This window comes from Actinomycetospora sp. C-140 (assembly GCF_054796175.1).
In genome coordinates, this window is sequence record NZ_JBTWNF010000011.1 from 166,127 (window position 1) to 222,515 (window position 56,389).

General features: G+C 74.9%; 52 protein-coding genes and 1 pseudogene (2 of these 53 cut by a window edge). 23 read left to right on the plus strand and 30 right to left on the minus strand.

Annotated features, from left to right (window positions below; genetic code table 11):
• Together ACR9E3_RS19395 and ACR9E3_RS19400 are read left to right on the plus strand one after the other, a co-directional pair.
• Positions 1 to 31 carry the end of an ABC transporter permease gene (locus ACR9E3_RS19395; RefSeq protein WP_460382152.1) on the plus strand. It extends 1,163 nt beyond the left edge of the window, so 31 of the gene's 1,194 nt are visible here — the last part of the coding sequence; its start codon lies beyond the left edge, outside the window; the stop codon is at positions 29 to 31.
• 64 nt (positions 32 to 95) lie between these two features.
• Positions 96 to 1,088, plus strand: coding sequence for a glycine betaine ABC transporter substrate-binding protein (locus ACR9E3_RS19400; RefSeq protein WP_460382153.1), 993 nt, complete (start codon positions 96 to 98; stop codon positions 1,086 to 1,088).
• Positions 1,089 to 1,161: 73 nt separating this feature from the next.
• On the opposite strand, the gene ACR9E3_RS19405 is transcribed toward ACR9E3_RS19400, so the two are convergent.
• The 5 genes from ACR9E3_RS19405 to ACR9E3_RS19425 all read right to left on the minus strand — a co-directional run bounded on the left by ACR9E3_RS19405 (position 1,162) and on the right by ACR9E3_RS19425 (position 6,742).
• Positions 1,162 to 2,541 carry a cryptochrome/photolyase family protein gene (locus ACR9E3_RS19405; protein WP_460382154.1) on the minus strand — a complete coding sequence of 460 codons (1,380 nt, stop codon included), beginning with the start codon at positions 2,539 to 2,541 and terminating at the stop codon, positions 1,162 to 1,164.
• A gap of 44 nt (positions 2,542 to 2,585) precedes the next feature.
• Complete coding sequence (locus ACR9E3_RS19410) at positions 2,586 to 3,338, minus strand: phosphotransferase (protein WP_460382155.1); 753 nt, start codon at positions 3,336 to 3,338, stop codon at positions 2,586 to 2,588.
• 58 nt (positions 3,339 to 3,396) lie between these two features.
• Positions 3,397 to 4,701: a citrate synthase gene (locus ACR9E3_RS19415; RefSeq protein ID WP_460382156.1), complete on the minus strand. Its 1,305-nt coding sequence runs from the start codon at positions 4,699 to 4,701 to the stop codon at positions 3,397 to 3,399.
• A gap of 185 nt (positions 4,702 to 4,886) precedes the next feature.
• A complete protein-coding gene (locus ACR9E3_RS19420) occupies positions 4,887 to 5,840 on the minus strand; it encodes a carbohydrate kinase family protein (RefSeq protein ID WP_460382157.1) in 954 nt (317 codons plus the stop codon).
• Positions 5,837 to 6,742: an aldose 1-epimerase family protein gene (locus tag ACR9E3_RS19425; RefSeq protein WP_460382158.1), complete on the minus strand. Its 906-nt coding sequence runs from the start codon at positions 6,740 to 6,742 to the stop codon at positions 5,837 to 5,839. The genes ACR9E3_RS19420 and ACR9E3_RS19425 overlap by 4 nt, the downstream gene beginning before the upstream one ends.
• Positions 6,743 to 6,830: 88 nt before the next feature.
• Here ACR9E3_RS19425 and ACR9E3_RS19430 point away from each other — a divergent pair, with 88 nt between their 5' ends.
• Positions 6,831 to 8,297: an NAD(P)/FAD-dependent oxidoreductase gene (locus tag ACR9E3_RS19430; RefSeq protein WP_460382159.1), complete on the plus strand. Its 1,467-nt coding sequence runs from the start codon at positions 6,831 to 6,833 to the stop codon at positions 8,295 to 8,297.
• Here the strand turns inward: ACR9E3_RS19430 and ACR9E3_RS19435 are convergent.
• Together ACR9E3_RS19435 and pdxH are read right to left on the minus strand one after the other, a co-directional pair.
• Positions 8,282 to 9,553 (minus strand): annotated as a pseudogene (locus tag ACR9E3_RS19435) (MFS transporter); the annotation flags it as partial. The gene ACR9E3_RS19430 and the pseudogene ACR9E3_RS19435 sit on opposite strands and share 16 nt — an antisense overlap.
• Before the next feature lie 19 nt (positions 9,554 to 9,572).
• Entirely contained in the window at positions 9,573 to 10,259 is a 687-nt protein-coding gene (pdxH, locus tag ACR9E3_RS19440) for a pyridoxamine 5'-phosphate oxidase (RefSeq protein WP_460382160.1), read from the minus strand.
• Between the two features lie 190 nt (positions 10,260 to 10,449).
• Between pdxH and ACR9E3_RS19445 the strand changes: the two genes are divergently transcribed.
• The 4 genes from ACR9E3_RS19445 (at position 10,450) to sepH (ending at position 14,849) form a co-directional block, all read left to right on the plus strand.
• Positions 10,450 to 11,565 carry a citrate synthase 2 gene (locus ACR9E3_RS19445; RefSeq protein WP_460382161.1) on the plus strand — a complete coding sequence of 372 codons (1,116 nt, stop codon included), beginning with the start codon at positions 10,450 to 10,452 and terminating at the stop codon, positions 11,563 to 11,565.
• A 60-nt stretch (positions 11,566 to 11,625) separates the two neighbouring features.
• Positions 11,626 to 12,330: a class I SAM-dependent methyltransferase gene (locus tag ACR9E3_RS19450; RefSeq protein WP_460382162.1), complete on the plus strand. Its 705-nt coding sequence runs from the start codon at positions 11,626 to 11,628 to the stop codon at positions 12,328 to 12,330.
• Between the two features lie 109 nt (positions 12,331 to 12,439).
• Positions 12,440 to 13,576, plus strand: a complete 1,137-nt coding sequence (gene serC / locus ACR9E3_RS19455; protein WP_460382163.1) for a phosphoserine transaminase — start codon at positions 12,440 to 12,442, stop codon at positions 13,574 to 13,576.
• A 190-nt stretch (positions 13,577 to 13,766) separates the two neighbouring features.
• On the plus strand, positions 13,767 to 14,849 hold the full coding sequence (gene sepH, locus ACR9E3_RS19460; protein ID WP_460382164.1) for a septation protein SepH: 1,083 nt from the start codon (positions 13,767 to 13,769) through the stop codon (positions 14,847 to 14,849).
• A gap of 47 nt (positions 14,850 to 14,896) precedes the next feature.
• Here the strand turns inward: sepH and ACR9E3_RS19465 are convergent, their stop codons facing one another.
• Together ACR9E3_RS19465 and ACR9E3_RS19470 are read right to left on the minus strand one after the other, a co-directional pair.
• Positions 14,897 to 15,619: a DUF2537 domain-containing protein gene (locus ACR9E3_RS19465; protein WP_460382165.1), complete on the minus strand. Its 723-nt coding sequence runs from the start codon at positions 15,617 to 15,619 to the stop codon at positions 14,897 to 14,899.
• A complete protein-coding gene (locus tag ACR9E3_RS19470; protein WP_460382166.1) occupies positions 15,616 to 16,419 on the minus strand; it encodes a TrmH family RNA methyltransferase in 804 nt (267 codons plus the stop codon). Before ACR9E3_RS19470 ends, ACR9E3_RS19465 begins: the two co-directional genes overlap by 4 nt.
• A 190-nt stretch (positions 16,420 to 16,609) precedes the next feature.
• Between ACR9E3_RS19470 and ACR9E3_RS19475 the strand changes: the two genes are divergently transcribed.
• Positions 16,610 to 17,161: a bifunctional nuclease family protein gene (locus tag ACR9E3_RS19475; RefSeq protein ID WP_460382167.1), complete on the plus strand. Its 552-nt coding sequence runs from the start codon at positions 16,610 to 16,612 to the stop codon at positions 17,159 to 17,161.
• 234 nt (positions 17,162 to 17,395) lie between these two features.
• Complete coding sequence (locus ACR9E3_RS19480; protein WP_460382168.1) at positions 17,396 to 18,910, plus strand: glutamate--cysteine ligase; 1,515 nt, start codon at positions 17,396 to 17,398, stop codon at positions 18,908 to 18,910.
• Here ACR9E3_RS19480 and ACR9E3_RS19485 read toward each other — a convergent pair.
• Complete coding sequence (locus ACR9E3_RS19485) at positions 18,907 to 19,614, minus strand: class I SAM-dependent methyltransferase (protein WP_460382169.1); 708 nt, start codon at positions 19,612 to 19,614, stop codon at positions 18,907 to 18,909. The genes ACR9E3_RS19480 and ACR9E3_RS19485 overlap by 4 nt on opposite strands.
• A gap of 84 nt (positions 19,615 to 19,698) precedes the next feature.
• Between ACR9E3_RS19485 and ACR9E3_RS19490 the strand changes: the two genes are divergently transcribed.
• Positions 19,699 to 20,607: an AraC family transcriptional regulator gene (locus ACR9E3_RS19490; RefSeq protein WP_460382170.1), complete on the plus strand. Its 909-nt coding sequence runs from the start codon at positions 19,699 to 19,701 to the stop codon at positions 20,605 to 20,607.
• A 13-nt stretch (positions 20,608 to 20,620) separates the two neighbouring features.
• Here ACR9E3_RS19490 and ACR9E3_RS19495 read toward each other — a convergent pair whose 3' ends face one another.
• From ACR9E3_RS19495 to ACR9E3_RS19505, 3 genes are all read right to left on the minus strand, one after another.
• Positions 20,621 to 21,889: an MFS transporter gene (locus tag ACR9E3_RS19495; protein WP_460382172.1), complete on the minus strand. Its 1,269-nt coding sequence runs from the start codon at positions 21,887 to 21,889 to the stop codon at positions 20,621 to 20,623.
• A 127-nt stretch (positions 21,890 to 22,016) separates the two neighbouring features.
• Positions 22,017 to 22,235: a dodecin gene (locus ACR9E3_RS19500; RefSeq protein WP_285650546.1), complete on the minus strand. Its 219-nt coding sequence runs from the start codon at positions 22,233 to 22,235 to the stop codon at positions 22,017 to 22,019.
• A gap of 98 nt (positions 22,236 to 22,333) precedes the next feature.
• Positions 22,334 to 22,933: a TetR/AcrR family transcriptional regulator gene (locus ACR9E3_RS19505; protein WP_460382174.1), complete on the minus strand. Its 600-nt coding sequence runs from the start codon at positions 22,931 to 22,933 to the stop codon at positions 22,334 to 22,336.
• Between the two features lie 65 nt (positions 22,934 to 22,998).
• Between ACR9E3_RS19505 and ACR9E3_RS19510 the strand changes: the two genes are divergently transcribed.
• Together ACR9E3_RS19510 and ACR9E3_RS19515 are read left to right on the plus strand one after the other, a co-directional pair.
• Positions 22,999 to 24,399 carry a molybdopterin-dependent oxidoreductase gene (locus ACR9E3_RS19510; protein ID WP_460382175.1) on the plus strand — a complete coding sequence of 467 codons (1,401 nt, stop codon included), beginning with the start codon at positions 22,999 to 23,001 and terminating at the stop codon, positions 24,397 to 24,399.
• The gene (locus tag ACR9E3_RS19515) at positions 24,399 to 24,890 is read left to right on the plus strand and encodes a hypothetical protein (protein ID WP_460382176.1); all 492 of its coding nucleotides are present in this window, start codon (positions 24,399 to 24,401) and stop codon (positions 24,888 to 24,890) included. Before ACR9E3_RS19510 ends, ACR9E3_RS19515 begins: the two co-directional genes overlap by 1 nt.
• Positions 24,891 to 24,913: 23 nt before the next feature.
• On the opposite strand, the gene ACR9E3_RS19520 is transcribed toward ACR9E3_RS19515, so the two are convergent.
• The 4 genes from ACR9E3_RS19520 to ACR9E3_RS19535 are packed head-to-tail and all read right to left on the minus strand — an operon-like array spanning position 24,914 to position 28,567.
• The gene (locus ACR9E3_RS19520; RefSeq protein WP_460382177.1) at positions 24,914 to 25,711 is read right to left on the minus strand and encodes a methyltransferase domain-containing protein; all 798 of its coding nucleotides are present in this window, start codon (positions 25,709 to 25,711) and stop codon (positions 24,914 to 24,916) included.
• On the minus strand, positions 25,708 to 26,094 hold the full coding sequence (locus ACR9E3_RS19525) for a nuclear transport factor 2 family protein (RefSeq protein WP_460382178.1): 387 nt from the start codon (positions 26,092 to 26,094) through the stop codon (positions 25,708 to 25,710). The genes ACR9E3_RS19520 and ACR9E3_RS19525 overlap by 4 nt, the downstream gene beginning before the upstream one ends.
• Positions 26,091 to 26,909: a methyltransferase domain-containing protein gene (locus ACR9E3_RS19530; protein ID WP_460382179.1), complete on the minus strand. Its 819-nt coding sequence runs from the start codon at positions 26,907 to 26,909 to the stop codon at positions 26,091 to 26,093. Before ACR9E3_RS19530 ends, ACR9E3_RS19525 begins: the two co-directional genes overlap by 4 nt.
• Positions 26,906 to 28,567, minus strand: coding sequence for an AMP-binding protein (locus tag ACR9E3_RS19535; RefSeq protein WP_460382180.1), 1,662 nt, complete (start codon positions 28,565 to 28,567; stop codon positions 26,906 to 26,908). The genes ACR9E3_RS19530 and ACR9E3_RS19535 overlap by 4 nt, the downstream gene beginning before the upstream one ends.
• 168 nt (positions 28,568 to 28,735) lie before the next feature.
• Here ACR9E3_RS19535 and ACR9E3_RS19540 point away from each other — a divergent pair, with 168 nt between their 5' ends.
• Positions 28,736 to 31,519 carry a helix-turn-helix transcriptional regulator gene (locus ACR9E3_RS19540; protein ID WP_460382181.1) on the plus strand — a complete coding sequence of 928 codons (2,784 nt, stop codon included), beginning with the start codon at positions 28,736 to 28,738 and terminating at the stop codon, positions 31,517 to 31,519.
• 56 nt (positions 31,520 to 31,575) lie between these two features.
• On the opposite strand, the gene sfnG is transcribed toward ACR9E3_RS19540, so the two are convergent.
• The 3 genes from sfnG to ACR9E3_RS19555 form a co-directional block, all read right to left on the minus strand.
• Complete coding sequence (gene sfnG, locus ACR9E3_RS19545; protein WP_460382182.1) at positions 31,576 to 32,706, minus strand: dimethylsulfone monooxygenase SfnG; 1,131 nt, start codon at positions 32,704 to 32,706, stop codon at positions 31,576 to 31,578.
• A 225-nt stretch (positions 32,707 to 32,931) separates the two neighbouring features.
• Positions 32,932 to 34,008 (minus strand): nitrilase-related carbon-nitrogen hydrolase, encoded by a 1,077-nt coding sequence (locus ACR9E3_RS19550; RefSeq protein ID WP_460382183.1) that lies wholly within the window; start codon positions 34,006 to 34,008, stop codon positions 32,932 to 32,934.
• Positions 34,009 to 34,021: 13 nt separating this feature from the next.
• Complete coding sequence (locus ACR9E3_RS19555; RefSeq protein WP_460382184.1) at positions 34,022 to 35,458, minus strand: NCS2 family permease; 1,437 nt, start codon at positions 35,456 to 35,458, stop codon at positions 34,022 to 34,024.
• 88 nt (positions 35,459 to 35,546) lie between these two features.
• On the opposite strand from ACR9E3_RS19555, the gene ACR9E3_RS19560 reads away from it, so the two are divergent.
• Complete coding sequence (locus ACR9E3_RS19560; protein ID WP_460382185.1) at positions 35,547 to 35,813, plus strand: DUF2530 domain-containing protein; 267 nt, start codon at positions 35,547 to 35,549, stop codon at positions 35,811 to 35,813.
• On the opposite strand, the gene ACR9E3_RS19565 is transcribed toward ACR9E3_RS19560, so the two are convergent.
• Entirely contained in the window at positions 35,814 to 38,867 is a 3,054-nt protein-coding gene (locus ACR9E3_RS19565; protein ID WP_460382186.1) for a sacsin N-terminal ATP-binding-like domain-containing protein, read from the minus strand. It lies immediately after the preceding gene.
• 1 nt (position 38,868) lies between these two features.
• Positions 38,869 to 39,699, minus strand: coding sequence for a DUF3027 domain-containing protein (locus tag ACR9E3_RS19570; RefSeq protein ID WP_460382187.1), 831 nt, complete (start codon positions 39,697 to 39,699; stop codon positions 38,869 to 38,871).
• 97 nt (positions 39,700 to 39,796) lie between these two features.
• Between ACR9E3_RS19570 and ACR9E3_RS19575 the strand changes: the two genes are divergently transcribed.
• From ACR9E3_RS19575 to ACR9E3_RS19585, 3 genes are all read left to right on the plus strand, one after another.
• Positions 39,797 to 41,335, plus strand: a complete 1,539-nt coding sequence (locus tag ACR9E3_RS19575) for an MFS transporter (RefSeq protein ID WP_460382188.1) — start codon at positions 39,797 to 39,799, stop codon at positions 41,333 to 41,335.
• Positions 41,332 to 41,841, plus strand: a complete 510-nt coding sequence (locus ACR9E3_RS19580) for a DUF2771 family protein (protein WP_460382189.1) — start codon at positions 41,332 to 41,334, stop codon at positions 41,839 to 41,841. Before ACR9E3_RS19575 ends, ACR9E3_RS19580 begins: the two co-directional genes overlap by 4 nt.
• Positions 41,842 to 41,960: 119 nt before the next feature.
• Positions 41,961 to 43,718 carry a ricin-type beta-trefoil lectin domain protein gene (locus ACR9E3_RS19585; protein WP_460382190.1) on the plus strand — a complete coding sequence of 586 codons (1,758 nt, stop codon included), beginning with the start codon at positions 41,961 to 41,963 and terminating at the stop codon, positions 43,716 to 43,718.
• 73 nt (positions 43,719 to 43,791) lie between these two features.
• On the opposite strand, the gene ACR9E3_RS19590 is transcribed toward ACR9E3_RS19585, so the two are convergent.
• On the minus strand, positions 43,792 to 44,178 hold the full coding sequence (locus tag ACR9E3_RS19590) for a cold-shock protein (RefSeq protein ID WP_460382191.1): 387 nt from the start codon (positions 44,176 to 44,178) through the stop codon (positions 43,792 to 43,794).
• A gap of 119 nt (positions 44,179 to 44,297) precedes the next feature.
• Complete coding sequence (locus ACR9E3_RS19595) at positions 44,298 to 45,347, minus strand: helix-turn-helix transcriptional regulator (RefSeq protein ID WP_460382192.1); 1,050 nt, start codon at positions 45,345 to 45,347, stop codon at positions 44,298 to 44,300.
• Positions 45,348 to 45,444: 97 nt separating this feature from the next.
• On the opposite strand from ACR9E3_RS19595, the gene ACR9E3_RS19600 reads away from it, so the two are divergent.
• A complete protein-coding gene (locus ACR9E3_RS19600; protein ID WP_460382193.1) occupies positions 45,445 to 45,867 on the plus strand; it encodes a cupin domain-containing protein in 423 nt (140 codons plus the stop codon).
• A 3-nt stretch (positions 45,868 to 45,870) separates the two neighbouring features.
• Here the strand turns inward: ACR9E3_RS19600 and ACR9E3_RS19605 are convergent, their stop codons facing one another.
• Positions 45,871 to 47,520 carry an AMP-binding protein gene (locus tag ACR9E3_RS19605; protein WP_460382214.1) on the minus strand — a complete coding sequence of 550 codons (1,650 nt, stop codon included), beginning with the start codon at positions 47,518 to 47,520 and terminating at the stop codon, positions 45,871 to 45,873.
• Between the two features lie 150 nt (positions 47,521 to 47,670).
• Between ACR9E3_RS19605 and ACR9E3_RS19610 the strand changes: the two genes are divergently transcribed.
• Together ACR9E3_RS19610 and ACR9E3_RS19615 are read left to right on the plus strand one after the other, a co-directional pair.
• Positions 47,671 to 48,336: a maleylpyruvate isomerase family mycothiol-dependent enzyme gene (locus ACR9E3_RS19610; RefSeq protein WP_460382194.1), complete on the plus strand. Its 666-nt coding sequence runs from the start codon at positions 47,671 to 47,673 to the stop codon at positions 48,334 to 48,336.
• A gap of 54 nt (positions 48,337 to 48,390) precedes the next feature.
• Positions 48,391 to 49,581 carry a phosphorylase family protein gene (locus tag ACR9E3_RS19615; protein WP_460382196.1) on the plus strand — a complete coding sequence of 397 codons (1,191 nt, stop codon included), beginning with the start codon at positions 48,391 to 48,393 and terminating at the stop codon, positions 49,579 to 49,581.
• 52 nt (positions 49,582 to 49,633) lie between these two features.
• On the opposite strand, the gene ACR9E3_RS19620 is transcribed toward ACR9E3_RS19615, so the two are convergent.
• From ACR9E3_RS19620 to ACR9E3_RS19635, 4 genes are all read right to left on the minus strand, one after another.
• Positions 49,634 to 50,782 carry a sulfate/molybdate ABC transporter ATP-binding protein gene (locus ACR9E3_RS19620; RefSeq protein WP_460382216.1) on the minus strand — a complete coding sequence of 383 codons (1,149 nt, stop codon included), beginning with the start codon at positions 50,780 to 50,782 and terminating at the stop codon, positions 49,634 to 49,636.
• Positions 50,783 to 50,787: 5 nt separating this feature from the next.
• Positions 50,788 to 51,561, minus strand: coding sequence for an ABC transporter permease (locus ACR9E3_RS19625; RefSeq protein WP_460382217.1), 774 nt, complete (start codon positions 51,559 to 51,561; stop codon positions 50,788 to 50,790).
• Positions 51,562 to 51,626: 65 nt separating this feature from the next.
• The gene (modA, locus tag ACR9E3_RS19630) at positions 51,627 to 52,412 is read right to left on the minus strand and encodes a molybdate ABC transporter substrate-binding protein (protein ID WP_460382197.1); all 786 of its coding nucleotides are present in this window, start codon (positions 52,410 to 52,412) and stop codon (positions 51,627 to 51,629) included.
• On the minus strand, positions 52,409 to 52,813 hold the full coding sequence (locus tag ACR9E3_RS19635) for a TOBE domain-containing protein (RefSeq protein WP_460382198.1): 405 nt from the start codon (positions 52,811 to 52,813) through the stop codon (positions 52,409 to 52,411). The genes modA and ACR9E3_RS19635 overlap by 4 nt, the downstream gene beginning before the upstream one ends.
• Before the next feature lie 119 nt (positions 52,814 to 52,932).
• Between ACR9E3_RS19635 and ACR9E3_RS19640 the strand changes: the two genes are divergently transcribed.
• Positions 52,933 to 54,138, plus strand: a complete 1,206-nt coding sequence (locus ACR9E3_RS19640; RefSeq protein ID WP_460382200.1) for an acyl-CoA dehydrogenase family protein — start codon at positions 52,933 to 52,935, stop codon at positions 54,136 to 54,138.
• Between the two features lie 56 nt (positions 54,139 to 54,194).
• Here the strand turns inward: ACR9E3_RS19640 and ACR9E3_RS19645 are convergent, their stop codons facing one another.
• Complete coding sequence (locus tag ACR9E3_RS19645; RefSeq protein ID WP_460382201.1) at positions 54,195 to 54,827, minus strand: helix-turn-helix transcriptional regulator; 633 nt, start codon at positions 54,825 to 54,827, stop codon at positions 54,195 to 54,197.
• Between the two features lie 369 nt (positions 54,828 to 55,196).
• On the opposite strand from ACR9E3_RS19645, the gene ACR9E3_RS19650 reads away from it, so the two are divergent.
• Entirely contained in the window at positions 55,197 to 56,369 is a 1,173-nt protein-coding gene (locus tag ACR9E3_RS19650) for a hypothetical protein (RefSeq protein WP_460382202.1), read from the plus strand.
• Positions 56,353 to 56,389, plus strand: partial view of a hypothetical protein gene (locus tag ACR9E3_RS19655; RefSeq protein ID WP_460382203.1) — the beginning only. The gene runs 1,073 nt beyond the window's last position; only the first 37 of its 1,110 coding nucleotides appear in the window; the start codon lies at positions 56,353 to 56,355; its stop codon lies off the right edge, out of view. Before ACR9E3_RS19650 ends, ACR9E3_RS19655 begins: the two co-directional genes overlap by 17 nt.

Consider the following 56,389-nt stretch of genomic DNA (forward strand, 5'->3'; position numbering starts at 1 on the left):
GCGCGAGGCGTTGGGACGCGCCCGGACCTGAGCTCCCCGCACCACCACGCCCGTCAGGGCTCGCCAGCGCCCCAACGTGGTGCAAAGATCACGCAATGCACACACGTACCACCGGCCGGGTGGCCGGCGCGATCATCGTCGTGCTCGCGTTCGTCCTCGCCGGCTGTGGTGGCCTCTCCGGCACCGGCCAGCCCCAGGCCTCGGGCGGCAGCCTCGCCGCGAGCGGCATCAACCTCCAGGGCCAGACCTACACCGTGGGCGGCCAGGAGTTCGACGAGCAGCTCCTCCTGTGCAAGATGAGCGTGGCGGCGCTGCAGTCGGTCGGCGCGACCGTCAACGACCGGTGCAACATCACCGGCTCGGCGGCCGCCCGCCAGGCACTGCTCTCCGGCGAGATCGACATGGGCTGGTCGTACACCGGCACCGGGTGGATCACGAACCTGCAGAACACCACCCCGATCCCCGACTCCCAGCAGCAGTACGTGGCCGTGCGCGACCAGGACCTGCAGCGCAACCAGATCGTGTGGACCAACCCCACGCCGTTCAACAACACCTACGCGATCGCGACGACGCGGGCCTTCGCCGACCAGAACAACCTGCGCACGACGACGGACTGGGCGAACTTCATCAACAGCGGCAACCCGCAGGCCACCACCTGCGTCGAGGCCGAGTTCGCGAGCCGCAACGACGGCCTGCCGAACCTGCTCAAGGCCTACGGCGTCACCCGGCCCTACAGCTCGCCGCCGGCCCTGACCGTCCTCGACACCGGCGCGATCTACCAGGCCACCGCCAACGGCGACCCCTGCAAGTTCGGCGAGGTGTTCACCACCGACGGCCGCATCCCGGCGCTGAACCTCGTGTCCCTGGCCGACGACAAGAACTTCTTCCCGAAGTACAACGCGTCGAACACGATCCGGAAGAACGTCGTCGACCGGAACCCCCGCGTCGTCGACGTGTTCAACCAGATCTCGCCGGCGCTGACCGACGACGTCATGCTCCAGCTGAACGGGCAGATCTCCTCGCAGGGCGCCGACCCGGGCCAGGTCGCCGCCCAGTTCCTGCAGCAGCGGGGCTTCATCGGGCAGTAGGTGCGCTCCGCGCATGTGAGCACTTTCGCGTGCTGGGGCACGCGAAAGTGCTCACGAGCGCCGGAGGCGCACCTCAGAGCGCGTTGAAGCGGTCGAGCGCCTCCTGGCGTTCCGCCTTGTGGTCGACGATCGGGTCGGGGTAGTCCGACGGCGGCTCGTCGAGCTTCCAGGGCTGGTGCACCTTCTTGCCCTGGACGTCCGCGAGCTCGGGCACCCAGCGGCGGACGTAGTCGCCCTGGGGGTCGAAGCGCTCCCCCTGGGTCACGGGGTTGAAGACGCGGAAGTAGGGCGCCGCGTCGGTCCCCGACCCGGCGGCCCACTGCCAGCCGTGCTGGTTGGACGGGAGGTCGCCGTCGACGAGCAGGTCCATGAAGTGGGTCGCGCCCCACCACCACGGCAGGTGCAGGTCCTTGACCAGGAACGACGCGACGGCCATGCGCATGCGGTTGTGCATCCACGCCTCGCCGCGCAGCTGGCGCATGGCCGCGTCGATGGCCGGGAAGCCGGTGCGCCCTTCCTGCCAGGCACGGAACTTCTCGTTCGCGGACTTCCCGGTGTCCATCGTGATCCGGTCGAACTTCGGGTCGAAGTTCTCCCGGGCCGAGCGCGGGAAGAACCACAGCACCGACGCGTAGAAGTCCCGGAAGCACAGCTCGTTGCGGTACGACGTCGGGCCCTTCCCCGAGCCGCCGAGGTCCGCGAGCAGCGTGCGCGGGTGGACGACGCCGTACTTGAGGTACACCGACATCCGCGACGTGGCGGGACGGTCCGGGCGGTTGCGCAGGTCGTCGTAGTCGGCGAGGTGCTCGTCGACGAACGCCGCCCACTGGTCCAGCGCGGCACGCTCGCCCGCGGCCGGCAGCTCGGCCTCGGGCGCCTCGTCGTCGGGGACCTTCACCGCCCGCGGCCCGCCGTCCTTCTCCGAGGGGTCCATCCAGGACACGGTCGACGCGTCGGTGTCGGCGGGGGCTCGCCAGCCGTGCTGGGCCCAGGCGCGGCTGAACGGCGTGTAGACCTTGTAGGGCTCGCCGTCGGACTTCGTGATCCGCCCCGGTGCCACGGCGTACGGCGAGCCGGTGCGGACGAGGTCGACACCGCGGTCGGACAGCGCCTTCTCGACGGCCTCGTCGCGCTCCCGGCCGTGGGGACCGTAGTCGGCGGCGACGTGCACGCTGCCGGCCTTCACCGCGCCCGCGAGCTTCGGGATCGCCTCGGCCGGGTCGCCGCGCACCACCAGCAGGCGCCCGCCGAGGGACTCGTCGAGGTCGCGCAGGCTGCGGAAGAGGAAGGTCCGCCGGGCCTTCCCGGACGGCCCGAGGAGCTTCTCGTCCAGCACGAACACCGCCAGCGACCTCGTCGCCCGGGCCGCCGCCTCGGTGAAGATCGGCTGGTCGTGCACCCGGAGGTCGCGGCGGAACCAGACGATGGCCGTGTCCTCGCGGTCGTCACCCATGGAGCACGGCTACCCCGGCCCGACACGCCTACGCCTGGCCGGGCTCACGACGCCGCGAGCTGCTCCAGGGATGCGGTGACCAGCGCGTCGTCGCCCGTGTCGAGCCCGTGGACGACGGCGTAGCAGGGCGCGACGGCATGCCAGTCCCTCGCGCGGTCGCCGAGGTCCGCGCCGTACGCCGCGGCCACCGCGGCCGCGACGTCCGGCGGTGTCCCGAGCAGCGGCCAGACGAGGTCCTTGGCGGGGTCGCCGGCGCGGGCGTCGGACCAGTCGAGGACACCGGTGATCCGGCCGCCGGCGACCAGGACGTGCTCGGCGCGCAGGTCGCCGTGCACGAGCACCGAGGCCGGGGCGTCGCGCAGCCGGTCCAGGCGCGCCGCGAGCGGCCCGGGGTCGGGCAGGCGGGGCAGGACCTCGGCCGCGAAGCGGTCGAAGGCCCGGTCGCGCCACCCCTGCGTCGTCGAGGGGTCCGGGAGCCCGTGGGCCACCGCCTCGGCGAGCGGCACGGCGTGCAGCGCCCGCAGGAACCCGCCGAGGGCGGCGCCCCGGGCGGGATCGGGCGCGTCGAGCGGCTCACCGACGAGCAGCTCGTGGCGCACCACGAGCGGGTCGCGCGCCACCACCCGGACGTCGGGCACCGGCACGGGCAGGCGACCCGCGAGCCACGGCAGCAGCCGCGCCTCGCGAGCCAGCCCCGCCTCGGCCGCGGGCCGGCGCGCGGTGCGCTCGACCCGGCGGCCGTCGACGAGCACGGCGTCGCTGTCCCACCCGGATCCGAGCGGGATCCGGGTGATCAACGGGGACTTCCGACGCCTAGAGGCAGCGAGATACCCGTTCGCTGCACCCGGGGTCTCGCTAGCGCTGGTCGAGCCCGACGTACGAGCGCTCGGTCGGGCCGGTGTAGACCTGGCGCGGGCGGCCGATGCGGGTGTCCGGGTCGTCGATCATCTCGCGCCAGTGGGCGATCCAGCCCGGCAGGCGCCCGATGGCGAACAGGACCGTGAACATCTCGGTCGGGAAGCCCATCGCCTGGTAGATCAGGCCGGTGTAGAAGTCGACGTTCGGGTAGAGCTTGCGCTCGACGAAGTACTCGTCGTGGAGCGCGTACTCCTCGAGCTTCATGGCGATGTCGAGCATCTCGTCGCCGCCGCCGAGCTTCTCGATGATCCCGCGCGCGGTGTCGCGGACGATCGCCGCGCGCGGGTCGTAGTTCTTGTACACGCGGTGGCCGAAGCCCATGAGCCGGACGCCCGGCTCCTTGTTCTTGACCTTGCGCACGAACTCGTCGGCGTTGCCCTCGTTGTCGCGGATGCCCTCGAGCATCGTGAGGACCGCGGCGTTGGCGCCGCCGTGCAGCGGGCCGAACAGGGCGTTGATGCCCGCCGAGATCGACGCGAACAGGTTGGCCTGCGACGAGCCGACCATGCGCACCGTCGACGTCGAGCAGTTCTGCTCGTGGTCGGCGTGCAGGATGAACAGCATGTCCAGCGCCCGGGCGACCTCGGGGTCGATCTGGTACTGCTCGGCAGGCAGGCCGAACGTCAGGCGCAGGAAGTTCTCGACGAGGCCGAGGTTGTTGTCCGGGTACAGGAACGGCTGCCCGATGGAGTTCTTGTACGCGTAGGCGGCGATCGTCGGGACCTTCGCCAGCAGGCGCACGCTCGAGAGGTCGACGTTCGGCTCGTCGAACGGGTCGAGGGCGCGCTGGTAGAAGGTCGACAGCGCGGACACCGCCGACGACAGCACCGGCATCGGGTGCGCGTCGACGGGGAAGCCGTCGAAGAACTTCTTCAGGTCCTCGTGCAGCATCGTGTGCCGCTGGATCTGGTCGGTGAAGGTGTCGAGCTGCTGCTTGTTCGGCAGCTCGCCGTAGATCAGCAGGTAGCTGGTCTCGACGAAGGTCGAGTTCTTCGCGAGATCCTCGATCGGGTAGCCGCGGTACCGCAGGATGCCGGCGTCGCCGTCGATGTAGGTGATGTCCGAGCGGCAGGCGCCGGTGTTCACGTAGCCGGGGTCGAGCGTGATCAGCCCGGTCTCGCCGAGCATCTTCCCGAGCGACACACCGGAGGCGCCCTCGGTCGCCTCGACGATCTCCATCGTGTGCTCGCCGCCCGGGTACGACAGCGTGGCGGTGCGCTTCTCGGTGTCCTCGCTGGCCATCGGCGTCAGTACCTCTCGCGCTCGTCGGCGGGAGGGGCGGCCCGGCCGCCGGGGGGTCTCCCCGCGGCGCGCTCCCGCAGCAGTCGGGGTCGTACGAGCGCGAACCGTAGTCCCCTCGCGGTCCGCGCCGCATCACGAGCGGCGGCGTCGAGCGGCGTGGTGCGTGTCACTGTGTGACAACCACGTTACGAACGGTGGATCGCCTGACCGTCGAGCTCCGCCCGCCAGGGGGGCTCCGCGCCGGCCCGTGACACCGTCCAGGCGGCCGCGCGGGCGGCGAAGCCCAGGGCGTCGGCCCAGGCCTCCGCGTCGAGGCGGGCGACCGCGTCGCGGGAGAGGGCGTCGTGGTCGGCGAGCCACCCCAGGAGCGCCGCGTGCACGCTGTCGCCGGCGCCGATGGTGTCCACGAGCGGGCCCACGGAGTCCGCCGGCGTCGACACCACGCCGCCGCCGCGGGTGTACGCGGTCAGCCCCTCGCCGCCGCGGGTGAGCACGACCGCGCCCGCCCCCGCGTCGAGCACGTCCGCGGCCGTGCGGCCCCAGCGCTCGGCGTCCTCGTCGGAGAGCTTGACGACGCCGGCCACGGCCGCGATGCGGTCGAGGCGCGCGACGACGGCGCCGGGGTCGTCGACCAGCCCCGGTCGCAGGTTCGGGTCGAGGCTCACGAGCCGCCCGCGGGCGGCCTCCCGCTCGGCGAGCGCGGCGTAGCGGGACGCGCCCGGCTCGAGCACCAGCGAGAGCGTCCCGACCGCCACCGCCGCGGTGTCGTCCGGCAGCTCGCCGGGGGCCTCGACGAGACGGTCCGCGGTGCCCTCGACGTGGAACGTGTAGCGGGCCGCGCCGTCGGCGCCGAGGGTGACGACCGCGAGCGTCGTGGGCTCCGGCCCGCGCTGGAGCAGTGCCGTGTCGACCCCGTTGCCCTCGAGGCGGGCCGCCAGCGCGTCGCCGAACGGGTCGGTGGAGAGCCGCGTCAGCATCGTCGTCGGCACCCCGAGGCGCCCCAGCCCGACCGCGGTGTTGAACGGGCCGCCGCCCAGGCGCGGAGCCAGCGGGCGCAGGGCGGGGTCACCCTCGTGATGGTCGGGCGTGGGCACGAGGTCGACGAGGGCCTCGCCGCCCACCACGACGCGGCCGGTCACGCCGCTTCCCCGTCGCGGGCCGTGATCCCCCACCGCACCGTCCACGTCTCCCCCGGCGCCAGGACCCGCAGGTCGGTGCCGGAGTTCGCGGCGTCGGCCGGGCACGTCATGGGTTCGACGGCGACCGCGCGACCCCGCCCGGCGAGGTCGTCGGGGGTGAAGACCATGACCCAGCGGATCGACGCGTCGCCCCGGAGCTCGGTGGCCCGGCCGTCGGGGGCGGTGAGCACGCCGAGGACGCCGTCGGGCCCCGGTGCGGCGCCGAAGCACGTGTCGAGGCCCAGGTCGCCGACGCGGCGGCCGCCGCGCAGGTCCTCGCCGGGCTCCACGGGGCGCACCGCGGTGGGGATCATGTTCTCGTCGGTGTCGACGATCCGGTCGGCGGCGAGGGCGAGCGTGCAGTCGGCGGGGGCGGCGTCGCCGGCGCGCAGGTAGGGGTGGGTGCCGATGCCCGCGGGCACGTCGTCGGCGCCGGTGTTGGTCAGCGCGTGGGCGACCGCGAGGCCGGCCGGCTCGACGACGTAGGTGGTCTCGACGTGCAGCGGCCCGGGCCAGCCCCACGCGGCCTCGACGTCGGCGGCGAGCGTCACCCGGTCCTCGGCGCGGTCGACGACGTCCCAGGGGCGGCGCCGCAGCAGGCCGTGGATGGCGTTGCCGCGCGCGGCCTCCGTGGCCTCGAGCTCGTAGGTCCGCCCGCGCCAGGTGTAGGCCGCGCCGGCGATCCGGTTCGGCCAGGGCACGAGGACCCCGCCGGCGCCCATGGGCGGCGTCGCGTCGGCCTCGAAGCCCTCGACGCGGGCCCGCCCGTCGACCGCGAGGGCCCGCAGGCCGGCGCCCACGCCCGTGACGACCGCGCGCGTCGGGCCGGCGACGAGGTCGATCTGCTCGCCGGTCGGGTGCACGGCGGAACACGCTAGCGGGTGTGACGATCGTTTGACGTCTGCGCGCGTCCGGTTTGGGACGTCCGGCGCAGCGGTCACAGTGACCGACATGACGAGCGAGAGCGCGCGCCCGCCGAAGGTCGTCATCGTGGGCGGGGGGTTCGCCGGCTTCCAGGCGGCCCGGTCGCTGGCGAGGCGCATGGGAGACGGCGTCGACATCGTCCTGGTCAGCCCGACCAACTACTTCCTCTACCTGCCCCTGCTGCCCGAGGTCGCCTCCGGGATCCTCGAGCCGCGCCGGATCTCCGTCGCGCTCGCCGCGGCCCTGCCGCCGTGCGTCCGGCACGCCCCCGGGGAGGTCGACGAGCTCGACCTCGACGACCGGCGGATCGGGTGGCTCGACCCCGAGGGCGTCCACCACGACACGACCTGGGACCGCCTGGTGATCGCGGCCGGCAGCGTGCACAAGGTGCTGCCGGTGCCCGGGGTCACCGAGTACGCGCAGGGCTTCCGCGGCGTCCCCGAGGCGCTCTACCTGCGCGACCACCTCATCCGCCAGGTCGAGCTCGCGGCCGTGTGCGACGACCCGGACGAGCGGGCGGCGCGGCTGACCACCGTGGTGGTGGGCGGCGGCTACACCGGCACCGAGGTCACCGCCCAGGGCTTCCTGTTCACGCAGGAGCTCGCGCGCAGCCGCGGGCTGTCCGAGGTGCCGCGCTGGGTGCTCGTCAGCCGCGGGGAGATCCTCGCCGGGCTCGCCGGTCACCTCAGCCGGACCGCGGACCGTGTCCTGCGCGACCGCGGCGTCGACGTGCGCACGCACGAGGAGGTCGAGGAGGCCACCGGCGACGGCGTGCGGCTGTCGTCGTCGGGCGAGCACATCCCGACCCGGACGCTCCTGTGGTGCGTCGGCGTGCGGCCGGACCCGTTGATCGACGACCTCGGGGTGGAGGTCGACCAGGGCCGGATGGTCACCGACACCGACCTGCGCGTGCCCGGCCACCCGCACGTCTTCGCCTGCGGAGACGCCGCCGCGGTGCCCGACCGGGCGCGTCCCGGCGGGTACACCGCGATGACCGCTCAGCACGCCGAGCGCCAGGGTCGCCTGGCCGGGCGCAACGTCGCCGCCTCGCTCGGGAGGGGACGCGTGCGGAAGTACAAGCACCGCGACCTCGGCTTCGTCGTCGACCTCGGGGGGTTCGACGCGGCGGCCAACCCGCTGGGCGTGCGCCTCACGGGCAAGCCCGCCCACGTCGTCGCCCGGGGCTACCACCTCATGGCGATGCCCGGGAACCGCGTCCGCACGGCCGTGGACTGGCTGCTCGACGCCCTGCTGCCGCGCCAGACCGCCCAGCTCGGGCTCGTACGATCGCCCTCGGTCCCGCTCGACTCCGCGTCGCCCGAGGTGCCGCAGCACGGGCTCGGCTTCCCGCACGCGGCGCCGCCGGGGGCGTCTCAGTCCTCCCGGGAGCGCCCGGGCGGGTCCGCGGAGGCAGCGTCCCCCGATGCGTCGTCGGGGGACGCGTCGGGGGGCGCCGGGTCCGGTGCGATGTCACCCGCCAGCGGGGCCCGGTAGCGCCAGAACACCGGGAAGATCGCCACCACGGCGACCGTCAGCACGACGACGCCGATGCCGCCCACGAACGTGGCGGCGCCGGTGCCCCAGGCGTCCGCGGCCGGGCCGTGCCACAGGTCGCCGAGACGCGGGCCGCCGGCGACGACGACGGTGAACACGCCCTGCATCCGCCCGCGCATCTGGTCGGTCGCGACCACCTGCAGCATCGTCTGCCGGAACACGGCGCTGACGAGGTCGGCGGCGCCGGCCACCGCGAGGCACGTGACCGCCAGCCAGAGGATCGAGGTCAGGCCCGACAGCGCGACGCCGACGCCCCAGAGGCAGACCGCGACCGTCACGGCCACGCCCTGGCGCCGGATGCCGTGCAGCCGCCCGGAGAACAGGCCGCCGAGCGTGGCGCCGATCGCGATCGAGGCGAACAGCCAGCCCAGCGCGGTGCCGCCGCCGGGCGGGTCGCCGAACACCGTCACGGCCGCCTCGGGGAAGACGGCCCGGGGCATGCCGACCGCCATCGCCACGGTGTCGACGAGGAAGGACACCAACAGGACCTGGCTCATCCCGATGTAGCGGAAGCCCGCGAGGACGTCGGCGAACCCGGCGCTGCGCCGGACCGCCGCCACCGCGCCGCGCAGCCCGCCCGGACCGTCCCCGACGGGCAGGCGCGGCAGCAGGAACGCCGCCCAGATCGACGCGATCAGGCAGACGGTGTCGACGATGTAGAGCGTCCCGACCGACGTGAACGTCAGCGCGACGCCGGCGATCAGCGGGCCCGCGATCGAGCCGAGCTGCGTGACGGTGAACAGCAGCGTGTTCGCCGCCGGCAGCTCGTCGTTCGGCAGGATCCGGGGCAGCACGGCCGCCCGCGTCGGCTGGTTGATCGCCAGGAAGGCCGTCTGGATCGCGAAGAGGATCAGGACCTCCCACGGGCCGCCGAGACCCGTGATCGCGGCCAGGCCGAGCAGCAGCGACGTCACCGCGATGCCCGCGCCGGTGACCACGAGCAGCCCGCGGCGGTCGACCGCGTCGGCGATCGCCCCGCCCCACAGCCCGAAGACGATCAGCGGGACGAGGCCGAACAGGCCGGTCAGGCCGACCCACGCCGACGACCCCGTCAGCTGGTAGAGCTGCGTCGGGACCGCGACGACCGTGAGCTGCGCGCCGACCACCGTGACGATCGCGGCGATCCAGAGCCGCCGGAACGCGGGTGTGCGCAGTGGTGTGGTGTCGGCGAAGAGCCCCGATAGTCCTCTGGCCACGAACCGCGATCCTGCGCCCTCACGGCGCCAGGCGCTCGACCACCCATCCCGGATCGGTCCGCCGGAAGCGCATCCGGTCGTGCATCCGGTCGGTGCGGCCCTGCCAGAACTCGACGTGGGTGGGCCGGATCAGCCAGCCGCCCCAGTGTGGCGGCGGAGGGATCTCGTCGTCCCCCGAGAAGCGCTCGGTGACGGCGGCGAGCAGGTCGTCGAGGGCGGCCCGGTCGCGCACGACCCGCGACTGCGGCGACGCCCAGGCCCCGAGCTGCGACCCGCGCGGACGGGTGCGCCAGTAGGCGGCGGTGTCCTCGCGGGGCAGCCGCTCGACGGTGCCGATCACGGTCGCCTGCCGTTGCAGGGCGATCCACGGGAAGGTCGCGGACACCTGGCGGGTCTGGTCGATCTGGTGGCTCTTCTCCGAGGTGTAGTTGGTGAAGAACGTGACCCCGCGCTCGTCGACGTCCTTGGCGAGCACCGTGCGGGTGGTCAGCCGGTGCTCCTCGTCGCCGGTGGCCAGCACCATCGCGTTGGCGTCGGGCAGCCCCGCCTCCCGGGCGGCGCCGATCCACCCGAGGAGCTGCTCGTGCCACGTGGGAGCGAGGTCGGCGGCGTCGAGGGTCGCCGACCGGTAGTCCTCGCGCATCGCCGGCAGTTCCGTCGTCACACGGCCTCCTCTCGTGTCCGTTTCCCGCCGCACCGTAGGCATCCCCGGCGTCCCCCGACAGGTCCCGACCTGGGGGTGAGCAGCGACACAGGCCCGCGCGTTGTCCGCGGACGGTCCGCGGAGCACGTTGTGGGTCGGGCCCCGCGGACCCCGCCCCACCCCGGCGGGGACGACGGGCCCGTCCGGGCAGCGGGGCCCGACCGGGACCCGCGTCGCGACGAGGAGGTCCCCCATGAGCATCGCCGCCGTTCCTCCGCCGCCCCCGGGGTTCTCGCCCGGCCTGGAGGGCGTCGTCGCGTTCCGCACGGAGATCGCCGAGCCCGACCGCGACGGGGGCGCCCTGCGCTATCGCGGCGTCGACATCACCGACCTCGTCGGTCACGTGGGGTTCGGCGAGGTGTTCGGGCTGCTCGTCGACGGCGACCTGGGCCGTCCGCTGCCCCGGGAGGAGCCGGACCTCGAGCCGCCGTTCAGCGGCGACGTCCGCGTCGACGCCCAGGCCGGGCTCGCGCTGCTCGGGGCCCGGTGGGCCCTGCCGCCGCTGCTCGACGCGACCCCCGAGCGCGCCCGCGACGACCTCTCCCGCAGCGCGGCCGCGGCGCTCGCGCTCGTGGCGCGGTCGGCGCGCGGCTCGGGGGTGGCGGCGGTGCCCATCTCCACGCTGGACGCGATCGATGACCCGGTCGAGCGGTTCCTGGTCCGCTGGCGCGGGGAGGCCGACCCGACCCACGTGCGGGCCCTCGACGCGTACTGGGTCAGCGCCGCCGAGCACGGGCTCAACGCCTCGACGTTCACCGCCCGCGTCGTCGCGTCGACGGGTGCCGACGCGGCGGCGTCCCTGTCCGCCGCCGTCGGCGCGATGTCGGGACCGCTGCACGGCGGCGCCCCGGCCCGGGTGCTGCCGATGATCGCCGAGGTCGAGCGCACCGGCGACGCCGACGCCGTCGTGCGCGGCATCCTCGACCGCTCCGAGCGCCTCATGGGCTTCGGCCACCGCGTCTACCGCGCCGAGGATCCCCGCGCCCGTGTGCTGCGTCGTGTGGCGCGCGACCTCGGTGCGCCCCGCTACGAGGCCGCCGCGGCGCTGGAGACGGCGGCGCTCACCGTGCTGCGGGAGCGCCGCCCCGACCGCGCGATCGAGACGAACGTCGAGTTCTGGGCGGCCGTCATGCTCGACCTCGCCGGCGTCCCGGCCGCGATGATGCCGGCGATGTTCACGTGCGCCCGCACGGCCGGCTGGGCCGCCCACGTGCTCGAGCAGCGCCGCACCGGGCGCCTCGTGCGACCCTCGGCGCAGTACATCGGCCCGGCACCTCGGGCCGTCGACACGGTGGCGCGCTCGGCCTGAGGCTCCCGGGCGCGTCGCGCACCGTGGCGTGCGGCCGACGTCGACGAGGTGCTCTCGATCATGGATGACCCGTACGAGGTCCTCGCGGAGGCCTACGAGGCGCACACCGCGGTTGCTCCGTACAACGCGCTCTACGAGCGGCCGGCGCTGCTCGCACTGCTCGGCGACGTCACCGGGCGCGACGTGCTCGACCTCGGGTCCGGGCCCGGTGTGCTGGCCGCGGCCATGGTCGATGCCGGCGCGCGCGTCACCGGGCTCGAGCGCAGCGCGGCGATGGTGCGGATCGCGACGGCACGGCTCGGCGACCGCGCGGTCGTGCACCGCCACGACCTGACCGAGCCCCTGCCGGTGGGGCACGCGTCGGCGGACGTCGTCGTGGCGGGTCTCGTGCTGCACTACCTGGGGGACTGGGCACCGCTGCTCGCCGAGGTCCGGCGGGTCCTGCGTCCCGGCGGGCGGTTCGTCGCGTCCGTGCACCACCCCTTCGCCGACCGCCGGGTGCGGACCCTCGAGGAGCGCGGTCCCTACCTCGAGAGCCACACGCTCGCCGAGCGCTGGTCGATGGACGGGCACGCGGCGATCGTGCGCTTCTGGCACCACCCGCTCGGGCGGATGGCCGGGTGGATCACCGGGGCCGGGTTGGAGCTCACCGATCTCGTCGAACCGCGGCCGGTCCCGGAGATGGCGACCACGCACCCCGAGGTCTTCGCGCGCCTGTCCGACGAGCCCGCGTTCCTGCTGGTGGAGGCGCGGGTGCCGGGGTGATCGTGGTGGCTTTCCTGGCGTTGAGTGCCAGCGTGGACGCCAGGCTGGCACACCCCGCGCAGTGGCCCAGGCGACAGCACGAGGGCGCGGTCCTTGGGAGGATGCCCCGGTGACCACGTCGACCGACACGCTGCAGATTCCCGCCGAGCTCCTGCCCAGTGACGGGCGGTTCGGATGCGGACCGTCGAAGGTGCGCCCCGAGCAGCTCGCCCGTCTCGCCGAGGCCGGCGACGTCATGGGCACGTCGCACCGCCAGAAGCCGGTCAAGTCGATCGTCGGGCGGATCCGCGCGGGACTGCGGGACCTGTTCTCGCTGCCCGAGGGCTACGAGGTCGTGCTCGGCGTCGGCGGCACCACCGCGTTCTGGGACGCCGCCGCGTCCGGACTGGTGCGCGAGCGCAGCCTCCACCTCACCTTCGGCGAGTTCTCCTCGAAGTTCGCCTCGGTGACCACGGGCGCGCCGTTCCTCGCCGACCCGATCGTCGTCTCCGCCGACCCGGGCAGCGCCCCGGAGCCGACCTCCGACCCGAGCGCGGACCTCATCGGCTGGGCGCACAACGAGACCTCGACCGGCGTCGCCGTCCCGGTGACCCGGCCCAGCGGCTCGGGCGACGCGCTCGTCGCGATCGACGCGACCTCCGGCGCGGGCGGGCTCCCGGTGCAGATCAGCGAGTCCGACGTGTACTACTTCGCGCCGCAGAAGTGCTTCGCCGCCGACGGCGGGCTCTGGATCGCGATCATGTCGCCGGCCGCCCTCGAGCGCGTCGAGCAGGTCGAGACCGACAAGCCGGGCGGGCGCTGGATCCCCGAGTTCCTCTCGCTGTCCACGGCGCTGGACAACTCCCGCAAGGACCAGACCTACAACACCCCGGCGGTGGCGACCCTGCTGCTGCTCGCCGACCAGATCGAGTGGATGAACGCCGGCGGCGGGCTGGACTGGGCGACCGGGCGCACGAAGGACTCCTCGAGCCGGCTCTACGACTGGGCGGAGTCCTCGGCGTTCGCCACCCCGTTCGTCGCCGACCCGAAGCACCGCTCGCAGGTCGTCGGCACGATCGACTTCACCGACGACGTCGACGCCGCCGCGATCGCCGCGACGCTGCGCGCCAACGGCGTCGTCGACACCGAGCCGTACCGCAAGCTCGGGCGCAACCAGCTGCGCGTCGGGATGTTCCCGGCCGTCGAGCCGGACGACGTCACCGCGCTGACCCGCTGCATCGACTGGGTCGTCGAGCGCCAGTCGTGAGCTTGCTGCTCCGAACGGGCTAGGTTCCAGGGCCGAGGTGCGCCCCGCCCGTGTCCACCGCCTACCGAGACGACGGACACGGGCGGCGCGCCTCCCTCGTCCGAGGAGATCCGTGACCTAGCGTCGGTCGGCGAGCACCGAGTCCCACCTGACATGCGGGACGAGGGCCGCGAGCCGACGGGGAGGCCTGATGCGTCAGCTGCGCGTCGTCGGCCTGGGTGACGACCACGAGACGGTGATCCTCGAGGACCCGATCCGCCACGAACGCTTCGCCGTGTCCGGTGACGAGCGGCTGCGGGCGGCCGCCCGCGGTGACGTCCGCAGGCTCGGGCAGATGGAGATCGAGGTCTCCAGCCCCCTGCGGCCCCGGGACATCCAGGCGCGGGTGCGGGCCGGCGAGTCGGTCGACGAGGTCGCCGCCGCCGCCGGCGTGAGCACCGCGCACGTCGAGCGGTTCGCCTACCCGGTGCTGCTCGAGCGGGCCCGGGTCGCCGAGATCGCCCGCCGGGCGCACCCGGTGCTGCCCACCGACCCGACGCGCACCGACGGCCGCACGCTCGGGGAGATCGTGTCCGCCACGTTCGTCGCCCGCGGGCAGGACCTCGAGGACGCCCGCTGGGACGCCCACAAGGGCGACGACTCCCGCTGGGTCGTGACGCTGGCCTGGCAGGCCGGCCGCTCGGACAACACCGCGCGCTGGTGGTTCAAGCCGGGCGCCTCCGGCGGCGTCGTCGACCCGCGCGACGATCCCGCCCGCGAGCTGCTCGGGCAGGACCCCGTCGGCGGGCCGCGTCGTGTCGACGCGCCGGCGCCCACGGTCACGCCCGAAGCCCCCGCCGAGGAACCGGCGGCGGAGGAGCACCCGGAGACCCTCGAGGAGACGCCCGCCCTGGCCGTCTCCGGCGACACCGCCCCGGCGCGCCGCGCCCCAGGGTCCGCACACACCTCCTCGCACACCTCCGGACATGCCTCGGGCCACGCGAGCTCGGGGCCGTCGGCGACGCGCCGGGCCGAGCGCGGTTCGGCCCGGCGCGGCGCACGACCGCCGCGCGGTACCGGGACGTCGCCCGCGGTGCCGGGTGCCCCGGACGACCCGGTCCCCGCGCCGCGCACCGAGCGTCCCGCGGGTCCCGAAGCGCCGTCCGAGCAGGCCGCCGACACCGGCGCGGCCGCGGCCGCGGCCGGCGAGGGCAGCCGGCGCAGCAAGCGCTCGCACCCGATCGTCCCGTCCTGGGAGGACGTCCTGCTGGGCACGCGGTCGCCCCGCAGCTGACGACGGCGTGCCGCGACGACACAGCGCGCGGTCGCCGCTCGGCTGAACTACCGGAACGCCGCGACCGCCAGGAACACCAGCGCGATGCCGGTGCCGGCGAAGGTGCCGTAGACCGCCCAGCGCCAGGTCGGGACGCGGCGGTTGAGCCACAGCGCCGGCACGAGCCCGGCGACCACCGCGGCGTCCACGAGGAGCCCGATCACGCCGAGCCCGGTGATCAGCGGGGCGGCGAGGGCGAGGTTCGCCAGCATGACGACGCCGGCCACGAGCGCGGTGAGCAGCAGCCCCACGCCCCACGGGGTCGGCTCGGCGGCCGCCGCGTCCGGGGTCAGGGGGGTGCCGTCGACGGCGACGGCGGGCGTGTCGCCGGTGCCCGCCTCGCCGTTGCGGACGGGCAGCACGGGCATCGGGGGCGGGTGCGGGGTCCGGGTCACGGCGCGCAGCGCCACGCGGAACCCCGTCACGGGGTCCCGGTAGTCGACGGGCGCGGCGAGCTCGACCGAGAGCCGCGCCGCGAGCCGGCGGCCGCGGCGGCTGATCGCGTCGATCGCGGGGTCCGGGCCGCCCGGTCTGCCCGGTCTGCCCGGTCCGCCCGGTCCGCCCGGACCGCCGGGGCCGACCGGGGTCGAGGCCGCGATCCGTGCCCACTCCTGCAGCGCCTCGACGAGATCGGGCGGCAGGCCCCAGGTCCGGCCGTCGGTCCCCCCGCCCAGCGGCACCCCGGCGACGATCGCCCGCCCCTGCTCGGCCCGCAGCTCCACGACCTTCACCGCGCACCACCGCCGGCCGCGTGGAAGGCCACCGCGGCCGCCGTGGCCACGTTGAGCGAGTCGACGTCGCCGGCCATCGGGATGCGCACCCGGACGTCCGCCGCGGCGAGGGCCTCGGCGGACAGGCCGGGGCCCTCGGCGCCGAGCAGGAGCGCCAGGCGCTCCGCGTCCGCCGAGGCCGCGAGGGCCCGGCCGTCGCCGGCCGGGGTGAGGGCGGCGAGGGTGAAGCCGGCGCCCCGCAGCGCGGCCACGGCGTCGTCGAGCCCGCAGGTCGCGAACGGCACCCGCAGCACGTGGCCCATGGAGACGCGCACGCTGCGACGGTAGAGCGGGTCGGCGCACCCCGGGCCGACCAGTACCGCGTCGACCCCCAGGGCGGCGGCGTTGCGGAACAGGGCGCCCAGGTTCTCGTGGTCGTTCACGCCCTCGAGCAGCGCGACCCGGCGGGCGCCGGCGAGCAGGGCGGGCAGGTCGGGCGCCGGCGCGCGGTCCGCGCTGGCGAGCACCCCCCGGTTGAGGTGGAATCCCACGACGTGCGCCATCGTGTCCGCGTCCGTGACGTAGGCGGGCACGTCCGCGTCGGTGAGGTCCGCGGCCAGGTCCTCGATGCGCCGGGCGACGCCGAGCAGGGCGCGGGGCGGGTAGGGCGAGGCCAGCAGCCGGCGCACCACCACCGTGCCCTCCGCCAGGACGAGCCCGCGCCCGCCGGGGCGGTCGGGGCGGCGGTCGGCGCGGGCGAGGTCGCGGAAGTCGGCGAGACGCGGGTCCGCCGCGTCCTCGACCTCCACCACACGCGCCACGTGCGTATCGTTCCAGCCCCCGTGGCGCGGCCCGTGAGCCGGGCGGGACCCCGGTGTGGTGTGAGCCTCCCCCGTCGGGGCACCCGGCAGCGGGCACCGCGCGGGGAGACTGGCGGACGCCCGTGACAGAGGGCGAGGGACCGCGGACGGAACTCCCCGGAAGGGCCCGGGGACGTGGGAGGCTGGGGCCGTGAGCGAGATGCGGGTGGTCGGCGTGCTGGCCGTGGACGACGCGACGCAGCAGGGCGGCGGATCGTCGGGCACGGGCGAGAGCCGGCACCCGGTCGTGCTGCTGCAGGAGACCGAGGGCAAGCGGTGCCTGCAGATCTGGATCGGGCTGGCCGAGGCCGAGGCGATCGCCCTGGAGCAGCAGGGCAGGCTGCCCGAGCGCCCGCTGACGCACGTGCTGATCTCCGACGTCGTGTCCGCGCTCGGCAGGCGCCTGGAGCGCATCGAGATCACCGAGGTCCGCGGCGGCACCTTCTACGCCGACCTGGTGTTCGACCGTGGCCTGCGCGTCTCCGCACGTCCCAGCGACTCGATCGCCATCGCGCTGCACGCCGACGTGCCCATCCACGCGACCGAGGGCGTGCTCACCGACGCCGGCGTGGTGGTGGAGGACGACGAGACCGAGGACGCCGCCGCCGGGGGCGGGGCCGCGAGCAGCGACGACGACGAGGTCGACCGCTTCCGCGCGTTCCTCGACAACATCTCGCCGGAGGACTTCGGACGAAGCGGCTGACGCCCTCGCGGATCTCGTGGGTGAGAGGTCACCGCCGGTCGCCCAGCGGTTCGCTCCCGTCGTGCCCTACGCTGAACGGACGCTTTCCGCGGGCGGACGGCGTTCGCGGCTGGCGTGTCCCCGCGGGCTGTGTCAGCGTGACCGCTCGTCGGGGTTCGCGTGAGGTGCCGTGACGTCGCCCGCGAGGCGCCGCGCGGTGGTCGGGTCGGATCGTGGACGGGAGCCGGTCGGGTAATGGGCCAGCACCTCACCGCGACCCTCTTCACCGCCTCGGACCAGGCCCGGTACCGCCATCGCATCCACCGCTGCCTCGAGGCGTTCGGCCGGATGGTCAGCGAGGGCCGGTTCGCCGGGGCGGAGCCGAGCACCGGGGTCGAGATCGAGCTCGCCCTGGTCGACGAGGACATGCGCCCGGCGATGCTCAACCACGCCGTGCTCGACCGGTCCGCCTCCGACGTCCTGACCTCCGAGCTCGGCCGGTGGAACCTCGAGATCAACCTGCCGCCGCGGCTGCTGCCCGGCGCCACCGCCCGCGACCTCGAGCGGGACGTCCTGGGCGCCGTCACGACGGCGGCCGACTGCGCCCGCCCGGTCGGGGCGCGCGCGGTGACGATCGGCATCCTGCCCACGCTCGCGGCCGAGCACCTCGCGTCCGACCAGCTCACCGAGGACCCGCGCTACGCCCTGCTGAACCGGCAGATGCTCACCGCGCGCGGCGAGCCGTTCCGCCTCGACATCACCGAGCCGCCGGCGTCGCGGCACGGCCCGGCCGACGGCGCGCCCGCCGAGCACCTCGTCCTCGACGTCGACTCGATCGCCCCCGAGGCCGCCTGCACCTCGCTGCAGCTGCACCTCCAGCTCACCCCCGAACACTTCCCGGCGTACTGGAACGCCGCCCAGGCCGTGGCGGGCCTGCAGGTCGCGGTCGCGGCGAACTCGCCGTTCCTGCTCGGGCGGCGGCTCTGGGCCGAGACGCGGGTGCCGCTGTTCACCCAGGCCGTCGACACCCGGCCCGTCGAGCTGCGCAACCAGGGGGTCCGCCCGCGGGTGTGGTTCGGCGACCGGTGGGCGCAGTCGGCCTACGACCTGTTCGAGGAGAACGTCCGCTACTTCGGCGCCCTGCTCCCCCTGGCCGAGGACGAGGACCCGCTCGCGGAGCTCGACGCCGGCCGCGCCCCGAGCCTGCAGGAGCTGCGGCTGCACAACGGCACGGTGTGGCGCTGGAACCGCCCGGTGTACGACGTCGCCGACGGCGTCGCGCACCTGCGCCTCGAGAACCGCGTGCTGCCCGCCGGGCCGACCGCGGTCGACGCCGTCGCCAACGCGATGTTCTTCTACGGCGTCATCCGGGCCCTCGCCGAGTCCGACCGGCCGCCGTGGCAGCTGATGTCGTTCGACGCCGCCGAGGCCAACTTCACCGCCGGCGCCCGCCACGGGATCGAGGCCGCCCTCTACTGGCCCGGCGTCGGCACCGTGCGCGCCGACGAGCTCGTGCTGCGCCGCATGCTCCCGCTGGCGCAGGAGGGGCTCGCGTCCTGGGGCGTCGACGGCGCCGCGATCGACCGCTACCTGGGGATCATCGAGCAGCGCTGCGTGCGCCGGCGCACGGGCGCCACCTGGCAGGTGCGGGCCGTCGCCGACGCCGAGGCCCGCGGGCTCGACCGGGGCAACGCGGTGATGACGATGATGCGCGGCTACCTCGAGGGCATGGAGGCCAACGAGCCCGTGCACGAGTGGCCTGGCATCTAGGCGGGCTTCACCGCGCGGTGGAACACCACCCGGCCGAGCCGCCGGGAGCGGTGGGTCACGGCGTCGACGCCCGTGAACCCGGCCTCGGCCAGCATCGTCGTGAGGTCCCGGGCGTCGACGAGGTGCGGTGACGCCGCGGCCCCGTGACCGTGGCCGTGATCAGCACCGTGCCCGTGTCCGTGGTCGTGGCCGGGCGCGTGGCGGGCGAACAGCCCGACCACGCCGGGCTCCGAGGCGTCGGGGTCGGAGAGGTGCAGGCTCCCGCCGGGCGCGAGGACGCGGTGGACCTCGGCGAGCATCGCGCGCTGCTGGTCCGGGGGCAGGTGGTGGAACATGAACGACGACAGCACCCGGTCCACCGAGCCGTCGGGCTGGGGCAGCCGGTCGGCGTAGCCGCGCTCGAGGTGCAGCGTGGCGCCCTGCCGGGCGGCCTTGCGGGCGGCGAGCTCGAGCACCGCCGGGTCGGGGTCGAGGCCCACGAACGTGGCGCCGGGCGCGACGCGCGCGGCGAGCAGGAGGACCTCCCCGGTGCCGACGCCGATCTCCAGCACGGTCTGCCCCGGCGCGAGCCCGGCCTGGGCGACGAGCTGCCAGTGCACCGGCCGGGCGCCGAGGAGGCGGGTGAACGTGTCGTAGAAGGCCACCGGCATGCCGTTGCCGACCGCCGGCAGGAACGGGCGCTCGGTGGACGGGGACTCGGTCACGGCGCGGACCTCCTGGGACGAACATCGGTGGACCACTCCACGGTGCTGGTGCGCCGACCAGGCGACAAGGGACGATCCACGGTCGTGACGGGACGGAACGTGGATGCCGCCGCGCGCGTCCCCCTGATCGGGTTCCCGCGCCTGCCCGGGACGCCGCCGGTGACGGTGGAACGGTGGACCGGGCCGCTGTCGCACCGCGGGCCGTCGGCGCGGGGGACGCACGCCCACGACTTCCTCGTGCTGCTCCACGTCGAGCGCGGCCACGGTCCGATGCGCGTGGACGACCGCGCGTTCGACCTCGGTCCGGGCGACGTGCTCCTCATCGCTCCCGGCGCCGTGGTGACGCCCCCGGACGCGCGGGCCCCGGACGACGGCGCGACGTGGGCGGTGTTCTTCCCGGTCGACGCCGTGGACCCCGCGGGCGGTGCGCCCCTCGTGTCGTGGCGGGCGCACCCCCTGCTCGCCCCCTTCGCCGGCGGGCACGGCGGCGCCCAGAAGCTCGCGGTGCCGGCGGCGGAGCGTTCCGCCTGGCGGGCGGAGCTCGAGGCCCTGGCCACGGAGCTGGCCGAGCGCCGCGACGGGGTCGGCGAGGCGGTGCGGGCGCACCTGACGCTGCTGCTCGTGCGGCTGGGGCGCCTCGAGGTGGACGTCCCGGGGGCGCTGGCGGACCGCCCGGTGCTCGCCGCGGTGTTCGACGCCGTCGAGCGGCGGTTCGCCGAACCGATCACCCCGCAGGACGTGGCGCGGGAGGTCGGGCTGACGCCGGGCCACCTCACGACGCTCGTCGGCCGCGCGACCGGCCGGACCGTCGGGCAGTGGCTCACCGAGCGACGGATGCGCGAGGCGCGCCGCCTGCTGGTGACCACGGACCTCACCGTCGCGGCCGTCGCGGGCCGCGTCGGGTACCGGGACCCGGGCTACTTCGTGCGCCGCTTCCGCCGCGAGCACGGCGTGCCGCCCCAGGGCTGGCGGCTCGGCGCCTCCGGCATGTGAGCAGTTCGGCCCGCTATGACGCGCCGAACTGCTCACGAGCGCGGGAGCGCACCGCCCAGAGCCCCGCCACCACCGCGGCCAGGGCCGAGAGCGCGCCCCCGAGCCACAGGGGCGCGCGGCCGCCGAACTCCTCGGCGAGCCAGCCGAGCGCGGGTCCGCCCAGGGGCGTGCCGCCGAGCATCACGAGCATCCACAGACCCATGACGCGCCCGCGGACCGACTCGTCGACCCCGAGCTGCACCGCGGCGTTGGCCGCGCTGGTGAACAGCAGCTGGGCCGCGCCGGTCGGCACGAGCAAGAGGGCGACGAGCGCGTAGGTGGGCATGAGCCCGGCCGCGACCTCGCAGAGGCCGAAGACGACGCCGGCGACCACGACCGTCCGGAGCCGGGGCCGTCCGACCCGCCGCGCCGCGGTGAAGGCCCCGAGCAGGCAGCCGACGGCGAGCGACGAGGTCAGCAGGCCGTAGGACTCCGCGCCGCGGCCGAAGACGTTGCGGGCCATGAGGGCCAGCGTCACGAAGAAGTTGATGCCGAGCGTCGAGACGAAGAAGGTCAGCACCAGCAGGAGCACCACGTCGGGGTGGCGGCGCACCTCACGCAGCCCGGCCCGGACCGCGCCGCGCTCCCGGGGCGCCCGCGCGTAGGCGAACATCTCGGCCGGCCGCATCATCGCGAGTCCGGTCAGCACCGCCGCGAACGTGATCGCGTTGAGCAGGAACACCCAGCCGGTGCCGACGCCGGCGATCATGAGTCCGGCGACCGCGGGCCCGAGGACGCGCGCGGTGTTGAAGGTCATCGAGTTCAGGGCGACGGCGTTCGCCAGCGCGCCCGAGCCCACCATCTCGCCCGCGAACGACTGCCGCACCGGCCCGTCGAGGGCGGAGAAGACGCCCAGCAGCACGCACAGCACGTAGACCTGCGTGAGCGTCACCGCGCCGGAGACGTCGAGCAGCCCGAGCACGAGGGCGCAGACGCCCATGGCGATCTGCAGCGCCATGAGCAGGCGGCGCTTGTCGTAGCGGTCGGCGATCGCGCCGCCCCACAGCGAGAGCAGCAGCGTCGGCCCGAACTGCAGCGCCGCCGCGACGCCGAGGGCGATCGGGCTGCCGCCGGAGAGCTCGAGGACCAGCCAGTCCTGGGCGACGCGCTGCATCCACGTCCCGACCAGGGAGACGACCTGGCCGGAGGCGAAGAGGCGGTAGTTGCGGACCCGCAGGGCGGCGAACATGCCGCCGGAGCGTTCTGGGGACCGCTGCGTGGGGGCGGTGTCGACCTCGCTCACCGGGGTCCACCGTCGCACGCCACTCTCGTGAGCTTACCTAACGACTTCGGGGCCGGCGGTGTCAGCGAAGTGCCGTTGCGGACACTCAGCGTCCGTGACGGCACTTCGCTGACCACGCCGCGCGCGGTCAGGGCTTGGTGTCCTCGAGGGCGAAGCCGATGTTCAGGGTCACCTGGAAGTGCCCGACCTCACCGTTCTCCACGTGGCCGCGGATCTCGGAGACCTCGAACCAGCTGACCTGACGCAGGCTCTCCGAGGCCCGGCGCACGGCGCCGCGGATGGCCTCGTCGACGCTCTCGCTGGAGGTCCCGACGACCTCGGTCTTCCGGTAGATGTTGTCCGCCACCCGGGGGCTCCTTCGCTTGGTCGGCGTGCTTCTCCCCGAACCGGTACCCGTTCTCCGGCGGACGCCCACGTGACGCCCGCCCGACGCCGGCCCGCACCTCAGCGCGGGCGGACGTGGTCGACGGCAGCGCCGAGAGCGAGGGACAGGACGTGGAGGTCACGGTGGAGGCGGGCGAGCATGAGCCCGCCCTGGACGGCGGCGAGCACCGCCACGGCCATGTCGCCGGCGTCCCGGTTCGCGTCGACGGTGCCGGCGCGCTGTCCGGCGGCGAGCAGCGCGGCGATGCGGTCCTGCCACCGCGCGAAGGCCGCCGCCTGGTGCTCGCGCCACCGCGGCTCGGCGTCGACCTGTCCGCTGAACACCCCGAGGGGGCAGGCGAAGGGACCACCCCCGTCGCGGTGCAGCTCGAACAAGGACCGCGCCCACGCCCGGACGTCCGCGCCGGCGAGCGCCGGCTGGGCGGCGAGCACCCGCTCGAGCTGGCGGTCGATCACGGCGAGCACCAGGTCGGACTTGCCGCCGAAGTAGTGGTAGAGCTGCGACTTCCCGGTGCCGCTGGCGGCGAGGACGTCGCCGACGCCGGTCGCGGCGATCCCGCGCTCGTGCATCAGGTCGGCGGCCGCGTCGACGATCGCGTCCCGCGTCCGGCGGCCGCGCGCCGTCGGCGGCGTGCCCGGACGTGCGTCCTGCGTCGTCACCCGTTCGCCCTCGTCGCCACGGCAGCGATTGTACCGATAGGTACAGTCTGCGCTAGGGTCGCGCCATGACCGCCGTGGAGCCCACCGACCGGCCCGGTCCCCGCTCGGGTGCCGAGCAGGACGCGGCCGACGGGACCGGAGACCGGCACTACGGCTTCCCGGCGCCTCTCTTCCGGGCCCTCGGCCGGATCCCGGTCCCGCCGCCCGCCGATCCCCGCACGTGGCGCAGCCCGCTGCGCGGTCGCTGGCTGACGTCGGTGCTCGGGCTGGTGCTGCCCGTCGGGCTGCCCGTCGTGATCCTCACGGGGCTGCTGTCCTACATCGCCTACGGCCCGCAGTTCGGGCAGGCCATCCCCGGCGACGTGGGGTACCTGCGCCTGCCGCTGTTCGACTGGCCGACCTCGCCGTCGTGGCTCTACCGCCTCACGCAGGGCCTGCACGTCGGGCTCGGCCTGGTGCTCGTCCCGGTGATCCTCACCAAGCTCTGGTCGGTGGTGCCCAAGCTGTTCGCCTGGCCGCCGGTGCGCAGCCTCGCGCAACTGCTCGAGCGGATCTCGCTGCTGGCGCTGGTCGGCGGGATCCTGTTCGAGCTGGTCACCGGCATCATGAACATCCAGTACGACTACTCGTTCGGCTTCGACTTCTACACCGCGCACTACTGGGGCGCGTGGGTGTTCATCGCCGGCTTCCTCGCCCACGTCGCGATCAAGCTGCCCACGATGGTGCGCGCGCTGCGCACGGGAGCCCCGGGCCGGTGGCTGCACGACACGACCGCGCAGACCGTGCCGGAGCCACCCGACGACGAGCCGGGCCACAGCCTGGTCGCGGTGTCGCCGAGCCCGCCGACGATGAGCCGCCGGACCCTCCTCGGCGCCGTCGCCGGCGGCAGCGCGCTCGTCGGGGTGCTGACCCTCGGGACCACCGTCGACGCGCTGCGCCCGCTGGCGTTCCTCTCGCCGCGCGGGCGCTCGTACGGCACCGGGCCCAGCGACTTCCAGGTCAACCGCACCGCGTTCGCCGCGGGCGTCGGACCCGGCGTCGGCGACGGCTACGCGCTGACGCTGCGCGGGGGCCCGGCCGGCGAGGTCCGGCTCGACCGGGCGGCGCTGAGCGCGCTGCCCCAGCACACCGCGACGCTGCCGATCGCGTGCGTCGAGGGCTGGTCGGTGACGCGGACGTGGACCGGGGTGCGCCTGCGCGACCTCGCCGCCCTGGCCGGCGTGCCGGCTCCCGCGACCGCGTTCGTCCAGTCGCTGGAGCGAGCCGGTCCGTTCGCCCGGGTGACGCTGCAGGGCAACCAGGTGCTCGACCCCGACGCGCTGCTCGCGCTGCGCGTGGGCGAGGACGCCGACGCGATGGCCGACCTCTCGCTCGACCACGGCTTCCCGGCGCGCGTGATCGTCCCGGCGCTCCCGGGCGTGCACAACACCAAGTGGGTCGGCGCGATCGACTTCCGGAGCGCGTGATGGACGGCTTCCGACGCTTCTACGGCGAGCACCCGCTGCACCTGCTCGCGCTGCTCGGCTGCTTCGCCCTGGCCGGGGCCGCGGTGCTCGCGCTCGTGCCGAACCCGAGCGCGGTCACGATCCTCATCTGGTTCGCCGCCGCCGTGATCGGCCACGACCTCGTGCTCTACCCGCTCTACGCCCTCGCCGACCGCTCGCTGGTGCTGACGCGGTGGGTGCGCCGGCGTGTCTCGTCCCGGGCGGTGCTGGTGCCGGCGACCAACCACGTCCGCCTGCCCGTGATCGGTGCGGCGCTCGTCGGGCTGATCTGGCTGCCGACGATCTCCGGCAACGGCGCCGGCGTCCTGTTCTTCGCCGCCGGCCTGCCCCCGACCGTCGACTACGTCTCCCGCTGGCTGCTGCTCACCGCCGTCCTCTTCCTCGCCAGCGCCGTCGTCTACGCCGTCCGCCTGGGCCGCGCGGCCGTCCGTGAGCGGTCGTCCCGGCCGTAGCCGGGACACCGCACCGTGGGAGGTCAGGGCTTGCGGCCCCAGGCCGAGACGAGCGGCGGGTTGGCCAGGTGGAGGCGCCCGGAGCCGAGCGCGTCGAGGTGGGCCGCGAGGTCGTCCTCGGTCGCCCACCCGGTGGCGACGAGCCCCGCACCGACCTGGTGGACGTTGGCGGCCTCGAGCCGGGCGACGGCGGGGTCGACGAGGGGGAAGGCCGCGTCCGCCCCGACCTCGACCAGACCCCCCTCGCGGAGCAGGCGCGGCAACGCCCGCCCGTAGCGCAGGTGGACGCCGCGTCGCGAGAGCAGGTCGATGAAGCCGGCCCGGAGGCGGTTGGCGCGCTGCCCGTCGACGTCACCGCGGTCGTCGGCCTCGAGGCAGGGCACCGGCTGACTCTCGACGTCGTAGTCCTCGACGAGGACCCACCCGCCAGGCCGCAGGGCTCCGACCATCCGACGCAACGCCTCGTCGCGCTCCGGCACGTGCGTGAGCACGAGCCGGGCGTGTACCAGGTCGAAGCCCTCGTCCGGGGCTGGGTCCACCGCGACGTCGTGCACGCGCACTTCCACGCCCGGCGGGACGTCGTCGATCCACCCGACGTCGAGGTCGGTCGCGAGGACCCGGCCCCGTGGTCCGACGAGCCGGGCGAGCATCGCCGGCACCGAGGGTCCTCCGGCGCCGACCTCCCAGCACGCACCGCCCGGGGGCAGTCCGAGGGCTTCCACGTGGCGGGCGGTGACCGGGTCGTAGAGCGCCGAGAGCGCCGCGAAGCGCGCCGCGGCCTCGCTCGCCGCGTTGTCCAGCAGGTAGGCCGATCCGGTCATGTGGCACTCCCGTCGCGATAGGGCGCCCGCCAGTCCGGCGCGTCCCAGGGCGCTCCGCCGTAGATCGTCTCGCGCACGACGAGGCCGTCGCGGAACTCGAGGATGCTCACGCCGTGCAGCGGGTTCCCGCCGTCGTAGCGGACCACGGCCTCGGCGACCCACACGTCCCCGGACCCGACGATCCGGCGCAGGTCGAACGTGACCTCCGCCGGATAGCGCCGCCGCCACGCGAGGAACGTCCGCCGGCCCGTGAACCGCTCCCCGGACTGCGGGAACTCCAGGACGGCGTCCTCGGCGAAGATCTCGTGGGCGAGGTCGGGGTCCTTGCCGCTCATGTGGAGGTAGCGCTCGATCGCCGCCCGGCGGGTCGCGTCGTCGCTCATGACGCGGGCCGGTGGGCGACCGCCGCGAACACGGCGATCATGATCTCGGGGCGCTCGGCCCAGCCGTCCATGGCCGCGGCCGCGGCGCCCCAGCGGGCGACGTCGCCCGCGTCCGCGATCCCCGACGCGACCATCGCGTCCCGCGCCGCCCAGGCCGGGCCGCGCACGCCGACGGGCAGCGGCTGGATGTCGAACCAGCCGCGGAAGGCGTCGACCTCGAGCCCCGCCGCCCGGGCGAGCGTCGCGAGGCGCCGGCCGACCCGCACGTCGTTGCCGCGCTCGGCGTGCCACCGCCCGTAGCGCTCCGTCATGTCCTCGATGTCGGGGCTCGAGGGCGTGATGCCCGCGGCGGACGCGTCGACGTCGAGCAGGTAGACGTGCCCGCCGGGCCGCACCAGCGACGCGACGTGCTCGACGATCCGCTGCTCGGCGCCGCCGTTGTGGGCGAGCACGTGGCGCAGGACGGCCACGTCGTACGAGCCCGCGGGCAGGCCGGTCGCGTCGGCCCGACCCTCCCGGACGCCCGCACGGTGGATGCCGGCGCCGGCGAGCACGGACCGCGCCGTCGCGACCGCCTCGGGGTCCGCGTCGACGCCGGCGACGGCGCCGTGCGGGCCGACGCACTCGGCCAGCGCCGGCAGCATCGCCCCGGGCCCGCAGCCCACGTCGACCACCCGCGCCCCGGTGCGCAGCCCGGCCAGCTCCCACAGGTCCGCCTCCTGCACCCGGGCCCGCTGGGCCATGAAGCGGTAGCGCTCGAGCTCGTCGGGCGAGAGCCGCAGCGCGTACTGCGCGTCGGGGTCGGTCGCGGTCATCGCGCGACGACCGTGCGGCCGGACGGGTCGGACGGGTCGGACGGGGACGCCGCCCGCTCCCCCGCCGGGAGCGCGCCCTCGCGGTGCGCGGCGACCAGCACCCGGCGCAGGATCTTCCCCGACGGCGAGACCGGGATGGCCTCGACGAACGCGACCTCGGTGATCCGCTTGTGCGGCGCGACCCGGGCCGCGACGTACGCGAGGATCTCCGCGGCCTCCACCCCGTCGGCGGCGACGACCACGGCCTTCGGGCGCTGGCCGGCGCGGTCGTCGTCCACGGGGATGACCGCGGCGTCGGCGACCCCGGGGTGCTCCCGCAGCACCGCCTCCAGCTCCGCCGGGGCCACCTGGAGGCCCTTGACCTTGATCAGTTCCTTGAGCCGGTCCTCGACGAACAGGTTCCCGTCGGCGTCGAAGCGCGCCAGGTCACCCGTGTGCAGCCAGCCGTCGTCGTCGATCGTGGCGGCGGTCGCCCCGGCGTTGCCGAGGTAGCCGGCCATGAGCTGCGGTCCGCGCACCCACAGCTCACCGGTCTCGGCCGGGTCGCGGTCGGCACCGGTCTCCGGGTCGACGATGCGCGCCTCCATCCCCGGCAGCAGCCGGCCGCACGACCCGGGCACGACGGGCACGGAGGCGTCGAAGAGCGCGATCGCCGCGACCGCCTCGGTCATGCCGTAGCCCTGGCCCAGCGGGCACCCGACCCGGCGCGCGCACTCCTGCTGCAGCTCGGCGCCGAGCGGGGCCGCGCCGCAGCCGAGCAGTCGCAGCGACGAGAGGTCGTGGCGGGCCACCGCGGGGTGCCGCGCCATCGCCAGCACGATCGGCGGCACCACGATCGAGACGGTGACCCGCTGGCCGGCGATCGTCGCGAGGTAGGCCTCGACGTCGAACCGCGGCAGCGTCACGACCGCGCCACCGGCCCGCAGCGTCACCGCCGCGACCACCGCGAGCCCGACGGCGTGGAAGAACGGGGCCACGGCCATCGACCGGTCGTCGGGCGTGAGGCCCATGAGCTCCTGGGCCTGCGCGGTGTGCGTGACGATCGCGCGGTGGGTGAGCATCACGCCCTTCGCCAGCCCGGTGGTGCCCGACGAGTAGGGCAGCAGCGCGAGGTCGGTGGCGGGGTCGACGAGCCCGGGCGGTACCGCCACGTCCGTGCCGGCGTCGAGGACGTCGTCGTAGGCGACCTCGCCGTCGGGTTCGCCGATCACGATGATCCCGACGTCGCGGGCCTGCTGGGACACCGCGGCCCGCACCAACGGCAGGAACATCGGGACCGTGACCACGGACCGCGCCCGGCCGTCGCGCAGCTGGGCGGCGATCTCGTCCGCCGTGTAGAGCGGGTTGATGCCCGACACCACCCCGCCCGCGGTCATGGTGCCGAAGCAGGAGACGAGCCACTCCGGACCGTTGGGGGCCACGACGGCGACGACGTCACCCGGCACCAGGCCGCCCGCCCGCATCCCGGCCGCGAACCCCGCCACGTCACGGCGCAGCTCCCGGTAGGTCACGACGCGGCCCGACGGCCCGTCGACGACGGCCGGGGCGTCCGGGCGGGCGGCGTCGTGGTCGAGCAGGTACTCGGGGACGGTCACGTCGGGCACGACCACGGCGGGTCGGCGGCTGCGGACGACACGGTCGTCCGGGAGAGCGGTCATCGGGTCCTCCGGGATCACGAGGTCCGCGCCAGGACAGCGCCGAACCGGACCCGCCGGCGTCGGGGCGCCACCCCGAGAACTACGTACTAGTCACATCTCGTGATGGCGTGGGGCATGTCGCCCCTCCTACGGTGGTCCGACGAGGACGAGGAGACACGGAGTGTCGTCATGGGGCTGGCGACGACGGGCTCGGCCGCGCAGGACGCGGCGCTGCTCGAGCGTGAGCACGAGCTCGGGGTGCTCGCGGACGTCGTCGCCTCGGCCGCCGGCGGCCGGGGTGGTCTCGTCTGGATCGAGGGCCCGCCCGGGATCGGCAAGACGCGCCTGCTCACCGCGGCCCGTGACCGGGACGGTGTGGCCACCGTGCTCACGGCCCGGGGCGGCCCGCTGGAGCGGGACTTCGCGTTCGGCGTCGTCCGCGGCCTGTTCGAGCCGCTCCTCGCGGCCGACCGGGACGAGCTGTTCGCCGGCGCGGCACGGCTGGCCGCGCCCGCGCTGACCCTCGAGGGGCCACCCGAGGGCGACCCGGCCGGCACCCTGCACGGCCTCTACTGGTTGGTGGCGGGCGTCGCCGAGCGCGGCCCGGTCCTGCTCCTGGTCGACGACGCGCACCTCGCGGACGCGGCGTCGCTGCGCGCCCTGGCCTACGTCGCGCGCCGGGTCGCCGAGCTGCCCGTCGCGATCGTGCTCGCCCTCCAGGACCCCACCGCCCTGCTCGAGCCCGCGGTGGTCGACGCGCTGCGCGAGGCCGAGGTCGCCACCGTGCTGCGCCCGGGCCCGTTGAGCGAGGCCGCCGTCGGCGCCCTCGTCGACGGCCGCCTCGGGACCGTCCCCGCCGCCTTCGTCCGGGCCTGTCACGAAGCCACCGGCGGCAACCCCCTGCTCGTGCGGGCCCTGCTCGGCGCCGTGGCCGAGGCCGGCGACGGGACGCGGGGGCCCGAGATCGTCGCCGAGCTCGCGCCCACGGTGGTCGCGCGGTTCGTCGCGCGGCGGCTCGGCGAGGCCGGCGGGGACGCCGCGGCGGTCGCCGGCGCGGTGGCCGTCCTCGGCGGCACGGCCGAGCTCCGCCACGTCGTGGCGGTCGCCGGGCTCGACCCCGACCGCGCGGCCGTCGGGGCGGAGACACTCGTGGCCGCGCGGCTGCTGGGCCCCGGGCGGCCCCTGACCTTCGAGCACTCGCTGATCGAGCAGGCGGTCGCCGACCGCCTCGGACCCGCGGAGCGCCACCGCGGGCACCGCCGCGCCGCCGACGCCCTGGCCGCGGACGGCGCCGGCGCGGAGCTGGTCGCCGCGCACCTGCTGCACACGGAGGCGTTCGGCGACCCGACCGTCGTGGCGTGGCTGCGTGCCGGCGGCCGGGCGGCCCTGCGCAAGGGCGCGCCGGAGACCGCCCGCGCGTACCTGCGGCGGGCCGCCGCGGAGCCGCCGCCCGCCGAGGAGCGGGCGGCCGTGCTCCACGAGCTGGGCACGGCGACCGCGCGGGTGTCGCACACCGAGGGCGTCGTCCTGCTCGAGGAGGCGTTCGCGACCGCCACCCACCCCCGGCGGCGCGGCCTCGTCGCCCTCGACCTGGCCCGCGAGCTGCAGACGACGCTCGCCTTCCCGCGCGCCCTCGAGGTGCTCGACGAGGCGCGGGCGGGCCTCGACGACGGCAGCGAGGCCGCGATCGAGCTCGCCGCCGCGTCCGCGGGCCTGGCGCGTCGCGACCCGACCCGGCGCGGCGAGGCGGTCGCGCTCACCCACGCCCTGCGCCGCGAGGGCCGGCTGCCCGCCCGCGGCGGGGCGATCCTGCTCGCGACGACCGCCCTCGAGGCGCTCCAGACCGACCACGACACGGGCACCGTGGACACCGCGGTGGCGATGGCGCACGAGGCCCTCGACGCCACGCTGCGCGAGCCCGCCCCGGACCCGGCCGTCGTCCTGCCCGCGACCATGGTGCTGGTGGCGATCGACCACCTCGAGCCCGTGCGCGCCGCCGCCGAGGCGATGCTCGCCGGGGCCCGGCGGCGGGGGTCGACCGTCGACTTCGCCGCCGCGAGCGTGCTGCGCACCCAGACCCGCTACCTGCAGGGCGACCTGGTGGAGGCCGAGGCGGACGCCCGGCTCGCCGACGCGCTCGCGGTCGAGCACGGGCTGCACGCCGCGCGGCGCTACACCCTGAGCTGGCTGGTCGGGGTCCTCGTGGAGCGCGGCGCGGTCGACGAGGCCGCGGCGACGCTGGACGCCGCACAGGGCCACACCGGCTTCGCGTACCTGCTCGCCGCGCGGGGGCGGCTGCGGCTCGCGCAGGGACGGGCCGCCGAGGCGCGCGACGACTTCACGGCGTGCGGCGAGCGGCTGCGCCTGCGCGGGATCCGCCATCCCGGGCTGCTGCCGTGGCGGACCGGGCTCGCGGCCGCCCAGCACCGCCTCGGGGACGCGGCCGAGGCGGTGCGGACCGCCGACGACGCCGTCGCGGTCGCCCGCCGGTACGCGACGCCCCGGGCGCTCGCCGACGCGCTGCGCACGCGCGGGCTGGTGGGCGGGACGATCCCGCCGCTGCGCGAGGCGGTGACGCTGCTCGGGCCCACCCCCGCGCGCCTGGACCTGGCGCGCGCCCACGTCGACCTCGGCGCGGCGCTGCGGCGCACCAACCAGCGGGCGGCGGCGCGCACCCTGCTCGCCACCGGGCAGGACCTGGCGCTGCGCTGCGGCGCGGACCGTCTCGTCCACCGGGCCCGCGAGGAGCTGCACGCCGCCGGCGCCCGCCCCCGACGCGTCGCCGTGACCGGCGCCGAGTCGCTGACCGCGGCCGAGCGCCGCGTCGCCGAGCTCGCCGCCGACGGCCTGTCGAACCGCGAGGTCGCCCAGGCGCTGTTCGTCACGACGAAGACGGTGGAGACCCACCTCGGGCACGTGTACCGCAAGCTCGACGTCGCCGGCCGCGACGAGCTGGCGGCGATGCTCGGGTGACCGGGATACGTGAGCGAACTTTGGTGCTATGGCACCAAAGTTCGCTCACATGGGGATCAGGCCTGGGCCAGCGCGGGGGCCGGCTCCGCGTCGGGGAGCTCCGCCTCCTTCTCGCGGATGATCGGCAGGACCTCCTTGCCGAACTGCTCGATCTCCTCCTTCACGTGCAGGAAGCACAGGAGGTTGAGGTCGACGCCGAGCTTCTTGTACTCGATGATCCGGTCGGCGACCTGCTCGGCGGTGCCGATGAGCTGGGTCTTGAAGCCGTCGTTGTACTGCACGAGGTCCTCGAACGACGACTCCGCCCACATGCCCTTGCCGTCGGACGCCGACGCGCCCGCCTGCTGGACGGCCTGGCGGAAGCCCTCGACCTGGTCCTTGTTGGCCTTGTCCACGATCTCGCGCAGGGTGTCGCGGGCCTCCTTCTCGGAGTCCCGGACGATCATGAAGCCGTTGAGCCCGAAGTTCACCGTGCGGTCGTTCTCCGCCGCCTCGGTGTTGACGTCGTGGAGCTGCTCGACGACGCCGTCGAAGTCCTTGCCGTTGGAGAAGTAGAAGTCCGAGACCCGGCCGGCCATCTTGCGGGCCGCGGTCGAGTTGCCGCCCTGGAAGATCTCCGGGTGCGGGCGCTCCGGGGTGTTCAGCGGCTTGGGCTTCAGCGAGTAGTCGTGGAAGCGGTAGAAGTCGCCGCGGAACGTGAAGTCGTCCTCCTCCCAGATCCCCTTGAGGCAGCGGATGAACTCCTCGGTGCGCCGGTAGCGCTCGTCGTGCTCGAGCCACGGCTCACCGAAGGCGGTGAACTCGCCCTTGAACCACCCGGAGACGACGTTGGTCGCGAAACGCCCGTTCGTCAGGTGGTCGGCGGTGGCGCCGAAGTTGGCGAACACGCCGGGGTGCCACATGCCGGGGTGCACCGCGGCCATGACCTTGAGCCGCTCGGTGGCCATCATGATCGCCAGCGAGAGCGACGTGGACTCGTGCTGGTACTCGGCCGAGTAGCTGGCCATGTACCGGACCTGGGAGAGCGCGAACTCGAACCCGGCGTTCTCGGCCGCGATCGCGGTCTCGCGGTTGTAGTCCCAGTTCCAGTCGGTGCGCTGCTCGATGGTGCTGGTGACCAGGCCCCCGGAGACGTTGGGGACCCAGTAGGCGAAGCGCAGTGGCTTGGTGGGAGTGCCGACGGACACGGCGGTGCCTCCTCGTCGAGGGGGTGACGCGCGGGAGCTCCCACGCGGGAACGGGCGAGAGGTGACGAACGGAGCTCAGCGACAGAGAGACGTCGCGAGCTTCCCGTGGTCGACGTGCCGACGGCGCGTCAGTCGTGCCCTACCCATTCCCCGCAACGCTTCCGGTACCGCCGGACCCTGTCAACCGGTGACCAGTCCGCGTCACACCGTGCTCGGGTCCGTTGCTCAGGGACGCCGCCACACGTCGCGGGAGTGCAGCAGCTCGATCTGCTTCTCGGTGACCTCGCGCCGGTACTCGGCGTGGTCGTAGGGCTTGCGGTCCAGGTAGAGGTTCTTCGGGTAGATCGGCTCGGCGTAGATCGCCCGGTACTGCTCGGTGGTGAGGTCCTTGAGCCAGTTGCCGAACTGGGCGCGGGCCCGGAAGTCGCGCAGGGCCGGGATGTCGACGGTCCCGGCCAGGTACGTCGAGTGCCCCGCGTAGCCGACCTCGCCGACCACCTGACCCCGGTAGTCGCAGATCATGCTCGGCGAGCCGAACGTGTCGATCGGGACGTCCGAGTCGGTGTGCAGGTAGTAGGTGCCGACCTGGTTGGCGACGACGTACATGTTGTTGTCCAGCGCCCGCGCCCGGTTCTGGATCTCGTAGAAGCCGTTGCCGGCGTGCGGGTGGGGGTAGGGCCCGCGGTAGGCGACCTCGCACCCGTTCATCGCCAGCCCGCGCGCGTTCTCGGGATAGGACGCCTCGTTCGCCATCATGATCCCGAGGCGCCCGATGTCGGTGTCGGCCACCGGGTAGAACGCGTCGAGGCCGTCGCCGTAGAGCTCGACCCACCGGTCCCACACGTTGTGCGGGGTCACCGAATGCTCGACCGGCTGCAGCGGCGTGACCTTGTAGTGGGTCAGCACGATCTCCTGCTGCGGGGAGATCGCGAACCCCACGTTGAAGAACCGGCCCGGGAACTCCGGGTGCCGCGCCTTCGCGGTGGCCATCACGTACGCGTCGTAGGTGGCGGCCAGGCGGCCCAGCGCGTCGGTCTCCGGGCCCGGCACGTCGATGGCGCACTCGCGGGCGAACCACTCGTGGTCGTGGTCGAGGACCTCGTCGTTGAAGCCCTGCAGCGCGCCCTCGGGAATGGTGATCAGCCGGACCGGCAGCGCCATCGCCGAGAGCCACGACGCGGCCTTGGCGAGGTGCTCCAGGTGCTCGAGGTTGGTCTTGATCTCGTCGCGGTAGCGGATCCCGCGCATCGTCGGGATCAGGCCGACCACCTGGTAGGGCTCGATCACACCGGGCTTGACCACACCGGGAAGTACCTCACAGCCCGAAGAGCACCCGCAACGGTGTGACCGCGAAGTAGAGGACGAACGCGACGGCGACGACCCACATCAGCGGATGGATCTCGCGCACCCGCCCGGTGGCCGAGCGCAGCAGCACCCAGCTGATGAACCCCGCGCCGATGCCGTTGGCGATCGAGTAGGTGAACGGCATGACGACGATGGTCAGGAACACCGGCAGGGCGACCGAGAAGTCCGACCACTCGACGTCGCGGACGCCGCCGATCATCAGGGCGCCGACGATGACCAGCGCCGGGGCTGCCGCCTCCACGGGGACGATCTCGTAGAGCGGGGTGAAGAACATCGCCGCGAGGAAGAGCAGGCCGGTGACGATGTTCGCGAGGCCCGTGCGGGCGCCCTCGGCGATCCCGGAGGCGGACTCCACGAACACGGTGTTGGAGCTGGCCGACGCCGCACCGCCGGCGATCGCGCCGGCGCCCTCGACGACGAGCGCGCGCCCGATGTTGGGCAGCTGGCCCTTCTCGTCGAGCAGCCCCGCCTGGCGCCCGAGGCCGGTCATCGTGCCCATCGCGTCGAAGAAGTTCGCGAGCACGAGGGTGAACACCAGCAGCGTCACCGCCAGGGCGGGCAGCTCCAGGAACGCGCCGAACGAGACGTCGCCGACCAGCGAGAGGTCCGGCAGGGAGACGATCGACGACGGCAGGCCCGGGTAGCCGAGGTTCCAGCCCTTGGGGTTCGTCCCGTTGGACGGTCCGACCTGGACGATCGCCTCGACCAGGATCGCGAGCACCGTCGTGCCGAGCACGCCGAGCAGGATCCCGGCGCGCACGCCGCGGGCGACGAGGACGCCGGTGAGCAGCAGGCCGACGCAGAACACGGCCGTCGGCCACGACGCGATCGAGCCCTCGATGCCGAGGCCCACCGGGACCGTGGTGTTGGCCGCGTCGGGCAGGCGCCGGACGAACCCGGCGTCGACCAGCCCGATGAACGCGATGAACGCCCCGATCCCGGCCGCGATGGCGATCTTGAGCGGGGCCGGGATCGCGTTGAACACCGCCGTGCGGAACCCGGTGAGACCGAGGATCACGATGATGATCCCGTTGACGACGACCAGGCCCATGGCCTGCGGCCACGTCACCTGCGGGGCGATCGTGACCGCGACCAGGGTGTTGATCCCGAGGCCCGTGGCCATGGCGAACGGGAAGTTGGCGACGAGCCCGAAGACGATGGTCATGACGCCCGCGACCAGGGCGGTCACGGCGGCGACCTGCGGCACGGTCAGCGTCATGCCCAGCACGTCGCGCTTCGCCGACGGCGACGCCGGGTCGATGCTGCCGAGGATCAGGGGGTTGAGGACGACGATGTAGGCCATCGTCACGAAGGTGACGAGACCGCCGCGGACCTCGCGGGCTACGGTCGTCCCACGCTCGTTGAGCCGGAAGTAGCGCTGCAGCACGGCGCGCAGGCTAACCGCAACATCACGTCCGTATGTGAGCGAACTTCGGTGCTATAGCACCGAAGTTCGCTCACGTAGGGTGCGGCGCGTGCCCGCCCGGTTCGATCTGCACGCCGAGCCGCCGCCCCTGCCGCGGCGGCTGACCGACCCGGTGCCGGTCGTGCTCGTGGGCTCGGCGATCTGGCTGGCCGTCGCGGTCGTCCTCGGGCTGCTCGCGCTGGTCGGCGTGCGCCCGCTCGACGTCTGGTTCGCCGCCGCCCTCGTCGGGGTCGCCCTCGGTGCGGTGGGCCTGCTCGTGCTGGGCCTCCAGCGCCGGGCCGTGCGCCGCGGCGTCAAAGGGGCCCAGAAGCTGTAGTCAGCCGGACAACGCCGCGAGCAGCCCCTTCAGCGGGTCGTCGGCGTGCACCACGCCGTCGGCGACCCACACCCCGGGCGTGTGCTCCTCGGGCGCGCCGCCGCGCTCGTCGTCGACGACGAGCACCCGCAGCCGGTCGTGGAGCACCAGCTCGCCCTCGGGCACCGCGTGGCCCAGCGCGGCCGCCCAGGCGACGACCGCGGGGATCTGCTCCCACGCCACGGACCGTCCGCCCTCGCGCAGGGTCACGCGAACGCGCTCCGAGGCCGGGGCGAGGTCCATCAGGTCGGCCAGCACGGCGGGGTCCCCGGGACCGGGCAGCACCAGCACCGACGCCGGCAGGACCCCGGCGAGCTGGGCGTGGTCGAGCACCGCGGGCGGGACCTCGCGGCGCCCGCCGGGGTCGGCGTCGCGCACGGTGCCGTCGGCGACCCGGACACGGTCGGGCGGGTCGACGTCGGCGACGGTGACCCGCCCGGCGGCGACGGCCTCGGCGAGCGCGGCGTGCGCGGTCGCGGCGATCGCCGGGGTCACCGCGCGGGCGGGGTCGGCGAGGCGGGCGAGCAGGTCGGTCGCGTCGTCGGCGCCCGCGACGCGCGGCCGGGTGCGGACCCCGACCGCGGCGAGGAAGGCCGGGTCGAGGGCGGCGGCGACGTCGTCGGGCACCGGGTCGTAGAGCCCGGCGACGGCCGATGCGCCGGGCAGCCGCCACGCCGTCGGCGGGCGTCCCCCGAGCCGCCCGTGGCGCCCGAGCCACCACGCGGTGTACGGGCGCGGGCCGTCGTCGCCTGCGGCCTCCACCGGACGCGCGCCGCCGAGGGCCTCGCGGACCTCGCGGTCGCCGGCGAGGACCGGCCAGGCCGCGTCCCACCGGTCGTCGGCGACGAGCTCGAGGTCCCGGACGGCCACCATCGGCGCCGGCTCGAGGACCCGCTCCGGATCGGGGTCCATCTCCTCGGCCCACCACAGCTCCTCGTCGTCGAGGTCGTGGTCGGGGCCGGTGGGGGCCTCGTCGCGCAGGACCGCGAACCCGTCGAGGACGCCGAGCGCGGTGAGCGCGTGGCGCGGGTGGGCCTCGGCGACCAACGGGTCGAGCACCCCGAGCGGCCCGTCGGGGTCGACCAGCCCGCGCAGCACGCCGTCGGGCAGGACGAGCTCGTCGGCACGCCGGTACGTGTCCTCGAGGTCGGGCAGGGCGAGCGCCCCGAGGTCGCGGTCGGCCGGCCCGCCGCGGGCGACGAGGTCGAGCACGAGGGCCGCGAGCGCGTCCAGCCCCTCGCGGTCCGCGCCCGCCTCGGCGTCGTCGAGCGAGCGGTCGACGGCCTCGCGCAGGGCCGGGTCGGCGAGCAGCGCGGGCCCGTCGAGGGGACGGGCGCCGACCGCGGTCAGCAGGTCGCGGGCGCCGGGGTCGTCGTCGAGGCCGGGCGCCGCGACCCGCAGACCGGGCACGCCGGCGGCCGCGAGGCGGTCGGCGAGCACGGTGTCGTCGCCGGGCAGCAGCACCCCGCGCGCGGACTGCACCAGGCGGCCGTCGGCGAGCGGCACCGGCAGCCCGGCCAGCTCCTCGCGGGCGTCGGGCGTCGCCAGGGCGGGCAGCGCGGCCAGCCCGGCGAGCAGGCTGCGCCACCACGCCACGGGCCGGTCGACGCCGGCCAGCGCCGCGACCAGCGTCGCCGGCCCGACGCGCCCGACCCCGACCGCCGCCAGCGCCGCGGCGTGCCGGGGCTCGGCGAGGGCGGCGTCGAGGAGGCCCGGGAGCACAGGCGCGAGCTGCTCGGCCAGCGCGGCGAGCACCGCGGGCGGGCCGGTCGGGTCGAGGTCCAGGACCTGCGCCGCGGCCGGGGCGATGTCGTCGCCGGCCGCGGCGGGGGGCAGCCACGGTGTCGTGCGCAGTGCCGCGAGCACACCGTCGCGCAGGGACGCGTCCACCGCCGACGCCGGGAGCGCTGGGCGCGGGACCAGCGCGGGGCGCTCGACGCCGGGGCGGGCCCGCACGAGGTCGGGGTAGTGCGCGGCGGCCGCGGCCAGGACGTGCTCGGTGACGGGCCCGGCCCGCACGTGGCGGCGGTCCGGGTCCAGCGGGACGGTCGCGAGCAGGCGGGCCGGGAGCGTCGTGTGCTCGTCGGTCGGCGTCGGGGCGTGCAGCACGTCGGGGTGCTCGGCGTCGATCACGAGCCCGCCGCCCGGCTCGGCCCAGGTCACGCGCCAGCCCGGGCGAGCGCGGTCCTCGACCGCGAGGTCGGCGAGCAGCTCGGCCGGGAGGGTGCCCTCGGCGTGGGCGACGTGCCACCGCCGGTCGCCGACGACGACGGCGTCGCCCTCCTCGACGCGCGCGACCACGCCCGCGGGCAGGTCGACGGCGCGCAGGGCGGGCAGGGCGAGCAGCAGGTCGGGCGCCTGGGACGCGGCGGTGGCGAGGAGCGCGGCCGGGTCGAGGCCCGGGCGCAGGGGCAGGCGCACCTCGGTGTCGGTGCCCGCCGGGGGCGCCGGCTCGTCGGGGTCGACGGGCCAGGCGAGCCGCAGAGCCGGCGCGGCGCCGTCGCGGCGGGCGAGCTCCTCGGCGAGCGCCCCGACGCCGGTGTCGGCGATCGCGGCGGCGGTGCGCGCCCGGTCGAACACCACACCGGCCGTGGTGCCGTCGGTGGAGCGGGTGACGACCCGCGGTGCGTCGCTCACCGCGGTGACCGCGGCGAACCCGACCCCGAACCGCCCCACCCCGCCCGTGCCGCGCTTCGCCGACGCGCGCAGCGAGGCCAGACCCGCGACGCCCTCGGCGTCGAGCGGCGCGCCGGACCCGGCGACCCCGAGGACGCCGTCGACGACCCGCACCCGCAGCACGGTCGTCGTCCCCGCGCGCTCGGCGGCGTCCGCGGCGTTCTGCGCGAGCTCGACGAACCACCGGTCCCGGTAGCCCCCGCGCAGCAGGTCCTCCTCGGCGTTCGCGTCCTCGCGGAAGCGGGCCGGCGAGGCGGTCCAGGCGTCGAGGACCGCGCGGCGCAGGGCCGCGGTGCCGAAGGGGTCCGGGGCCACGACCGCCGTGTCCCCCTGCGTCATGTCAGCCGTGCGATCCGGCGGGCTCGGGCTCCATCTCCACCCCGTCGTCGTAGACGAGATCGGCGACAGCCACGAGCGACCCGCTGTCGATCTGCAGCTCGGAGTGCCCGCCGCAGCCGTACTCGGCGTGCACGACGTGCCCGTCGGCGGGCACGTTGCCGTTGCCGCACACGCCGAACGCGGCGCGCAGCGACCCGGCGACCGGCAGGTAGAACCCGCACGTCCCGCAGTGCGCCGACGCCGAGCGCGCCATGTCCGCGCCGGGCCCGAAGTCGCCGTCCGACCAGCGGACCGCGGCGTCGAGGCGTCCCTCGCGGCTCATCACCCGCGGGCGGCCCATGCCCAGCTCGTCGCCGACCTCGCGGACGCCCGGCCCGACCTCGGCGGCCTCGACCGGCTCGTCCTCGTCGGGGTCGAGCGCCGCGTGCGCGGGGACCAGGCGCTCGTCGTCGTCCTCGACCGGCAGCAGGTCACCCGGCCCGAGGTCCTCGGCGCGCAGCCGGTCGGTCCACGGCACCCAGGCGGGCGCGACCACCGACTCCGGCCCGGGCAGCAGGACGACCTCGCTGACGTTGACGTCGCCCTCCGGACCGGCGACGGTCACCGCCCAGTACCACCCGCGGTAGCCGGGCTTGTCGGCCGCGAAGTAGTGGGTCGCGGCATCGGGCACGTCCTCGGCGCGCAGCGCCACGGCGTCGCCGACCTGGGCGTCCTCGCCGTCGGCGGTCTCCACCGCCGCGGCGCGCGCGAGGTCGGCCGCCGCGGCGAGATGGGCGGCGACGTTGGTCGGGTCGGCGAGCTCGGGCACCACGGTGTCGATTGTGCCGGTCATCCGGTCGTGCGTGGGAGGCGCCCTGCCCGCCACACCCGGTCGCCCCGCGATCACCGAGGGTGTCCCGGCCCGGCGGCCCGTCGGTCATCATGGACCCGTGACCGGACCGCACCACCCCTACGGTCCGCCGCCGCGCCGCCGGCCCGGTCGCCTGCCGCCCACCGCCCGCTCCACGCGCCCGTTCCCCGAGGACCCCGCCGGCCCCGGCCCGGGGCGGGCCGGGGCCGAGCAGGACACCGAGTACGCGACCCGCTACGACCCCCGGGCGGACACGCGGGCCGACCACCGGTACGAGCCCGAGGACGACGACCCCGGCCCCCGCAAGATCACGGTCACGCGGGTGGCCGCGTGGCGGGCGCGGCGCCTGACCGCCCGCGGCGCGCAGGCCTTCCACCGGGCCGCGTCGGCGGACGGCGCCGACCGCTCGGGGCTCACCGCCCTGACCTACGCCTGGATGGCCAACTACGCCTCCGACGCGACGCTCGCCGTCGCGCTGGCCAACACCCTGTTCTTCTCCGCGGCCAGCGCCGAGAGCAAGACCAAGGTCGCGCTCTACCTGCTCATCACCGTGGCCCCGTTCGCGGTGGTGGCCCCGGTGATCGGCCCGGCGCTCGACCGCCTCCAGCAGGGCCGGCGCGCGGCGATGGCCGTGTCGACCGCGGGCCAGGGTGTCCTCGCCGTCGTGCTCGCCCTCTGGATGGACACCTGGGCGCTCTACCCGGCGGCGCTGGGGATCATGGTGCTGTCCAAGTCGTTCGGCGTGCTCAAGGCCGCCGTCACGCCGCGGGTGCTCCCGCCGGGCATCACGCTGGTGACGACGAACTCGCGGCTGACCGTCTTCGGCCTCATCGCGTCCGGGGTGGCGGGCGCGACCGGGGCGGGCGTGGCCTGGCTGTTCGGCTCGCCCGGCGCCGCCTGGCTCACCGCCGGCATCTGCCTCGCCGGCGTCTGGCTGTGCCTGCGCATCCCGGCCTGGGTGGAGGTCACCGAGGGCGAGGTCCCGACGACGATCCTGCCGGTCCACGGCCGGGACGGGACCCCGGCGCGGCCGCGGGCGTCGCTGACCCGCGACGTCGTCACCGCCCTGTGGGCCAACGGCACGATCCGCAGCCTGACCGGTTTCCTGACGCTGTTCTCGGCATTCGTCGTGAAGAACGAGACCGAGGGTGCGCCCGGCGACCAGCTCGTCCTCCTCGGTCTCGTCGGGGCCGCGGCGGGCGCGGGCGGGTTCCTCGGCAATTTCATCGGCGCGCGCCAGCGCTTCGACCGGCCCCGGGTGCTGCTCGTCGTCTGCCTCGCGCTCGCGCTGGCCGCCGTCGTGGTCGCGGCGGTGCTCACCGGGATCGCGTCGGCCGCGGGCGCGGCGCTGGTGGCGGCGACGACGAGCGCACTCCTCAAGGTCTGCCTCGACGCCGTCGTGCAGCGCGACCTGCCCGAGGCCAGCCGCGCGTCGGCGTTCGGACGCTCCGAGACGATCCTGCAGCTGTCCTGGGTGTTCGGGGGCGCGCTGGGCGTGCTGCTGCCGCCCACGTGGTGGATCGGGTTCACCGTGATCGGCGCCGTCGTGGCCGTCGGTACCGTGCAGACCGTGCTGATCACACGGGGCCGGTCGATGCTGTGGCGGGCACGCCGGTGAGGACGCTCTCCCGGCGCTCGCTCGTCATCGGCGGCGCGATCCTGCTCGTGGTCGTCGCCGTGATCGTCGTGCTCGTCGTGCGCGCCAACGCCGGCCCCTCGTCCCCCGGCGACGTCACCTTCGGCGCGGGCGGGGCGCAGGCCGCGGTCGGCGCGAGCCAGTTCTGCGACGTGCAGGTCACCGAGTGCGGCGACGACCCCGACGCGAACGCCGTCCTGCCCGTCCCGCCGAACACCCCGCTGGTCGTGCGCGTGCCGGAGGAGGTGGCGAGCACCCCCTGGCAGCTCGCGTTCCAGTTCCGCGACGCGAACGGTGCCGCGCAGCAGGGCCGCAGCCCGGTCTTCGCCCCGGGGACCACCCCGTCGTACACGCTCGTCCTGCCCGACGCGGCCGACCAGCTCACCAGCGCCGAGGTCCAGCAGTACGGCGCACGCCTGAGCCAGGGACCCAACGGCCTGGAGTTCGCCACCCGCGCCACGTGGGTGCTCAGCGTCGACGACCGCTGAGATTTCCCGGGCGGGTGACGCCCCAACGTGTGGCGCTCCCACGATTCACTCGATCGACCGTTGAGACTCCGTGCGTGCCCCGCGATCGTTCCGGGGCCGCTCGGGGGGAGATCAGCACCATGGACACCGCAGGCCGTCCGCCACGCCGCACGTCACGTCTCGTCGCCGTCGTCGGGGTGGTGGGCGCGGTGGTCCTCGCCGTCTCCACCGCGCTGTCGGTGGCCGCCCCGCCGAGCGCCGAGGCCGCGACCGTCCTGGGGCAGTTCCGCAACGCGAACGCCCGCTGCCTCGAGAACGCCCGCAACCTGACGACGCTCAACAACCCCACGGCGATCAACACCTGCCAGGCCGCGTCCTACCCGGCCCAGCAGTTCAGCCGCTGGGCCACCGACGAGTCGATCCGCACGCCGGGCGGGCGCTGCCTCGGCACGCTGAACAACGGCACCGCGAACAACACCTCCGTGGTGCTCGTGGCCTGCAATCCGGCGGCGCAGACGCAGCACTGGGTGGTGCGCACCGACGGGCTGGTGGTCAACCGCCAGGCGGTCAAGTGCCTCGCGCCGCTGAACAACAGCACGACGGTCGGCACGCGCGTCGTGATCGCGCCATGCACCACCGCCGCCGCGATGAAGTGGACGGCCCCGGCCGCCTCCACGCCCACCACGCCGACGACCACCACGACGGTGCCGCCCACCACCACGACGGTGCCGCCGACGACGACGGTGCCGCCGACCACCACCACGACCACGACGCCGCCCGCGACCCGTGACCCGCTGCGCCAGCCGTTCGCCTCGTCCTCCATCTGGAACATGCCGATCGGCAGCGGCGCCGTCTTCGCGCCGGCCAACCTGCCCGCCCTGCCGGGCGGCGACACCGGGGCGCGCGTGCCGCAGGTCGACGACGAGCCGCTGGTGCTCACCCCGACCGCGCCGCTGACGCCGATCCTCGCGAGCCCCGGCGGCTGGGGCGGCGACCGCTGCGTCACCCAGAACACGACGCTGGCCACGGTGCCGATCCCGGCCAACTACGTCCTGCCGAGCAACAACAAGAACGAGAGCGCCGCGTTCCTGGCCGCCGACGGGCGCACCGTCGTCCAGACCCAGCCGCTGGCCCGCTGCGCCGCGAACGGACCGGCGACGAGCTACGTGCGCTTCCCCGACCAGGACATCTACGGCCCCGGCATCGAGGGCTCCCACGGCGGCTCGGGCATGAGCGCGCTCGGCGGCTCCATCCGCGTCGGCGAGCTGCGGCCGGGCGACCAGGGCCCCCGTCACGCCCTGAAGATCAACCTGTACGCGAAGGCCGAGCTCGCGCAGTGCGCCACCCGCACCGAGTGCTACCGCTGGCCCGCCGTGAAGCCCGACGGCTACGCGGTCGGCTGGTACGGCACCGTCGGCAACAACCGCAACACCGCGATGCGCATGGGCTCGCTGCTCGCCATCCCTCCGACGGTGAACATCAACAACCTCGGCCTGACCACCGAGCCCGGCCGCCAGATCGCCTGGACGCTGCAGAACTACGGCGCCTATGTCGTCGACGACACCTACGGCCCGTCGTTCGCGTTCAACGCCGAGAACGGGCCCGCGGGCAACATGCGCACCCAGTTCCGCGCCGACTACGGGCAGGACTTCGAGGTGTTCGCCAACAACACCAACGCATGGGGCCGCGACGTGCAGCGCCTGCGCCAGGCCCTGCAGGTGGTCAACAACAACGGCCCGGCCAGCGTCGGCGGGGGCGGCACCCCGCGCCAGCCGCTGCTGCCCGAGCTCGTCGCCCCGCTCGTGAGCGTGCCGCCGACCATCCCGACCGCCCCGGCGACGACCCAGACCAGCGGCCCGGTGCCGGCCACCTCCGTCCCGGCGATCCCGGACAACTAGGTGCGCTGCGCGCTCGTGAGCACTTCGGAGTGCTCCGGCACTCCGAACTGCTCACGAGCGCCGGAGGCGCACCTCACCCCTCGAGCTCCCGGGCGACGGCGCGGACGACCTCGGCGAGCTGCTTGGTGTGGCGCCGGTCGGGGTAGCGGCCGCGCCGCAGCTCGGGCTGCACCCGGGCCTCCAGGACCTTGATCATGTCGTCGATGAGCCCGTGGAGCTCGTCGGGCGAGCGGCGGGCGGTCTCGGCGACCGACGGCAGCGGGTCGACCAGGCGCACCTGCAGGGCCTGCGGCCCGCGCCGGCCCTCGGCGATGCCGAACTCGACGCGCTGGCCGGACTTCAGCGACTCCACCTCGCGCGGCAGCGCCCCCTTGGGCACGTACACGTCGTTCCCGCCCTCCTGGGACAGGAACCCGAAGCCCTTGTCGGCGTCGTACCACTTGACCCTGCCGGTCGGCACCGTCGTCTCCCGAATCTCCGCGTCACCCACGACAAAACGCCCCGGCGACCGGCCGGAGCGCTGACGCCCAGTTTATCCCCGCGACGCCACCCCGAAATCCCCTCCGCGGCGGTGGACCCTCACCCGTCGTCGTGCAGGTCGGCGTAGGCACCGAGGAAGAGCGCCGCCTGGAGCTCGGCCCGCCCCGACACCCCGAACTTCGCCAGCACCGCCTTGACGTGGTCCTGCACGGTCCACTCCGAGAGGCCGAGCGTGCGGGCGATCCGCCGGTTGGACCGTCCGAGCGCGAGCTGGGCCAGGACCTCCTGCTCGCGGCCCGACAGGCCCCGGGCGCGCGCCACGAGGTCGGCCAACCGTCCGGGACGGATGGGGTCGACGACCACGGCGACACGGCCGCCGAGCGCGGTGGCGGTGAAGCGGAGCCACCGCCCGTCGGCGGTCGGGGCGTGCACGGTGCGGGCCCCGGGCGCGGCGCCGCGCCGGCCGGCCACGAGGGCGGCGACCACCGGCGGCAGGCGCACGTCCCCGTCCGCGGCGCCGAGCAGCGCGCGGGCCTCGTCGCTGACGTCGGAGACCCGGCCGTCGGCCGCGCACATCACGAGCCCCGAGCCCTCGACCTCCAGCGGCACCAGCGCGGCGTCGGTCGCCCCGGTCGCGCGCCCGGACAGCAGGGACTCGCGCAGCGCCACCGCCACCGGGCGGCTCACCGCGCCGAGCGACGCGACCTCGGCGTCGGTGAACACCCCGCCGGCGCGCAGCAGCTCGACCGCACCCCAGGGCGTCCGCCCGTCGTGGAGCACCACACGCAGGTGGTCGGTGAACCCGCGGGGCGCGAGGGTCTCGCGGTGCCGGGCGCTGCGCGCCGGGTCGCCGCCCGTCGCCCGCTGCACGGTGCCGATCATCGGGCCGGCCAGCAGATCCGTGAACCGCAGGACCTCGGGACCGGCGCCGTACTCGTGGGCGAACACCTCGCCCTCGAGGGCCTCGTCGCGGTCGCCGCCGTGCAGGACGCACGAGGTGGTCATCGCCGTCTCGGGGTCGACCGTCGCCCAGACCGCGAGGTCGTGGCCGACGACCCGGTCGACCACGGCGGCGGCGGTCCGGCGCAGCGACGCGTGGCCGGCGGAGGGGTCGAGCGCGGGCAGGAGACGGTCGGCCAGCGTCGTCACGATCCGTACCCCCCTGGAACTGGGGATCGATCCCCATCACCCAGTATTCCTACTGTCGGTGCAGCAGCAACCCCTTCTCGCTGACTCGGAGTACACGATGAACGCTCGGACCGTCGCCACGTTCCCGCTGATGGGCGCCCAGGCCACCGTCCTCGCCGACGGCGACACCACCGGCGACGCCTGGGAGGCGCTCCAGCTCGACCTCGCCCCGGGCGCGCGGTCGCCGCGACACACGCTGGCCGCCGACAAGCTCTTCGCGGTCGTGGCCGGCACGGTGACGATCGAGGTCGGCGACGAGGTCCGCGACAGCGACGGCGGCCAGGTCTGGATCCCCGCCGGGACGCCGCACTGCTACCAGAACACGTCCGGGGCGCCGGCCCGCATGATCGTCGTCGTGACGGGCCGCAGCCAGGTCGAGTTCCTGCGCGGGATGAGCCGCCTGACCGCGGACGGGCCGCCGGACCCCGCCGCCGTCGCGGAGCACACGGCGGCGCACGGGGTCACGATGCTCCCGGCGTGACGGTCAGGCCGTCGGGGCGCTCGAGAGGCCGAGGAGCTCGACGGCCTCGGCCCGCATCTCGACCTTGCGGACCTTGCCGGTGACGGTCATCGGGAACTCGTCGACGACGTGGACGTAGCGCGGGATCTTGTAGTGCGCGAGCTTGCCGGTGGCGAACTCGCGCACGGCGTCCACGGTCAGCGGCTCGGCGCCGGACCTCATCCGCACCCACGCCATGAGCTCCTCGCCGTACCGCTCGTCGGGCACCCCGATGACCTGGGCGTCGACGATGTCGGGGTGGGTGTAGAGGAACTCCTCGATCTCCCGCGGGTACACGTTCTCGCCGCCGCGGATGACCATGTCCTTGATGCGGCCGGTGATGTTGATGTAGCCCTCGTCGTCCATCACCCCGAGGTCGCCGGTGTGCATCCAGCGGGCCCGGTCGATCACCTCGGCCGTCTTGTCGGGCTGCTCCCAGTAGCCGAGCATCACCGAGTAGCCGCGGGTGCATAGCTCGCCGGGGGTGCCGCGCGGCACCGTCAGGCCGGTCTCCGGATCGACGATCTTCGACTCGAGGTGGGGCATCGTGCGCCCGACCGTCGAGACGCGGCGGTCCAGCGAGTCGTCCACCCGGGTCTGGGTGGACACCGGGCTGGTCTCGGTCATGCCGTAGCTGATGGCCACCTCGCTCATGCCCATCCGCTCGACGACCTGCTTCATCACCTCGATCGGGCACGGCGAGCCGGCCATGATCCCGGTGCGCAGGCTGCCGAGGTCGTAGGACTCGAAGTTCTCCAGCCCCAGCTCGGCGATGAACATCGTCGGCACGCCGTAGAGCGACGTGCAGCGCTCGGCGGCGACGGCCTCGAGCGTCGCGGTCGGGTCGAAGCCGGGCGCCGGGATGACCATCGTCGCGCCGGAGCTGGTGCAGCCGAGGTTGCCCATGACCATGCCGAAGCAGTGGTAGAAGGGCACCGGGATGCACACGCGGTCGGCGTCGGAGTAGCCGATGAGCTGGCCGACGAAGAACCCGTTGTTGAGGATGTTGTGGTGCGACAGCGTCGCGCCCTTGGGGAACCCGGTGGTCCCGCTCGTGTACTGGATGTTGATCGGGTCGTCGGGGCTCAGCCCGGCCGACACCTCGCGGACGCGGGCGACGTCGCCCTCACGGTGGAACAGGGCCGCCCACTCGTCCGAGTCGATGATCACGACCCGCTCGAGCGCCGCGCGCTCGGCCCGCACCTCGTCGATCATCGCGACGTAGTCGGAGCTCTTGAAGCTGCTCGCGGCCACGAGCAGCGAGATCCCGGCCTGGTCGAGCACGAACGCGAGCTCGTGGGTGCGGTACGCGGGGTTGATGTTGACCAGGATCGCGCCGATCTTGGCCGTCGCGTACTGCAGCAGCGTCCACGGTGCGCAGTTCGGCGCCCAGATCCCGACGCGGTCGCCGACCGCCACCCCGAGGTCGAGCAGGCCCAGCGCCAGCGCGTCGACCTCCGCGACGAACTGCGCCCAGGTGTAGCGCTCGCCGCGCGCGCGGTCGACGAGCGCCTCGGCGTCCGGTCGCGCGCCGGCCGTGCGGTCGAGGTTGTCGCCGATGGTGTCGCCGAGCAGCGGGATGTCCGACGTCCCGGACGTGTAGCTGGGGACGTAGGGCTGGGCGGGCGCCGTCACGAGAGGGACCTCCGGGAAGAGCACTGTGGTCGCCGCCACGATGTCACGTCGCCCGGCGATCGTCACCAGCCGAACGGACGTTCGGTGCCGATGAGTTCGACCTTCGCGGGCCGTCCCACCTCCGTCCATCGCGATCGAGAGGGGTCACCCGTGCGACCAGCCCAGCGCCGCTACGTCACCGAGCTCCTGCCCCACGTCGCGGCCGAGCGCCGCGATCTCGCCGACCAGCTCGAGGGCCTCGACGACGCCGCGTGGGCGACGCCGTCGCTGTGCGGGTCGTGGACCGCGCACGACGTCCTCGCGCACCTGACCTTCTCCGTGGAGATCCGCTCGGTGCCGCTGCTGTGGGAGGTGGCCCGGGCCCGGGGAGACCTCGACGCGGTGTTCGACCGGCACGCGAGGGAGCGGGCGGCGGCGCAGGAACCCGCCGAACTGGTGGAGCGCCTGCGCGCCACCGCGGACGTCCCGCACCGGCTCGGGATCAGCGCTCCCACCGACCCCCTCGACGACGTCCTCGTCCACGGCCAGGACATCGCGCGCCCGCTCGGCCTGGTGCGGCCGATGCCGGTCGAGCGGGTGCTGCTCGTCATCGACGCGGTGTGCGCCACCGCGATGTACGGCGCACGGCGCCGGTTCGCGGGCCTGCGGCTCGCGGCGACCGACGCGGACTGGACGCGCGGCGACGGACCCGAGGTCCGCGGCCCGCTCGGGGAGCTGCTGCTCGTCGCCACAGGACGTCCCGCCGGTCTCGACGCCCTCTCCGGCCCGGGCCTCGAGGAGCTCGCCGGGCGGATGGCGCCCGCGGGGGTCGGCTGACGGTCCGCCGGGGACGGGCGTCGTGAAGGAGCCGCCCCTGGAACCATGCGGGACATGTCCGGACCCCAGCCCGTGACCGTCGACGGCACCGCGCTGTCCGCCGAGGACCGCGAGAAGGCCACCGACCAGCTCGTGGCGACGCTCGCCGACGCCGACGAGGCGGGCTGGTACGGCGAGCTCGTGGTCGAGCGCCCCTGGTCGGCGCACAACCCGCGCCTGTCCGGCGAGTTCGCCCGCGCCGCGGCCATCCGCCGCTACCTGTGCCGGGAGCTCGCGTCGCTGCTGGCCGCGGGCGCGCGGATCACGGCCCGTCCCTCGCGCAGCCAGCCCCCGTTCGACGACCCCGCCTTCTTCGCCGCCCTCGACGAGGACCGCGTCGACACCCGGTCGAAGAAGCTGTTCCTGTTCTCCCCCGAGCGGATGGCGCTCTCGCTCGACCGCATCGGCCACTACACCGGCACGCCGGCCGCGGCGTTCCAGCGCCACGTGCTGTTCACGAACTACGCGATGCACGTCGAGGCGTTCCTCGAGCGCTTCCCCGGCGCCGACCGGCCCGTGCGCGACGGTGCGCAGATGCCCGCGTACCACCACCGCACCGAGGCCGGCGACGGCGTGAGCCTCGTGAACATCGGCGTCGGGCCGGCCAACGCGAAGACCGCCACCGACCACGTGGCGGTGCTGCGCCCCGACACCATGATCATGATCGGGCACTGCGGCGGCCTGCGGAACCACCAGCAGAAGGGCGACTTCGTGCTGGCCACCGGCTACCAGCGGGCGGACCACGTGCTCGACGAGGCGCTGCCGCTCGACGTGCCCGTGATCCCGCACCACCGGCTCAACACGTTCCTGCTCGACGCGCTCGCCGAGGCCGGGCGGCCCTACCGGATGGGCATCGTGCACACCACGGACAACCGCGACTGGGAGTTCACGCAGCAGGCGACGCTCGCGGCGATGCGGGTGAGCCGCAGCGTCGCCGTCGACATGGAGTCGGCGACGATCGCGGCCAACGGCTTCCGCTACCGGATCCCCAACGCGACCCTGCTGTGCGTCTCGGACAAGCCCCTGCACGGCTCACCCAAGCTCGCCGCGGGCGCCCAGGAGTTCTACGAGGCCTCCAAGCGCCACCACCTCGACATCGCGCTCGCGGCGCTCGACGCGGTGCGGCGCACCCACCCCGAGGGCCTGCCGAGCCAGGAGATCCGCGCCGTCGACGAGCCGCTGTTCGGGGGCCCGCAGGACCTGTGAGGTGCGCTCCGCGCATGTGAGCAGTTCGGAGTGCCTGAGCACTCCGAACTGCTCACATGCGCCGGCGGCGCACCGGATGCACCGAGACCTCGGTGGCCTTCACCGCGAACCAGAGGTCGTCGCCCGGTTCGACACCGAGCTCGGCGACCGCGGCCGGGGTGATGTCGGCGGCGAGGCCGTCGGCCCAGGGCGGGCCCTGGGGGACGGCCGCGGCGCGCAGGCGCACCACCTGCCCCTGCGGTTCCAGGGCGGCCAGGCGCACGGGCAGCACGTTGCGGGGGCTGCCCTCGGGGTGCTCGCGGTGCACGGCGACCGAGGTCGGCGCGAACACCGCCACGGCGGGCTCGCCCTCGTCGACGGGCTCGGAGGCCGCGCCGGACACGGTGCCGCCGTCGGGGGTGCGCAGGCCGCCGTCGGCCGCGACGCCGGTGACGAGGTCGAGCCCCGCGATCCGGGCGGCGAACGCGGAGCGGGGGCGGGCGAGCACCTCGGCCGTCGGCCCCTGCTCGACGATCCGGCCCTCGGCCAGCACCACGAGACGGTCGGCGAGCACGACCGCGTCGACGACGTCGTGGGTCACCAGCAGCGTCGTCTGGCCCGTGTCCCGCACGAGGCGGCGCAGCACCGAGCGCACCGCGGGCGCGGCGTCGACGTCGAGGGCGGCGAAGGGTTCGTCGAGCAGGAGGAGCTCCGGCTCCGTGGCGAGCGCCCGGGCGATCGCGACCCGCTGCGCCTGCCCGCCCGAGAGCTCCGACGGGCGCCGGCCCTCGAGCTCGCCGATCCCGACGTCGTCGAGGCGGCGGCGCGCGGACGCGGCCGCCTCCCGGCGCGGGCGCCCGGCGCAGCGCGGGCCGAAGGCCACGTTGTCGCGCGCGGTGAGGTGCGGGAACAGCAGCGCCTGCTGGCTGAGCATCCCGACCCGCCGGCGGTGCGCGGGGACCGACGTCCGGTCGGCGCTGTCGAGCAGCACCCGGCCGCCGAGGGTGATGCGCGCGTCCTCGGGCGAGTAGAGGCCGGCCAGCGTCCCGAGCAGCGTCGACTTGCCCGACCCGTTCGGTCCGAGCACGGCGACGACCTCGCCGGGCTCGACGGCCAGCTCGACGTCGAGCGTGAACCCGCCGCGCCGCGTCGTCACCCGCGCGGCGAGACCCGACCCGTCGGAGGCGGACTCGGGCGGGCGGCGGCGGAGGTAGGACGACAGCGGCTTCACCGGATCCCCGACACGTCACGGGTCCGGGTCGCCACGATGACGAGCACGGCCACCACCACGAGCACGAGCGACATGGCCACCGCGCCGTCGAGGTCGTTCTGCGACTGGATGTAGATCAGCAGCGGCAGCGTCTGGGTGGTGCCCTGGAGGTTGCCGGCGAACGCGATGGTGGCGCCGAACTCGCCGAGCGCCCGCGCGAAGGCGAGGACCGACCCGGAGATCAGGCCCGGGAGCACGACGGGGATCGTCACCCGGCGCAGCGCGGTCAGCGGCGACGCCCCGAGGGTCGCGGCGACGACCTCGTAGCGCTCGCCGGCGGTGCGCAGCGCGCCCTCGAGGCTGACGACGAGGAACGGCATCGCGACGAAGGTCTGCGCGATGACCACCGCGGCGGTCGAGAACGGGACCGTGATCCCGAACCACGCGTTGAGCAGCTGGCCGAGCGGGCCGGTGCGCCCGAGCAGGAACAGCAGTGTCAGACCGCCGACGACCGGCGGCAGCACGAGGGGGAGCAGCACGACCGAGCGCAGGAAAGGCAGCCCGGGCAGGTGCGCCCGCGCGAGCACCAGTGCCAGCGGTGTGCCCAGGACCAGGCACAGCGCGGTCGACGTGAGCCCGGTCTTCAGCGACAGCCAGAGCGCGTCCAGCGCGGCCTCGGTGGTGACCAGCGCCGCGAAGTTCGGCCAGTCGGTGCGGACGATCAGCCCGGCGACCGGCACCGCGATGAGACCGAACGCCACCACCGCGGGCACCCACACGGGCCAGGGCAGCGCGAGGGCGACGGTGCTCCTCCGACTCCCCCGGCTCCCCCGGCCCGTGCGGGCGACCGCGCGCGTCACTTCAGCTGGAATCCCGCCCGGGTCAGCGCGGCGTCGCCCTGCGGCCCGGTGATGAACTGGATCCACTGCTGGCCGAGGTCGGCGTTCTGGCTGCCCGCGACGACGCCGATCGGGTAGGTCTGACCCGCGCCCTGCGCGCTCGCCTGCGGGAAGTCGACGCCCTGGACCTGGCCGTTGGTCGACTTCACGTCGGTGACGTAGACGATGCCCGCGTCCACGTTGCCGGTGGTCACGCGCTGGAGCACGGTGCGCACGTCCGGATCCTGGCTGACCGGGTCGAGCGTGACGCCCGCGGCCCGCTCCGCGGCCTGGGTGGCCTGGCCGCACGGGACGGACGGCTGGCAGATCGCCTCGGTGACCTGCGGGCCGACCAGCGACTGCAGGTTCGCGACCTGCTTCGGGTTGCCGGGCGCGACGGCGATCTGCAGCGAGTTCGCCGCGTAGGTCACCGGCTGGCCCTCGATGCGGCCGGCCTGCTGGGCGGTCTGCATCGTCTTCGGGCTCGCGGTGGCGAGGACGTCGGTGGGCACGCCCTGCACGACCTGCTGCGCGAGCGTGTCCGAGCCGCCGAAGTTGAAGCGGACCGTGGTGCCGGGGTGGGCCTGCTCGAACTGGGGCTTGAGCTGGTTGTAGACGTCGGTCAGCGAGGCGGCGGCGGAGATCGTCAGCGTGCGGGCCGGGGGCGCCTGCTGCTGCTCGCCACCGCTCCCGCCGCAGGCGGCGACACCGAGCGTGACGGCGGCGGCCAGCGCCGTGAGGACGAGTCTGCGGGCGCTGATCACGCCATACCTCCGGGGGTCTCGACGATGATGTGTGACGCCTTCACGACCGAGACCGCGAGCGACCCGACCTCGAGCCCCAGCTCCTCGACGGCCTCGGTGCTCATCAGCGACACGATGCGGTGCGGCCCGCACTGCATCTCGACCTGCGACATGACCTTGTCGCTGACGATCTCGGTGACCAGGCCGACGAAGCGGTTGCGCGCGGACCGGCCCACCCCGGACGGGTCGGGGGTGGCGTGGGCCGAGGCGCGGGCGAACGAGGCGAGGTCGGCGCCCGCGATCACCTTGCGGCCGCTGGCGTCGGTGGACACCGGCAGCGAGCCGCTGTCGGTCCAGCGACGCACCGTGTCGTCGCTGACACCGAGCAGGCGTGCTGCCTCGGCGATCCGGAAGTGCGTCACGAGCGGGCAGTGTAGGGCCGATGGTGCGCCTGTACAGCCTTCCGTGCGCCGCAACTCCGGTGATCGACCGCGACCGCCAGCGCTCGCGCCCCGAACCGGTGCGGTGGGAAGGTGCGGGTGTGGACTTCGCACCCAGTGCCGCGGCGCAGGACTACACCGACCGGATGCGGGCCTTTCTCGACGAGGCCGTGCTGCCCGCCGAGAAGGTCTACGACGCGTGGCGGGAGGAGCGGCGCGGGACGACCGCCGAGCACGACCTGCCGCCGGTGGTCGACGAGCTCAAGGCCGAGGCCCGTCGGCGCGGTCTGTGGAACCTGTTCCTGCCCGACGTCTCGGGGCTGTCCAACCTCGAGTACGCGCCCGTCGCCGAGGTGTCGGGCTGGTCGCCGGTGATCGCCCCCGAGGCGATCAACTGCCAGGCGCCCGACACCGGCAACATGGAGACCCTGCACCTGTTCGGCACCGTCGAGCAGAAGCAGGCCTGGCTCGAGCCGCTGCTCGCCGGGGAGGTCCGCTCGGCGTTCGCGATGACCGAGCCGGCCGTCGCGTCGTCGGACGCCACCAACATCACGACCTCGATCACCCGCGACGGTGACGACTACGTGATCACCGGCAAGAAGTGGTGGATCTCCGGTGCCGCGGACCCGCGCTGCCAGATCTTCATCGTGATGGGCAAGACCGACCCGGACGCCCCGACGCACCGCCAGCAGTCGATGGTCCTCGTCCCCCGCGACGCCCCGGGCCTGACGATCACCCGCCCGCTGCCGGTCTTCGGCTACCAGGACCAGCACGGGCACTGCGAGCTCGAGCTGAACGAGGTCCGCGTGCCGGTCGGGAACCTCCTCGGCGAGGAGGGCGGCGGCTTCGCCATCGCCCAGGCGCGGCTGGGCCCGGGCCGCATCCATCACTGCATGCGCCTCATCGGGATGGCCGAGCGCGCCGTCGACGCGATGGTGCGCCGCGCCAACGAGCGCGTCGCGTTCGGCAAGACCCTCGGCGAGCAGGGCGTCGTGCGCGAGCAGATCGCCGAGAGCCGCATCGAGATCGAGCAGGCCCGCCTGCTCGTGCTCAAGACGGCCTGGCTGATCGACAACGTCGGTTCCCGGGGCGCGGCCACCGAGATCGCCGCGATCAAGGTCATCTGCCCGCGGATGGCGTGCGACGTCATCGACCGCGCGATCCAGATCCACGGCGGCGGCGGGGTCTCCGACGACTTCCCGCTCGCCTACGCCTACTCCTGGGCCCGCGCCCTGCGCCTCGCCGACGGCCCCGACGAGGTGCACCTGCGCTCCGTGGCGCGCCAGGAGCTCAAGGCGCACAGCTGACCGACATATGTGAGCGAACTTTGGGGCTATAGCTCCAAAGTTCGCTCACATAAGGATCAGACGCCGGCCTTGCGAGTCGTCGGCGCCGGGACGAAGAGGCCGAGGCGCCAGGCGTGGCTGACCGCCTGGGCGCGGTCGCTCGCGCCGAGCTTGCGGAACAGGTGCCCGGTGTGCGACTTCACCGTGTGGTCGGACAGGTAGAGCCGCTTGCCGATGTCGGCGTTGGTCAGCCCCCGGCTCACCCCGATGAGCACCTGCACCTCGCGCACCGACAGCTCCAGGCGGCGCTGGGCCTCGAGGTCGACGACGACGTCGCGCAGGCTGCCGTCGACCGCGATGCTCCCGGCGACCGCGTCACCGGGCGGGGCCGGGCGCGGCAGCAGGTCCTCGCCCGCCGCCGTCGTCGCGACGCTGCGGACGAGGGTGCGGATCATCGCCCGCGGGGCGTCCCAGCGCAGGAACCCCGCGGCGCCCTCGGCGAGCGCCAGCTGGGCGGGCGCGTGGGCCTCCGCCGAGCCCGCCACGAGCACCGCGGTCCCCGGCGCGTCGGCGAGCACCCGGCGCACGACGGCGAGCCCGGTCGGCTCGCTCTCGGCGAGCCCCAGGACCGCCATCGCGCGCGGGGTCGCCCCGAGCCGGTCGAGCAGGTCGTCGGCGTCCTCGGCCGCGGCCACCCCGTCGGTGCCCACGACCGATCCGACGAGCAGCTGCAGCCGTCGTCGCGCCTGAGGACGTTCGTCGTGGACGACGCACGTCGCGATGGTTCCCCCGCCGTCGATCACTCGACTAGGCGTACCTCATCAGAGTGAAAGGAAGGGAGGCGACGCACCGGCTCCGGATCAAGAAAATCACAGTGTTGTAAGTCCCCCGGCCGTCTATCACCCACATGCGTCTCCCGCCTTTCACTTGTCGACACAGAGTTCCCGACCTTGCATGGGCGCGGACGTCCTCGACCCGACGAGGACCGGTGCGTGGGGAGCGTCATGCCGGCAGGCCGGGCAGGGGTCCGGGCGGGGACGGGTTCTCGGGCGGGGCGGCGGGGGCTCGGTGCCCTCGTCGTGGCGGCGGGGTCACTCCTGGGGGTGCTGCTGGCCGCGCCCCCGGCGGGCGCCGTGCCGACCAACGAGACCTGGGCGGCCGAGCTCGCCGTGGACGGCGGTGACGACACCAACGTCGTCGCCGGCGACGGCGCCGTCCGCCTGGCCGACCTCGATCCCCGGCAGACCAGTTCCGGCGAGCAGCCGGCCGAGGGGGAGCTCCTGCTCGCCCCGCGGCGCCCCGCGGCCGTGACCGACCGGGTCGCCGCCGACGTGACCGCCGACGTGCCCGCGGGCGCGCAGGTGATCGTCGCGGCGCGCGGCCTGCGCGACGACGGCACGTGGGGCCAGTGGAGCGAGGCCCGCACCGGCGAGCCCGCTCGGCTCTCCGAGCCGACGACCGAGATCCAGATCCGGGTCACGCTCGTCGCCGCCCCGGACGGCTCCGGGCCCGCCGTGCAAAGGCTCTGGCTCACCGCCGACCGCGGACCGGTCGCCTTCGCCGCCCCGGAGACGACGCCGCTGACTTCGCGGGTCTTCGCGACCCGGATCGGGCTCGTCGGCAACCGCACCGCCAACGGCCACCAGGTGGCGCCCGACGACCGGTTCGTCGCCCTGCCCTCGCGGCGCAGCCTCGCCCCCCGCGACGTCGGGGACTACACCGTCCGCGTCTGCGCGAGCGAGACCCGCTGCACCTGGGCCCCGGTCTGGGACGTCGGCCCGTGGAACACCAAGGACGACTACTGGAGCCCGGTCGGCCAGCGCCAGGAGTTCAAGGACCTGCCCCGCGGGCGGGCCGAGGCCGACGCCGCGCACACCGACGGCTACAACGGCGGACGCGACGCGTCGGGCCGGCAGGTCACCAACCCGGCCGGCATCGACCTCGCCGACGGCACCTTCCGCCAGGACCTCGGCCTCACCGACAACGCGTGGGTCACCGTCACCTACCTCTGGACCGGCACCGGGCCCTCCGGCGGCGCGCTCGACCGCGACGCCCGGCTCGAGGTCCGGTCGGCCCCCGTGGCGGACGCGCCGGTCGTCGGCGTCGTCGCGCCCCGGGCCCGCATGTCCTTCGAGTGCGCGACGAGCACCCCCGGCGGCCGGACCGGTGTCGGTGCCCGATGGATCCGGGTGGGTCCGTCCCAGTTCGTTCCGGCCGATCTGGTGGAGGCCCGCGATGTCCCGTCCTGCTGACGCCGCCCGCTCGCTGCACC

Bases quoted from the DNA above. Each gene is read 5' to 3' on its own strand.
- ACR9E3_RS19525 (WP_460382178.1), bottom strand. From the start codon at position 26,094: ATGAGCGACGACGCGACCCGCCGGGCGGCGATCGAGCGCTACCTCCAC.
- ACR9E3_RS19615 (WP_460382196.1), top strand. From the start codon at position 48,391: ATGTCCGGACCCCAGCCCGTGACCGTCGACGGCACCGCGCTGTCCGCC.
- ACR9E3_RS19520 (WP_460382177.1), bottom strand. From the start codon at position 25,711: ATGACCGGATCGGCCTACCTGCTGGACAACGCGGCGAGCGAGGCCGCG.
- ACR9E3_RS19600 (WP_460382193.1), top strand. From the start codon at position 45,445: ATGAACGCTCGGACCGTCGCCACGTTCCCGCTGATGGGCGCCCAGGCC.
- ACR9E3_RS19515 (WP_460382176.1), top strand. From the start codon at position 24,399: ATGGACGGCTTCCGACGCTTCTACGGCGAGCACCCGCTGCACCTGCTC.
- ACR9E3_RS19415 (WP_460382156.1), bottom strand. From the start codon at position 4,701: ATGGCCAGCGAGGACACCGAGAAGCGCACCGCCACGCTGTCGTACCCG.
- ACR9E3_RS19540 (WP_460382181.1), top strand. From the start codon at position 28,736: ATGGGGCTGGCGACGACGGGCTCGGCCGCGCAGGACGCGGCGCTGCTC.
- ACR9E3_RS19405 (WP_460382154.1), bottom strand. From the start codon at position 2,541: ATGGGTGACGACCGCGAGGACACGGCCATCGTCTGGTTCCGCCGCGAC.
- ACR9E3_RS19570 (WP_460382187.1), bottom strand. From the start codon at position 39,699: ATGACCGGCACAATCGACACCGTGGTGCCCGAGCTCGCCGACCCGACC.
- pdxH (WP_460382160.1), bottom strand. From the start codon at position 10,259: ATGCCTACGGTGCGGCGGGAAACGGACACGAGAGGAGGCCGTGTGACG.
- ACR9E3_RS19510 (WP_460382175.1), top strand. From the start codon at position 22,999: ATGACCGCCGTGGAGCCCACCGACCGGCCCGGTCCCCGCTCGGGTGCC.
- ACR9E3_RS19535 (WP_460382180.1), bottom strand. From the start codon at position 28,567: ATGACCGCTCTCCCGGACGACCGTGTCGTCCGCAGCCGCCGACCCGCC.
- ACR9E3_RS19585 (WP_460382190.1), top strand. From the start codon at position 41,961: ATGGACACCGCAGGCCGTCCGCCACGCCGCACGTCACGTCTCGTCGCC.
- ACR9E3_RS19445 (WP_460382161.1), top strand. From the start codon at position 10,450: ATGAGCATCGCCGCCGTTCCTCCGCCGCCCCCGGGGTTCTCGCCCGGC.
- ACR9E3_RS19530 (WP_460382179.1), bottom strand. From the start codon at position 26,909: ATGACCGCGACCGACCCCGACGCGCAGTACGCGCTGCGGCTCTCGCCC.
- ACR9E3_RS19450 (WP_460382162.1), top strand. From the start codon at position 11,626: ATGGATGACCCGTACGAGGTCCTCGCGGAGGCCTACGAGGCGCACACC.
- sepH (WP_460382164.1), top strand. From the start codon at position 13,767: ATGCGTCAGCTGCGCGTCGTCGGCCTGGGTGACGACCACGAGACGGTG.
- ACR9E3_RS19430 (WP_460382159.1), top strand. From the start codon at position 6,831: ATGACGAGCGAGAGCGCGCGCCCGCCGAAGGTCGTCATCGTGGGCGGG.
- ACR9E3_RS19480 (WP_460382168.1), top strand. From the start codon at position 17,396: ATGGGCCAGCACCTCACCGCGACCCTCTTCACCGCCTCGGACCAGGCC.
- ACR9E3_RS19565 (WP_460382186.1), bottom strand. From the start codon at position 38,867: ATGACGCAGGGGGACACGGCGGTCGTGGCCCCGGACCCCTTCGGCACC.
- ACR9E3_RS19400 (WP_460382153.1), top strand. From the start codon at position 96: ATGCACACACGTACCACCGGCCGGGTGGCCGGCGCGATCATCGTCGTG.